Annotated in this window: 35 protein-coding genes, 1 pseudogene and 2 CRISPR repeat arrays (1 of these 38 running past the window's edge); of the genes and pseudogenes, 23 read left to right on the top strand and 13 right to left on the bottom strand. The window is 36.4% G+C overall.

Annotated elements, in window-relative coordinates; genetic code table 11:
• The 12 genes from F6K22_RS02460 to F6K22_RS02405 all read left to right on the top strand — a co-directional run.
• A protein-coding gene (locus F6K22_RS02460) for a hypothetical protein (protein WP_293092879.1) crosses the window boundary here: on the top strand, positions 1-1,703 show its 3' portion. It extends 58 nt beyond the left edge of the window; only the last 1,703 of its 1,761 coding nucleotides appear in the window; the start codon falls outside the window, past its left edge; the stop codon is at positions 1,701-1,703.
• Positions 1,704-1,968: 265 nt separating this feature from the next.
• Positions 1,969-2,526, top strand: coding sequence for a hypothetical protein (locus F6K22_RS02455; RefSeq protein WP_293092877.1), 558 nt, complete (start codon positions 1,969-1,971; stop codon positions 2,524-2,526).
• Positions 2,527-2,766: 240 nt separating this feature from the next.
• Positions 2,767-4,590, top strand: a complete 1,824-nt coding sequence (locus F6K22_RS02450) for a type IV secretory system conjugative DNA transfer family protein (RefSeq protein WP_293092875.1) — start codon at positions 2,767-2,769, stop codon at positions 4,588-4,590.
• A 157-nt stretch (positions 4,591-4,747) separates the two neighbouring features.
• Positions 4,748-6,580, top strand: a complete 1,833-nt coding sequence (locus tag F6K22_RS02445; RefSeq protein ID WP_293092873.1) for a hypothetical protein — start codon at positions 4,748-4,750, stop codon at positions 6,578-6,580.
• Between the two features lie 874 nt (positions 6,581-7,454).
• Positions 7,455-8,633 (top strand): hypothetical protein, encoded by a 1,179-nt coding sequence (locus tag F6K22_RS02440; protein ID WP_293092871.1) that lies wholly within the window; start codon positions 7,455-7,457, stop codon positions 8,631-8,633.
• An 852-nt stretch (positions 8,634-9,485) separates the two neighbouring features.
• A complete protein-coding gene (locus tag F6K22_RS02435) occupies positions 9,486-9,881 on the top strand; it encodes a hypothetical protein (RefSeq protein WP_293092869.1) in 396 nt (131 codons plus the stop codon).
• 3 nt (positions 9,882-9,884) lie between these two features.
• Positions 9,885-13,277, top strand: a complete 3,393-nt coding sequence (locus F6K22_RS02430) for a DNA polymerase (protein WP_293092867.1) — start codon at positions 9,885-9,887, stop codon at positions 13,275-13,277.
• Between the two features lie 585 nt (positions 13,278-13,862).
• On the top strand, positions 13,863-14,276 hold the full coding sequence (locus F6K22_RS02425; protein ID WP_293092865.1) for a KilA-N domain-containing protein: 414 nt from the start codon (positions 13,863-13,865) through the stop codon (positions 14,274-14,276).
• 561 nt (positions 14,277-14,837) lie between these two features.
• On the top strand, positions 14,838-14,981 hold the full coding sequence (locus F6K22_RS02420) for a hypothetical protein (protein WP_293092863.1): 144 nt from the start codon (positions 14,838-14,840) through the stop codon (positions 14,979-14,981).
• A 682-nt stretch (positions 14,982-15,663) separates the two neighbouring features.
• Entirely contained in the window at positions 15,664-15,861 is a 198-nt protein-coding gene (locus F6K22_RS02415; RefSeq protein WP_293092861.1) for a hypothetical protein, read from the top strand.
• 221 nt (positions 15,862-16,082) lie between these two features.
• Complete coding sequence (locus tag F6K22_RS02410) at positions 16,083-16,403, top strand: hypothetical protein (RefSeq protein WP_293092859.1); 321 nt, start codon at positions 16,083-16,085, stop codon at positions 16,401-16,403.
• 11 nt (positions 16,404-16,414) lie between these two features.
• The gene (locus F6K22_RS02405; RefSeq protein ID WP_293092857.1) at positions 16,415-16,846 is read left to right on the top strand and encodes a hypothetical protein; all 432 of its coding nucleotides are present in this window, start codon (positions 16,415-16,417) and stop codon (positions 16,844-16,846) included.
• Between the two features lie 178 nt (positions 16,847-17,024).
• On the opposite strand, the gene F6K22_RS02400 is transcribed toward F6K22_RS02405, so the two are convergent.
• Positions 17,025-18,230 (bottom strand): hypothetical protein, encoded by a 1,206-nt coding sequence (locus F6K22_RS02400; protein WP_293092855.1) that lies wholly within the window; start codon positions 18,228-18,230, stop codon positions 17,025-17,027.
• A gap of 314 nt (positions 18,231-18,544) precedes the next feature.
• Between F6K22_RS02400 and F6K22_RS02395 the strand changes: the two genes are divergently transcribed.
• Positions 18,545-18,709 (top strand): hypothetical protein, encoded by a 165-nt coding sequence (locus F6K22_RS02395; protein ID WP_293092853.1) that lies wholly within the window; start codon positions 18,545-18,547, stop codon positions 18,707-18,709.
• Positions 18,710-18,753: 44 nt separating this feature from the next.
• Here the strand turns inward: F6K22_RS02395 and F6K22_RS02390 are convergent, their stop codons facing one another.
• Together F6K22_RS02390 and F6K22_RS02385 are read right to left on the bottom strand one after the other, a co-directional pair.
• On the bottom strand, positions 18,754-19,203 hold the full coding sequence (locus F6K22_RS02390; RefSeq protein ID WP_483244106.1) for an IS1634 family transposase: 450 nt from the start codon (positions 19,201-19,203) through the stop codon (positions 18,754-18,756).
• A gap of 403 nt (positions 19,204-19,606) precedes the next feature.
• On the bottom strand, positions 19,607-20,497 hold the full coding sequence (locus F6K22_RS02385) for a tyrosine-type recombinase/integrase (protein ID WP_293092851.1): 891 nt from the start codon (positions 20,495-20,497) through the stop codon (positions 19,607-19,609).
• Positions 20,498-20,583: 86 nt separating this feature from the next.
• Here F6K22_RS02385 and F6K22_RS02380 point away from each other — a divergent pair, with 86 nt between their 5' ends.
• The gene (locus F6K22_RS02380) at positions 20,584-21,057 is read left to right on the top strand and encodes a double zinc ribbon domain-containing protein (RefSeq protein ID WP_293092849.1); all 474 of its coding nucleotides are present in this window, start codon (positions 20,584-20,586) and stop codon (positions 21,055-21,057) included.
• Positions 21,058-21,165: 108 nt separating this feature from the next.
• On the top strand, positions 21,166-24,126 hold the full coding sequence (locus tag F6K22_RS02375) for a Tn3 family transposase (protein WP_293092847.1): 2,961 nt from the start codon (positions 21,166-21,168) through the stop codon (positions 24,124-24,126).
• A 65-nt stretch (positions 24,127-24,191) separates the two neighbouring features.
• Here F6K22_RS02375 and F6K22_RS02370 read toward each other — a convergent pair.
• Positions 24,192-25,163, bottom strand: a pseudogene (locus F6K22_RS02370) (IS1634 family transposase); the annotation flags it as partial.
• A 153-nt stretch (positions 25,164-25,316) separates the two neighbouring features.
• Entirely contained in the window at positions 25,317-26,132 is an 816-nt protein-coding gene (locus tag F6K22_RS02365; protein WP_293092845.1) for an endonuclease I family protein, read from the bottom strand.
• A gap of 687 nt (positions 26,133-26,819) precedes the next feature.
• Between F6K22_RS02365 and F6K22_RS02360 the strand changes: the two genes are divergently transcribed.
• Positions 26,820-27,770, top strand: a complete 951-nt coding sequence (locus F6K22_RS02360) for a tyrosine-type recombinase/integrase (RefSeq protein WP_293092843.1) — start codon at positions 26,820-26,822, stop codon at positions 27,768-27,770.
• Between the two features lie 882 nt (positions 27,771-28,652).
• Here the strand turns inward: F6K22_RS02360 and F6K22_RS02355 are convergent.
• The gene (locus F6K22_RS02355; RefSeq protein ID WP_293092841.1) at positions 28,653-30,890 is read right to left on the bottom strand and encodes an AAA family ATPase; all 2,238 of its coding nucleotides are present in this window, start codon (positions 30,888-30,890) and stop codon (positions 28,653-28,655) included.
• 156 nt (positions 30,891-31,046) lie between these two features.
• On the opposite strand from F6K22_RS02355, the gene F6K22_RS02350 reads away from it, so the two are divergent.
• Together F6K22_RS02350 and F6K22_RS02345 are read left to right on the top strand one after the other, a co-directional pair.
• Complete coding sequence (locus F6K22_RS02350) at positions 31,047-31,856, top strand: RNA-guided endonuclease InsQ/TnpB family protein (RefSeq protein WP_293092839.1); 810 nt, start codon at positions 31,047-31,049, stop codon at positions 31,854-31,856.
• A 52-nt stretch (positions 31,857-31,908) separates the two neighbouring features.
• A complete protein-coding gene (locus tag F6K22_RS02345; protein ID WP_293092837.1) occupies positions 31,909-32,166 on the top strand; it encodes a zinc ribbon domain-containing protein in 258 nt (85 codons plus the stop codon).
• Positions 32,167-32,340: 174 nt separating this feature from the next.
• A CRISPR array of direct repeats spans positions 32,341-35,389; the repeat unit is 36 nt; unit sequence GTTTCCATTAATTCCGCTTCAAACGAAGCACTAGAG.
• Positions 35,390-35,784: 395 nt separating this feature from the next.
• Here the strand turns inward: F6K22_RS02345 and F6K22_RS02340 are convergent.
• From F6K22_RS02340 to cas10, 7 genes are all read right to left on the bottom strand, one after another.
• On the bottom strand, positions 35,785-37,380 hold the full coding sequence (locus F6K22_RS02340; RefSeq protein WP_293092835.1) for a hypothetical protein: 1,596 nt from the start codon (positions 37,378-37,380) through the stop codon (positions 35,785-35,787).
• A 136-nt stretch (positions 37,381-37,516) separates the two neighbouring features.
• Positions 37,517-39,202, bottom strand: coding sequence for a hypothetical protein (locus F6K22_RS02335; RefSeq protein ID WP_293092833.1), 1,686 nt, complete (start codon positions 39,200-39,202; stop codon positions 37,517-37,519).
• 35 nt (positions 39,203-39,237) lie between these two features.
• Entirely contained in the window at positions 39,238-41,067 is a 1,830-nt protein-coding gene (gene cmr1 / locus F6K22_RS02330) for a type III-B CRISPR module RAMP protein Cmr1 (protein ID WP_293092831.1), read from the bottom strand.
• On the bottom strand, positions 41,060-41,647 hold the full coding sequence (locus F6K22_RS02325; RefSeq protein ID WP_293092829.1) for a hypothetical protein: 588 nt from the start codon (positions 41,645-41,647) through the stop codon (positions 41,060-41,062). The genes cmr1 and F6K22_RS02325 overlap by 8 nt, the downstream gene beginning before the upstream one ends.
• An 86-nt stretch (positions 41,648-41,733) precedes the next feature.
• Entirely contained in the window at positions 41,734-42,648 is a 915-nt protein-coding gene (cmr4, locus tag F6K22_RS02320) for a type III-B CRISPR module RAMP protein Cmr4 (protein ID WP_293092827.1), read from the bottom strand.
• A 2-nt stretch (positions 42,649-42,650) separates the two neighbouring features.
• Entirely contained in the window at positions 42,651-43,802 is a 1,152-nt protein-coding gene (locus F6K22_RS02315; RefSeq protein ID WP_293092825.1) for a type III-B CRISPR module-associated Cmr3 family protein, read from the bottom strand.
• Positions 43,799-46,921, bottom strand: a complete 3,123-nt coding sequence (gene cas10 / locus F6K22_RS02310; protein WP_293092823.1) for a type III-B CRISPR-associated protein Cas10/Cmr2 — start codon at positions 46,919-46,921, stop codon at positions 43,799-43,801. The genes F6K22_RS02315 and cas10 overlap by 4 nt, the downstream gene beginning before the upstream one ends.
• 429 nt (positions 46,922-47,350) lie before the next feature.
• Here cas10 and F6K22_RS02305 point away from each other — a divergent pair, with 429 nt between their 5' ends.
• From F6K22_RS02305 to cas2, 5 genes are all read left to right on the top strand, one after another.
• Entirely contained in the window at positions 47,351-48,820 is a 1,470-nt protein-coding gene (locus tag F6K22_RS02305) for a TIGR03985 family CRISPR-associated protein (protein ID WP_293092821.1), read from the top strand.
• Positions 48,821-49,651: 831 nt separating this feature from the next.
• Positions 49,652-50,716, top strand: coding sequence for a reverse transcriptase domain-containing protein (locus tag F6K22_RS02300; protein ID WP_293092819.1), 1,065 nt, complete (start codon positions 49,652-49,654; stop codon positions 50,714-50,716).
• 38 nt (positions 50,717-50,754) lie between these two features.
• Positions 50,755-51,768 carry a CRISPR-associated endonuclease Cas1 gene (gene cas1 / locus F6K22_RS02295; RefSeq protein ID WP_293092817.1) on the top strand — a complete coding sequence of 338 codons (1,014 nt, stop codon included), beginning with the start codon at positions 50,755-50,757 and terminating at the stop codon, positions 51,766-51,768.
• A gap of 262 nt (positions 51,769-52,030) precedes the next feature.
• Positions 52,031-52,399 (top strand): four helix bundle protein, encoded by a 369-nt coding sequence (locus tag F6K22_RS02290; protein ID WP_293092815.1) that lies wholly within the window; start codon positions 52,031-52,033, stop codon positions 52,397-52,399.
• 182 nt (positions 52,400-52,581) lie between these two features.
• Positions 52,582-52,854, top strand: a complete 273-nt coding sequence (gene cas2, locus F6K22_RS02285) for a CRISPR-associated endonuclease Cas2 (RefSeq protein WP_293092813.1) — start codon at positions 52,582-52,584, stop codon at positions 52,852-52,854.
• A 367-nt stretch (positions 52,855-53,221) separates the two neighbouring features.
• A CRISPR array of direct repeats spans positions 53,222-57,501; the repeat unit is 36 nt; unit sequence CTCTAGTGCTTCGTTTGAAGCGGAATTAATGGAAAC.
• Positions 57,502-57,671 lie beyond the last annotated feature (170 nt).

Raw genomic sequence — 57,671 nt, 5'->3', positions numbered from 1 at the left:
CAATACTAAACAAACAAAACAAAATAATAAAACAAAATAACACTGCTATCTTGGAGCAAGAAACAACACAAACTTCCTCAGAAAATCATTCACAATTTTACGTTCCCTATCAAATAGGCACTAATGTACTTGAAGGAAAAATACCTGCATGGGAACTAATTACTTTTGAAAGTTTACCACCATTCTTAACTGCTGGAAGTTGGCAAAGTTCGGAATCTCTAGATAATTTGGCTGGCTATTCTTTATCCTTGGAATGGGAAAAGGGTCAAAATATAGCATCTGTTCTAACTTTAGGAGATTTTCAGAGTAGTTTCAAACTTCACTTACTCTCACTCAATTCAATCTTTGTACCTTTAAGTATTAAACCTGAATCTTTAAAACTGGCAGATTTTCCATTACTGAAAAATTTAGATTTAGGAGAATTAGTTGAAGCTATACCCGATTTAAAAATTAAAAAATTAGAAGCGAGAATGCTAACGCAACGCTCCGCGAACGCTCCTGTAGCTGACCTAATAAAAACTGTTAAAGGTTCAGAAGTAATAGGTAAAACTATCGGTCAAGTTTTAGAGCAAGATAAATCTTTGAAAAAGTTGAAATTATCTCAAATTCAACTATCTAAATATCCGATAACTTCAATCCCTAGATTAGATTCTACTCCCCTAAAATTTTTCCCCGGTTGGCAGTCTGTAGTTTTAACAGATATTCCTTATCTGAAAAAGTTACCTTTCAGTTTTTTCCCTAATCCCCCTACAAATGAAGGATTTTTTGCGTTAGTTAAATCAATTAATTTAATAGATAAAGCTTCAAATATTTCCTCAGTATCAGGTGGTAAAAATGATGGATTTGAGCAAAATTGTTTGTCTCCATGTCAAGTAATTTCTTTGGGAGGTTCTGAATTTTTGTCTAGTCGTAGTTGGGTTGAATCTGAACAAAAAGTTAGGGGAGGAAAGGGATTCTTAGCAGTAGCTTCTGGAGGTCTTGAATCTACTGGTCGTCATCCTTATTCGGATGCTTTTAAAGTTGTTTTGCAGCCTATTGATAGAGTTAATGTCAAGATTAATCTTTACTTTAGGAGAGAAAATTCTGAAGTAGGTAAGTCTCCATATTTTATCGGTCCGATTAGTTTAGGAACTGTTTATGTAGGAGAGACAGTTTTTTTGGGTAGGGTAGAATCCGATTTTCAGTCTGCCAAGAAAATACTTAATTCTCCGCGTTTTGATGAGTTGGAAGAGTTGGATTTTTTAGCATTACAAAAAGCTTATGAAAAAGTATTAGGAAAATTCTCTCTTTATTCTGATTTAAGTCCTGTAGTTCAATCTAGCAATAGCACTTCTGGCAGATTACTAGGTAAATATAGATTTTGGTCAAGAATGCCTGAAGTTAGGGAACGTATTTACTCTAAAAATGGAGCTAATTTTCTCAAGGAATTAGAGTCGGGAAAGACTACTTCTATTTCCCAATTTCTAGTTTTCTTTTCTCCTGAACAACAAGACTTTTTATTTGCTTCTCAGCAATTAGAATTATTTGATTTAGCTAGGGAACAAATTGACCCGACTACGGGGAAAAATTTTCAAGGTGATAGAGCAATAGAGCGTGTTGCTCAAATGTATTTAGGTGGTATTGGAACTCCTATAGATTCATCTTATTTTAAGCTGGAAGCTGAAAAAATTGCTCTTAATTATAGTAATTACCAAAAAGAGTGAGGTCATTTCAGTTATCAGTTATCAGTTATCAGTCAACCTCCGAGTTTAGTCGGAGGCTTGAAATACTGAATCGGATATTTGTTTCATACCCTTAAAAGGGGAGGCTTTTGACCTCATTTTTTGGTAAAAAATTAAAGTATATTTTTAATCTTTGACTGAAAATGTATAGTTACTATTTGCGTAAAACATTCACTCTTAAAGAACTTATTTCTCTTTGATTAATCTCCTATATATTCATCTTATTAAAGGTTGGAGGCGGAATAAATTGCACTCAAATATAACAAGGTTGTTTAGCAGAGAACAACTTATTTATCTCGGAACATTCGGTACTTTAGTATTAGTCACTATTGGATGTCTCTCTCTCTTAAAAGTTACTCTAAACAAACATAGTAATTTCTCTGAACCTAAGTGGAAAACAGCAACATTTCTACCTGATTCTTTGAAGAAAAAATTCAAGAGTGACGAACTGGATAATTCACGAAATTGGGGTACTTTCTTTCAAGAAGTAGTTGCGACAAAAGTAGAAGTTAATGGTCATTCTTTATTTATTATTGATACTTCTATTAATAAATCTGACCAGAATCCTTTATGTGGCATAAAAGGATGTTTAATTACCGCTTATATCAACAATGACGGCAAGTGGCTACAAGTTCTTAATGGCTATTTCCAACCCTTTAGCTTGACAGATAAACCTAATCTAGAATTGCAAAACGTTTTCTCAAGTATGCCCTGCGTCAACATAACAGAAATTGAAAATACTAAAACTTACTGCTACGACAACCAGGAAAAGAAATATTTTCGTAAGCATTCAGCTGCCAGCTAGCCTCCTGCGGAGGAACTGCCTCTTACAGAGGAGCTAACGCTAACGTTAACAGCTATTAGCTATTAATTCATTGCCTGATAAGCAGGAATTAGTTTTCAAGAAGAATTCAAAGTTTATGTTTGCTCCGCATTCCGCAGGAAAGAATAAAGACCATTAGCTAACCGAAGAAAGTTATTACTTTAAAAAGCTGAATGCTGAATGCTAATAGCTGAATGCTTACATATTTTATAAGGTGAAAAAATGACAAATACAGAAACAAAATCATCCGTGGGAATGCCGAATTTATCTCTAGATAAAACGATAGATTTTGTGACTTCGGATACGGGATTAATTTTATTTGGATGTGCTGCAGCAATGATTGCTATGAAGCTGCTCGAAGACCCAGGAAAGGATCAAATAGCACGCTCTAGATGGGGTGGTAATGCTGAAAAAAAGGCAGCTAAAAAAATTGCTTTGAAGGAGATGGAAGAGCGCCGGAAGAATAAGGTATCACTTTATATTGGTGCTAACCCTAAAGAAGCTCAACTTTATGTCACTTCTGCCGAAAGGGGTACTGCTGTAATAGGTGGCCCAGGGTCTGGTAAAACTGCCTCCTGTATAAATCCTTTAGTAATGAGCGCGATCGACCAAACTCTTCCAATAGTTCTTTATGATTTTAAATACCCTCAGCAAACTTCAGAGATTATTGGTGTAGCAGCACAAGCTGGTTATAAAGTGAAAATTTTCGCCCCCGGTTTTGCAGAGAGCGAAGTTATCAATCCTTTAGATTTCCTTAGAGATGAAAGTGATGCCACTATGGCGAGGGAAATTGCCAGTGTAATGAACCGCAACCTGGCCCTTGCTTCTAATAGTAGTGAGGATAAATTTTTCAGTGAAGCGGGCGACCAATTGGTAACTGCTCTAATGATGTTGGCCAAAAGTTGTGAAGACCCCGATTTATTAACAATACAAGCTCTACTGACTTTGGATGAATTGCCCAAGCGACTTCAAGCAGCAGCAGCAGTTAACAAGTTAAATCCCTGGGTAGAATTAGCTTTTTCACAATTATTTCAGGTGGCGGGTAGTGAAAAAACTGTGGCGGGTATTATCGCCACCGCCAGTAAATTATTTACTCGATTTTTAGCTCCAGAACTTATTAGTTGTTTTGTTGGTAAAACATCGATTTGTTTCAAGAAAAAATCTCAAAACCAATCGGAATTTGAGCAAGGAAGGAGAACTAATGAGTATGAATTAAAAGAAAAAGAGCTGTTAATATTTGGATTAAATAGGGAAAAAAGAGAGGCTACATCTCCTCTAATTGCTTCAATGTTACACATGATAATCAACAAGAATGTAGTAGTTAATCGGACTTGTGGATTAGCATTATTCATTGATGAATTGCCCACTTTATTTCTGCCAAATATAACTAATTGGCTCAATGAAAATAGAAGTGATGGCCTGTTGACAACTTTAGGTTTTCAAAACATTGGGCAACTGGAAAAAGCTTATAGTAAAGAAATAAGTAGAGCTATATTAGGCGGTACTGCCACTAAATTTTACTTTAATCCTCAAGATAGCGATAGTGCCGAATTTTACGCCAAATATTTAGGGGAAGAAACTATTACTATTAAAAGTAAATCTAAAACTACTGGAAAAAGCGGGGCTTCTAATAATATATCCGACCATAAATACAAGATTTATTTGGTAGAACCAGCAGAATTTAATCGCTTTCCTCCTGGTAAATGTGTGTATATTAATCCTGGTTATAAACGGAAGAATGAAGGGTCTGTTCCTATTAGTGCTTTCTTAAAATTAGATAGGGCAGCAGCAAGTGAATTAAGTGAGGCAATATGGCCTAAGCTTAGAAAAAAACTAACTGAAAAAACCAAGCAAAAATCCGAATTCGATGAAATAAGAAAACAACAAGTCGAGAAAAGACTTGCGTATGTAAAGGAAAAGTTTCCGTTGCCCGATGATTCCGATATACCTCCCAATAACGTTAAGTCTAGCCTACATAAAGAGAACGGTTTACAGTCTGCTTTAGATGATGCTGCTGAAAAGGCTTTTGGTAGCAAAAAAAATTGAATTGGTGTTTTAGCTGAAGTCCGCAGTTTCTCTGCAAGAGGTTAGCTAGATGCTGGCAAGCGGAGCATTCCGGAACAGAAAAGCTGATAGCTAGTTAATTATTAATTGTTAATTGTTGAACATGGTTGTTCCTGTACTAGAAAATGACGCAAAAAGTATGACCTCTATCAGTGAAGATGGAGTTGATACTACCTTGAAAGTTATTGATGAAGTTGTCGATATCTTAGGTAAAATTGAGCTGAATTTTGATTTTAATCCTACCCGTCGGCAAATGGAAAAGATGCAGGCGGATTATTTTGGCGACTACAAAGATTCTCGCATCTCCTTGATTAAAGCTGGTGAAGAATACAATAATACTAAAGAATATTTAAGTTTTGCTAGAGAAGATAGAGATTTTTATAAGCAAAAATATCAATACGCATTAGAAGACAAAACTATAGATGCAGATAATTTAAAAAAAATCAGAGAACAATCGATATCTGCTCAAAATAATTATCTTAAATCAAGGAAGAATTATACGCAGGAGAGAAATGATTTTTCTCAAAGTAAAGTAAATTACTATGAGGCAGCTAGTGATTATTATGAATCAAAATTGTATCCAAAGCAAGCTTGGAAAAAGTATCAGGAAAACCTCAAAAAAGAAAGTGGCAGTAACATCTCACCTGAATTAGAATCTCTTAAAGATGAAGTTAATTTAGACGACTTAGGTAATGAAGAATTAAGAGAACAATTAGAAGAATTTGACAGGAGATTATTTCATCTTATTAATGAAAAACAGGGAGAGGCAGAAGCACAACAAATAGCTAAAAATACTGTAGAAAAAGTAAACCAAAAAAATAATAATAAAAGCACGACAAAACCAAACGAAGTTGATATTAACGATCGAGATTTAAACGATACTTACCAGCAAGTTTACCAAATAATTAATGACGTACAAAAACAGGAGGAAGATGTGGAATTGATAGGTATAAATCTAGATGAAGGTAGCATACTTCCCGACCCATGGGAAGAAGAGAAGACCGTGCCTACTAATGGAAAAACTGTTAGTCATTCTGAAGATTTGAATACTCCCTATATAGAACATCATTCTTACGAAATGGATGAAGGGACTTATAAGGGTGGTAAAAACAATAATTATGAAGTTAAAACAGAAAATTTAGATGTAGAAACAAGCGTAAGGGAAGAAGTTTCTCTTCCAAATAATCAAGACAATCAAATAATTAATCAGGGAACCGATAAGGTTTTGGAGGTATTAGAAACTAATCGCTACGAAACTGATAATTCTGTTTTGGAAAGAAATGGCTCCGGAGGTGTATCTATATGGACTAAGGAGAATGATGGTTCTGAAATATTAGAATTTCATTCCGATGCAGAAGGCAACATTTCTTCAAGTTTAAGTGAGGAAAAAACTCAACAGTTTGTTGAATTTTACCAGGAAAAATTAGACTTAAATTTATCCAACACCCCTGATATTAATTATCAAAAAGCTGAGGATAAATTTATTGATAATGGATTAGATATGTATTTAACTGAGAAACAAACTAATCGGTATGAAACTAACAATTACACTATTGAAAGGAATGATGAGGGGGGATTAGATATTAAGGATAAATTAGGCGATCGCGGAACTATATTTCATTCAGATGGAGAAGGAAATATTGAGAATAAAATGCTATTACAAGAGTCGGAAGATTTTACTAATTTCGCGGTTCAAGTTGAAGATTATGCTGATAATAAAATTAAGGATGCTGTAGATAAGTTTATGAAAGCACAAAATGTAGATTCTTACGAGACAGCTTCTTTTGACTTCCATAAAAGTTTGTCAGGTTTGGAAATAATTAATAAAGATGGTAGTTCAGAACTTACGCACGAACAGACTAAGCAGCTATTGGAGTTTAGCAACAAAATTAACCAGGTCTTTGCTAATAATGAAATAGCTACAGCTACAGTAGGAAAAATTAAGGAAGAGACAGAAGAACAGGAGCGTTAAGTTAGATGAAAAAGCCGAATTCACAGCAACTACAAAATAATTAATAATTAATAGTTAATAATTAATAATTAATAATTAAGAGTTGATAGTCAATAATTATTCATTCGACAATTCAGCTTGCTCGCTTCGCTCGAAGTCAGAAATCAGAAGTCAGAAGTCAGAAGTTTCGGAACAAAATTTACCGAGAAATTGTGGGCTAAAGCCTCCCCTTTTAAGGGAAAAAAAGAAAAAATTTTTCTTTTGAGTCAATCCTCTTCTTTTCAAGAAGAGGTAATAATTAATAATTAATTGTTGAAGAAACTATCCCACAGAAGTAAAAATCAAAAAAGGTGAATTTATATTTGATTTTAGGGCGGTAATTTTCTGATTAATTTTTTACTTCTGACTTCTGACTTCACACTTCTGACTTCGAGCAAAACCCCGCTATAAATTTTATTTTAGCGGTCTTCAATTAGTGGCTTTTTCTCAATTTCCCACTATATTGATACTTCTGACTTTCCTGCAGAATGCGGAGCTAACACACTTCTGACTTCATGAATAGCCTCCCCCCTTTGTCATTAATAATTCATAATTAATAATTCATAATTAAAAAGCGCACATCTACTCAGAAACTCTCTGATTAATTATCAATGCAACCATGAGTGATAATTATTAATTATTAATTGTTCATTGTTAATTATTAATTGTATCGGCTGTCGCAAACAAGTCTATTGTTAATTGCTTAAAAATAGTGATCGGAGGGAATTCTTAGTAGCAAATAGTCAAGAAATTGCATCTAATTTGAATGTAGAATAAACAAAAAAAATTTTCTACTTCAGTAATAATATTTCTAAATCCATAAATAAACAAGAACAGCAAGGAGTAGAACGTTAATATGTGGAAAAATATCTTAATGACATTATTTATGGCAGTAATGATAGAGATGCCAGTCAAAGCCGATGAAATCCCTACTGCCATTAATCAAGATGGGGCAGTCGTACTAGATTTGCCTAATATAAATCTAAGTGATTTGCCTGGTATAGAATCGAGTGGCGGTTTTCAACTACCCCCTGAAATTATCGACCAATTAGGTTTCGATCCTTCCCGTGAATGGGGAGAAGGTACTTCTATAGGTAATATTTTACAATTAGGAGATTTACAAAATATAGGTAATAAAAGTTTGTGGAATCTGAATCAAATGGGAGGATTAAGCCCTAAAAATACTCCATTAAGTTCTATAGAATTATTTCAAAATCAAGGGTTAAAAGATTTTGTTAATTCCGTTCCCGGACTTAAAAATAAGAAGCTAAATCAAGTTCCTGTATTAAAGGAATTAATTGGGCAATACGAAGTTTTAGGGCCTTTAGATGGTGAAAAAAAACTTAAATATTTTATCAATAAACCTAATCTAACAAACATTCAAATAGGAGAAATTGACTTAAGCAAATATTCGGTAACTAGCATTCCTAATTTGGCAAATACCCCTTTATCTGAGTTTAAAGGATGGGAAAATACACCCCTAAGTTCTATTCCAGCTTTAGAGGAAATACCATTACCTAACCTGTTTGAAATTCCTTTTTCTGTTGCCGGAATGGTAGCTATGCACGACGTAACTTACGGTTATAAAGAACATAGGTTTACCCCAACAAAACGCTCAATTACTGGCAGTAAAGAAGTAGGTTTTAACTATCAGTGCGTTCAAGAAACTGGTTGTGCTTATTTAGAACTTGTTCCTCCCGGTACTTTGGGTGTTATTGATGATGTTTCGGGATTACATGGTGCTCAGTGGATTAAGGGTGGTAAGGATGATGGAGGCCAAATGGTGCCTGGTGGTGAGGGGGTTTTGGGTGAAATGTTTGATGGAGAAGAACCGACGGGTAGACATCCTTTTGGGGATTTGTTTAAGGTGGTTTTGACTGATACTGTTGAGAGTGAGGGAGAGGGAAAATTTGGCTTATATTTTCGGGTTTGTTTAAAATACGGGTTTGTTGATTTAGGTTGTACTCCTTATGTTATTGGTCCTATTCCTTGGTTTAGTTCTAAGGAAAAGGATATGATTTTTTTGGGTTTGTAACAATGGGACTTACACAATTTTTAAGTCTAAAAATCAGATAAATGCTTTCCAATATAATATCCTATCACAAGTGAAATCAGTCCTAAAAACAAACCGAGAAGAAGTCTAGATATCAATTCAAATAAAGTTAATTCATGTATGGTTGTAATAAATTTCTCTACCATCTCTATCTCCACATAAATTTTGCTTAGGACTCGTGTCAAAATAACCTGAACAGTTTTTTTGATAGAAGCTATATTTCACAGTTTATCCTAGATAAAATTTGTACAACTTATTTTTATATGGCTCCTTAGTTAATACTATAGCAATGAGCGCTGGTGTATTTAGGTACGAGCGATCGCTCTGGAACTTTATTCTTTGTCGCAACATTTTCGTCTGTGTAATTTGTAGTTCAGCAATTAACTGTTCGTAAATTAATAATTAATAATTACCCCTTCTCAATAATTAACAATTAACAATGAACAATTAATAATTATTGAGATAGGAGTATCAAACAATTAACAATTATCCAGAAACTATCTCCCTAGACACCACCGACTAAATTATTAAGCAGATACACAAAATTAATTACATATTTTTCTCAATTGAAACCTTTTTACTGCAAGGGTGACAGAGAATGAGAGTGGGAAATCAATTCTGTGTAGGTGCTTAATTATTAATTATTAATTATTAATTAAAAGGGGAGGCTTTTAACCTTAATTGTTGAATGAATAATTAATTATTGACTATCAATTATTAATTATTAACTATTAATTATTAATTATTCGGTAAAGTTATCCAACTGAAATGCGAGCGCTTTCATCAAATCTCCGGTACTATGAAGTAATCAGTATTTAACGATTTTTTGAAAATATGGACTACGAGTGTCCCGAAGTAATTTCTTACCCCAACCGCGTTGATATCCAACCCAATGGTTGGAATATTGGCTGCTTCTGGCTAGCTGAAGGAGAAGACTTAGAATGCGAGTTGGAAGGTAGTGAGTTATCAGCCTATCAAGATGCCATGTTTACTGAAATTTCATTTGACAAAAAGCTTGTCCTTGTTGTGGAAAAAGGTGGAAAAGAGTTTATGTCATGTTTGGATCAATTCAATATCGATTACCCTAAGTTCTTCTTTCACTTATCGGAGAAACTACCATTCTTACCAGACAATTATACAGACGATATTGTCGGTTGGGAAATATCCAAACATTTAGCCAACACAAAGCATCTATTTGAAATTGCCGATATTACCGACCCACCTTTTTAACTTATGTCTAAGCCAGTAATAGCAATAATTCCACAAACCGAGCGAGTCCTGATCGGCAATGATAAGCAGGAAGAAGCTTATCGATACTCCGATCCAAAACTAGCCGACCTTCTACAAGAGCCGTCAACAGTCAAAGTCTTTGCAGACGCTGTTGAGGGGCAAGCTAGACTGGGAAAAAACGGTTTAGAGGTTGAAGGACAAATTTTTGATATTAAATTAGCCGATAGCCTATTGACAGCAGGCTTGAATATTGATAATTCTCTCCCTTCTATTGCACAGAGAAATCTCAACAAATTAATATCTGAGCCAACCACTCAAGATTTACTCTCGCTTAGGGAAAATCTAAGGCCAAACTTGGCTGACGAAAAATTGATTGAGGTAGCTAAGGTTGAATTTGACGCTACGAGAGCTACAGCACAAATGAGTCAGAATGGAGTACGGTTAGATACTTCTTGGCTTAAAGAAAAACAACTTGAGTTAAGGGAGGAGAGAAAAGAAGTAGATTCCCTAGTTAAAGAGTGGTTAGTCGAGAAAAATCCCACTCAAGAAGAAGCTATTTTATCAGCAGACTTAACTTCAACCAAACTTGCTGATAAAAGTCAGACTGTAAGTTGGTTTAATCAAGGTGGAATTCCGCTTAAAAACTTTAACAAAGATGATATCCAAAGTTTAGCAACTGAACACCCTATTCTAGATAAATTCTTAAGATTACGTTCTATTGACGACCAGATTGGTAATAAAGGTATTCAAGGATTATTGAATGCTGCCGATCGAGACAATAAAATTTATCCGACGTGGCATCAAAACTCCGCAGTAACAGGTCGGATGTCCGCTACTAATCCAGCTATCCAAAATATAACAGGTGATTTGAAGCGTGCGGTTATCCCCGAACAAAAAGATGGAGAAGAAAGACGAGTCTTCGTCCGTGCCGACTACTCTCAACAAGAGTTGCGGATTTTGGCTCAGGTAAGTAGCGATCGCAATCTAACTCAAGTATATCAAGAAGGTCGCGATGCACATAAATCAACAGCTTCCTTGATGACTGGTAAACCCGAAAAGGAAATAAGCTCTTCGGAGCGACAACGTGCAAAACCTGTAAATTTTGGTAAAATCTATGGTCAATCAGCTCAAGGTTTGCAAGGCTATGCCAAGTCTAGTTATGGCGTGGATTTTTCTCTCTCTGAAGCGCAAAAATTCCAGGCAGCAATGGACAAAGGTTATCCAGGAGTGGCCCAAAACGAACAAAAAATTAGGCGGGAATTTCAACAACAATGGTACAGCAAGTTAAAGTCTGAGGATGTTCCCAATCCTCAAACTAGGACGTTATTAGGCAGAAAACGGGAGTGGGAACCTACACAGAACAGTCGTCCTCCTGTAACAGAAGCGTTAAATGCTCCTATTCAGGGTTCAGGAGCTGATATGAGTAAATCGGCTTTAGCTAAACTGTCACTTAGCTTGAAAAACACAGGTGCTATGATCGCCCTCGTCCGGCACGATGAGATAGTATTGACTGCTCCTGAATCAAAAGCTGTGAGTGTAGGAAAAATTCTAGAGGGTACTATGTTAGATGCTGCTCAAAAAATTACCCCTAACATTCCGGCTGTTGCCGAAGTAAGTATTTGCGATAATTTAGCTGGAGAGCAACTAAGTCAACAGGATTTTGAGAAAAGAGAATATAGGCTTTCCTTTAACTCTCCTTCTGTGTTGGAAAAACCTCTCTCACTTAATAATCTACTTTCTAATAATACTCCTAAATCACATCCTACTATCACGTCTAAGTCACCTGAACTAGCTGGTAATGAGATTAGGAAAAATATACAAAGAGATTTCGATATTCGGGACCATATCAAGTTCAGACACGGACGAGGAGAATGTCCATGCTGTGCTGCGGAAGGCAAGTCTAATAATACCAATTTAAGCATTAGAGAAAATGGGGATTTTTGGTGTTTTAGAGGTAGTGGTGGAGAACCGCCCGGAAAAGATATTGAACAGTTCCATGATGAAAAAGCTATTCGTCGTGCTTTGGGTCTTCCGGCAGTAGGAAAAGTCGAACCCAATCTGGCTATCCGAGAGTTTAACCAGTCTCAGCCCAATCGTCCATCTTCACCTCAAATAAAAATTGCTACAGAGGAACATTTAGCTCAAGCTCAAGACAGATTACTATCTCCGGTAGCTCCTAATGTGCGAGAAACTCAGAAAAAAGCCTTAGAGTATCTAGACAACCGAGGTATATCTCCTGATTTGGCCAAGCGCTACAATATAGGCTTGAATTTTGGTTTCAAAACGAATGATGGTAAAGAGTATCCAGCTTCTATAACGTTTTACCACAGAGATGCAGCGAAGCCAGAAAAACTTTACGCCCGTCGCCGTTATGCTCCTTGGATGGAAGAGTCGGAGCTACCACCGGGAACTCGGTCATGGGGACAATCCGGTGTTCCAGCATCTGTATGGGTAGTACAGCAGCCCGATCTGGAAACTGAAAAAACTTATCTAACTGAAGGACCTTGGGATGCTGTACGATTAGGAGAACTTGTGCGCCTGTCGGGAGAACCTATAGCAGTGGCTTGTACTTCTACGGGAGCTAGAGGTGTTCCTCCTGTCGAACAGCTTCAGGCTATTCCTGGAAAAGAAGTGGTAATCTTTTATGATAGATTCGATCAGCATAATGAAGGACTTCTTGGTGCAGAAAAGATTGCTAATGCCATACGCAGTTTTGGTAAGCAGGCTACTACAGCTTTAGTTCCTCATACTGGAGATATTAAGAAAGGTTGGGATATATCAGATGCCTTGGATGCTGGTTTTGTTCTCAAGGATATTCAGCAAGCTGAAGTTGAAGCAAAAGAAATTCCGGCAAAATTAGCATCTTTAATCGCTGACTATTATGATTTTCTTCCCAGAAAAGATATTCAAGGCAAATACACTCCACAGTGGAATTTATGCGAAAAGTATTTAACATTAACCGATCGAGAAAACAATGAAGTTTTCTCTGCACAGTTATCAAATGGTAGTTGGCAAAATATTAATTCAGTTCTATCTACAGAACAGATGCTCAATCTGAAAAAAGTTTTGCTCAACGACATAAATACAGAAGAATTACAGGCTCAACGTTTTCAGCAGGTACAGCCTGTAGTTGCTGATATTTTAAGATATCATAAATCCCATAGTTTTGAAGGAAAATATTACTCTGCACAATGGGAGCCAAATTTTCAACAACTTAAAGCTTGGAATCTGGGTTCTCGCCAAACTTTTCTCTCTGCACAGTGGAGTCAAGAAGAAGGTTGGCAGGATATCTCTAACCACCCTATCTCCTTTCAAATTGCTCATCACTTTACTGAAAATATTAAACCTGTCCTTGAACAACATCTACAACATCAAAGAGCAGGAATTGAACGTTGACATCCTCATATTTAGTTGACGCAAGGATACCAAGAGTGAAAAATTGGCTCTATATATTTATAGTTAACTGACATAATTGCGCTTTACGTCACTCTACCGATACAGACTTTTCACAACTACATCAAAGATTGGCTAGAAGCACTCATCAAACTGTCAGCTTGCTTGGATTTTACGCTCAATTGATAGATGTAAATAGTGCGACTAAAAAGCCATGGTTGGGATGGATGAAAAGCTGATGAAATCATAGCTATAATTTCAGCTAATCAGTAATTATTGTCTGGTAAATCCTAGTAAAAACTGTTAGAATAAATCGGTATATTTTTAATGTTAATTTACCTATTTATCCCTACTGAATCTTGAGATAATTTTAAGAACCGCGAATTAGCGTTTCATCCCAAAGCAATAGATATCAATCTGATTAAGAAACGCGAATTTGTACAAATGAGTTTTTAAGGAGTAGTATATGGGGGAAATAATTGAAGTATTTGAAGAACAAGAAATTACTATATATGATGATGGAATGTGGGATGCAACATCTATGTGTAAAAAAAAAAGTTTAACAAGAGAATCAATAACTTTCTGAGAATGCAGCAAACCAAAGAATATTTAGAAGAGCTGAAAAAGAAGCATAATTTCTCTGATGATGACTTGGTAAAAGTAGTACAAGGAAAAGGCAAAAACCAAGGTACATGGGTTCACCGCAAGGTAGCTCTCAATCTAGCAGCATGGTTAAATCCAGCTTTTGCCGTATGGGTTTTTGATGTTATAGAGAAATTATTAACTCAGGGTGAGGTCAAACTAAAGGATGAAATAGCAGAATTGCAGAATTGCCTAGATTTATCAGAATATAGGCTAATTGAAAGTCAAGCCGAAGCTGAATATTGGCAAAACGAATACGTTCTATACCGACACGGGCATCACCCGGAATATGAGGAAGTAGGACAATTCCAAGAGGGAGATTTACAATTGGGAGTGCAAAAAGAACATAAGGTAGACTAAGACCACAATCAAACACCGCTACGCTAACTGACTTTTGCCGAGACACGGGCTTCAGCAATTAACAATTATTCAGTCAGTTTGTTTGATTGCTAGATTCTGGGTTAAATCAAATCCAGATTTGGGTCGGATTTTTCTACTGATTACTCAGTAGAAAAAATACTATAATCCTTTGATGGTATAACTTGTAGCGTTTCAATTGTTTGAGTGTTTTGGCCAGGGGATTTGGGTGGGTTGAGGAGCAATTGGCAGATAACCGAATAATTAATAATTAATAGTTAATAATTAATAATTAATAGTTAATAGTAGAAGCGTCAATAATTAATTATTAATTCAACAATTAAGGTTTAAAGCCTCCCTTGGTAATTAATAATTAATCATGAATAATTAATAATGAATATATTTCGAGTGCTAGGGGATTGAGTATATATATTGCTCCTAAGCACCGTGATAGTCATTAATTATTAATTGTTCGCAAGTTAATTGTTAATTATTGAGAAGGGGTAATTATTAATTATTAATTGTTCCGTAGTGTTTTGGGCTGAACAATGCCCGGCATACCAATTGCGTAACCAGTTTGAACGTACAGACATTGTGGGTATCCGGCGATTAGAGGAGTATGCTATGAATCTTGTAGACGTGCCAAATATTCATCCTGTTGAGGCAATTAACGAAGCATTTAGTTTCTGGAAAAATGCTAGGATTTAGCTACAAATATCCCCTAGCATCAGAGTTCGTAGGAAATTAGAGCTAATTCCAAGCCTGATTCAGGGACTTTATATTAATTATCCAGTGATACCTATATCTTTCAAACAATTGAAAGATTAAATAAGGAGTTGCGTAGATTACTCTACGCAACTCCTTATTTAATCTGATAGTTAATTATTAAAAATTTAATGGTAGTTTGATTCTGGTACAGAATCTATCATGCTGATACCACAAGTCTTTCGGGACACCCGGCAAGTATTACCAGTAGGAACTAATTAGAATTCACGCGTCGTTTTCCGGAACACCCTGTAACTACAAATTTACCTTGAACAGGCTACTTTGACGCTGATACTTTTTCTGGATTAATTAATTCTAATAAACCCACAAATCCTACCCAAAACGTATAGACTCCATAAGGAAATGCCTGTTTTCCTTGAAGACACGCATAATATCCTCCTATAATAGCCTCAATACCATGAATCAAAAGAGCAGGACGTTCTACCCAAAAAATCCATTTTTAATGAGGAGAGATTTGCCAATCAGTCAAATAAACGTTAAGATTGGCAAGTTCCCATGCGATAGCACTTGAGATTAAAATGATAGAGATGACTTTAATGCTGGTGAGTCCCCATTGTAAACTTTTTGATGTGTTCATAGTTTTCCCTTGCTTAAGACTAGGATAATGATGATAGTTCCCGGATTTCTCTTTCTTCAGAGATTTTTAGCCAATTTTTTGATAAAATATCTGATAGATACACAACAATTAAAATTGTATCAAACCATTGACTGGGAGAAGGAAGTCACTCGCTTTCAAGCTTTAGGATTGACTTATCCATCTTACTATACATCGGTCAATTTTCACGGCATTAATGGGGATTGAGTAGCAATTGTGAAAGAAACCCCGTTAAGGTATTTACCGTTGGGATTAATAATTAATAGTTAATAATTAATAGTTAATAATTAATAGTAGAAGCGTCAATCTACTATGCTTAGTTGGAGAGTAGGAATTACAGAAGGAACTGGACATTTCTCATGCTTTCCTTAACAGCAGCGGAGCAAGTTCGGCAGCTATATCGCCCATAACTAATTATCTATATAATTATGCCATCAAGTAGCATTCTCACTGCCACAGATGTCCTTAACTTACTTGTCAGTGGGATTGACAAAACTACCTTAGAAACTGAGCTTTCTATATCAGGTTGGACTGCTACTCCCGCTGTCGGTGGTTCAAAAAGTGGAAGCGGTACAATTTGGAGTAGTCCCAACGCCACCTGTAGTGTTAGGATTATGACAAAACCAGATGGTTCGTCATACGCCCGCGTTTATAATGGACCTGGTGGTGGTGCGCCGCGAGAACAACCTTTAAACGCATTAGGTAAACCAGGCGATCGCGCATCAACACATTTTCTTTTAACCTCGTAAACCTTAATATTATGAATTTTACAGAAATTTGGCAACAGTACGATTTTACGGAAGCTGAGTTACTTTCAATGAATTGGCAGCCGACTAACGATTATATACTCAATCTTAACTATTACTGGGAACTCAACTCAAGTGAAGCAGAAGTAGCAACAGTTGACCAACCCCTCAAAGTTACTTTGGTTTCCTGCATTCGTCTTCAAGTAGAATTTTTACCCCAGATATCTCTTTTTGCAGGTGACACTTCTACAAATCCTAAAAATCTAGGCACAATTGTTGGATGGAGGCAAGTTACTCCTTCACCTTGGATAGAAAATCTCGGTCTGTCACCAGAAAATTGGTTACATTTGGAATTTAACATTGGTTCTGTGAATAAAATTGAAGCTCTTTGCCGTTCCCTTACAGTAGAGCAGATTTCCACACAAGAATTGATATTAAGTTATTAGCTAATAATATGAACTACCCCGCCGTGTAGACGGGCGTGGTTTCTGAAACCTCACCCAATGTTTCTACACTTTGAGATTTCGATCGCTTCACTTGCAAGCCAGAACCACTGCCCACCACCACACCACCAGTGGACTGGGGCAAGGGTGAACGCCCGAAAGCTATAAAGTAAAGCACAAATCATTGCTTTGTGTCCAACTCCTGGTTCATTTTTTCTACCTTTTCTTTGTTGTCAGATTTAGATTTAGTACCATCTGGTTTGGGAGCTTTCATAAAATTAGGAAATTCGAGGGTAGGTTCTCCTAGTAATTCCATAAACCCCCATTGTTCTCTATCTGGTAAAAATCTAGCCTTTATTTCTACAAAGTAGCGATCGCCCTGTTGATCTTTATCCAATCTAGGATTAAATCTAAAAGGTTTAACTGGAGAATCTTTCCACAATATGGGTATATGATTAGCTCTCAAGATATTTTTAGTCCTCTGCTCAAATTTTCTCACAATTTTTTTTAAGGTATTTGTTTTGTTACGATGAACAGAAATTACAGCCCCACGATAAACTCCTATTTGTTGATAAATACCACAGAGTTTAAATTCGTTCACCTTTAATTCGTAACGTGATTCTTGTATTCCGGCTACTAAAGTAAAACTTATTTTTGGTGGTAAAGTACCTTCTTTTGGTTGTGGATAATGTACCAAGTTCGGATAAACTAAAAGTTGTTGTGTTTGATCGGGATTATAGGTGGCTTTAACAAAATCTAGAACTCTCTTTTTATTGATAATTAATTTATATATTTTATCTCCGACTACAACATTATAATATTTGTCATTGTCTTCAAATCTTTTGACGATTTTTCCTTCAATAATGCCTAAGCCTTGAAAGATTTTATTAGAGGTTTTAGGTTCGGATTTATCCTTTGCTATTGATTCTGATTCTGATAATAGTGAAGTAGATTCTACTAGAGTTTTTTGTTCTTGTTTAGGTTGAATTACTGGAGTATTTTGGGGTTCTGGTAATGGTTCAGATTCGGCTTGAATTGGTGGAGTATTTGGGGGTTCAGATAATGGGGAAGTGGAAATTGCCGGGGTAGGTTTTGGTTCTAATTTTTGTGTAGTTTCAGGTAATAATTTAGACTTTGATTTGGCAGCAAGTAAACTTTCAGTAGTAGATTTTGGTTCTGGCTCTATTGACTTAACAATTTTCTGAATTTCTAGTTTTTGTGAAGTTTTTTGTGTAGACTTCTGTTTCTTAAGTGCCTCTTCTAGTTGCCCTTGTAAATTCTTTAAAATTTCTGAAAAAGTTTTCTTCTGCACAGGATTTTGAGCCTGTTTAATTAACCCCTGAATTTTGATAATATTTTGTTTAATTTCTTTGATACTTGCTGCCATAATTTATCTAGATTTACTGAGATATCTATTATAACTTTAGCTCTGGGAGCTTGTGGTACTCTTAAGAGTAAATATTCCCCATCAATTAATTATTAATTGTTGAATAGTGACATTTTATTCACAATAATTCCCCATTGAAGTGAACTAGGTACAATTATAAACTTGAGTAGGAAAAGATTCACGTCCCGAAACCTGACCAGAGCTTACATGAATACTAACCCACATTCCGCACTTCAGAATGTAGTACGAAAAGATACATGAACGATAATCAAAATTTTAGCCAACAAATTAATAGATAGAACATAAAAAAGTGAGTGGCACAACTATTGTTGGTGAACCAGGGAGTTCTGTTGGCAGCAGAAAATACAGGAGCAACTACACTCCCATTGACAGCATCAATCAATTTTTTTCAATTCAAGTATTGCGATCGCGGAAAGTTGCGTCAGCAGCATCGCTTATCTGCAGCGTATCACAGATAATATTTTTGACAACAAGAGGGTAAAAACTGTAAAATCAAGCTCCGTTATTCTGTGAGATTAACTACTTTTTGAGATTGATTTATTGTCAACAAATGCACTCCTTGAAAGCATTGAAATATCCATCTTAATGTGGGAGTATTTGTAGGCTTTCCTAACTGGTTTTTGAGGAGATTACTGGTTCTTTTTAAAGTATTTCTTAGCTCTCTTTGGCCGAGATTATATACTAATAAACACAGTGACAGAACAAACAGTATTGTTTCAACTCTTTGAGGTTTTTCCACAAAAAAACTATCGGCAAAGAATTGGGGGTCTTTCAGGAATCTAAAGCCTCTCTCACAAGCCTGTTGATTTTTATAGTTCCAAAGTATTTCTGGACTTTTAATTTCGGAAGAGGACTCAATATTTGTCGCCAGAATGAATCGGCCAGCCACTAAAGTTCTTCTTTCTATCTCTGAGACTTTTTGTTGAATTTCTATTTGATGATGATAAACTATAGACTGTTTATTTAATATCTTTTCCCTAATTTCTCTAGACTCTAAACTCCATAATTTCAGTTTTTTGTTGATAGATTTTAAGTAATTTTGAGCTTGGATAACTGTATCAAATCCAGTTGTTTATAATTTTTTTACTAGCTTTAATGCCATCTTTTTTTCTTGGCCTAAAACTAGAGAAGCTGTAATTTAGTGCCAACTCACCTGTAATGTTCTCCCACAGAGGGATTTAGCCATTGAACAGGGGTATAAATTTGCTGAATAATACATATATATTACAACTATGCTACTGAAAAACTCATTTTCCGACAGCACAGTAGAATACCTACTCTATTGCTACAGTCCAATTTCATTACTAAATCCCTAAATTATATATATTTCGTGACAACTAAATTAAACTTATTACTCAACTTTTAGTTAAAATATTTAAAGCTTTATGTGCAACTTCTTCAGCGCGAAGAGAAGTAACTTTTTGATACCGTAATGTAGTTTGAATATGCTCGTGACCCATTAATGCTCGCAGTTCCTCAATCCCCATTAAACCAACTCTTTCAGTGGCAAAAGTGTGCCGGAGGTCATGCAAGCGGACTCCCTTGAGAATATTGCTTTGAGCAATCAAATCACTCCAAATACCATGAACTCTACTATAGCTAAGGCGTGTAACTTCTTTAGTCAAAGGATTTTGGGCAGTAAACAGTGCCTTCACAGTCGCATCTCGATAAAAATCAACGTAAAATAATAACGCTTGTTCAGCATCTTCACTATAGAAACACCAGCGTTGCTTGTTCCCTTTACCAACAACCTGAAATTTTCTTGCACTCATATCAACCTGTTCTAAATTCAAAGCCAAAAGTTCACCAATTCTAGCTCCAGTACGGTGTAATAATCTTACAATAGCGTGCATCCTAGCATCTGGAGCAACTAGCGAATAAAGCACATCCAATTGTTCAGGATTCAAATAACGAATTCGTTGGTCTGTAGTGTGTTCTCCCTGTTCTTTTTGTGGTTTACGCAACTTCAAACCCACAATAGGATTGGTAATAAGATAACCCTCTTGTACAGCAAAATTAAACAAAGCTTGAATGATAGCTTGATGACGATGGTGAGTAGAAACAGACAAATGTTTTAAACCATCCAAGTAATCAGACAGCAGTTGACGACTAACAATTTCGACAGGTAAACGACCATACTTTGCTAGTAATGACATCAAAGTAAATTCATAAGACTGCTGTGTACTTAAACTTAGTCCAGGACGCTCTAAAAACTTTGTAGCCAATTGAGCTAAAGTTATTGTCATAAAAAGTGATAATTTCTGAATACTGAATTAACACTTATAGAACTCAAAGATGTAGACTAAAATTCAGCCTTTTTTTACATATTGTTATGTATACTATTGACCAACAAAAATTACCCCAGTCAGGTGAAACATTAGCTCAATACATCTACCGACTGCGAACAGATGCTAAACTATCACAACAAAAATTAGCAGAGAAAGCAGGAATTCATCTGCAAAGCTTAGGCAAACTGGAGCGAGGTAAAACCAGTAGAATTAATCAAACAACCAAAACAGGTTTAGCAACAGCACTATCAATTCCCACTGAGTATTTAGATGCTGTTTGCTATGGATTACCTGTTTCTCTCATAGAAACCCCAAAATTTTGTCCCAATTGCTGGACTCCAGGCGAAGAACCAGACCCTGCATGGACTTTACATCGAGCTAAATATTGTCTAATCTGTGGTAGTAGTCTGCGCTCTACTTGTAGTAACTGTGGCCAATCATTGGCCTCATTCACACACAAATTCTGTCCACATTGTGGAAGTTCCTATAAACAGTTAACCGTAACTAAAAAGCGGTAAAATTGTGTCTTACTATGAGTTCTAATAACATCCTAAAAGGACCGAATTTATCTATTAACCGAACTAGGGAAAAAGTATATTAATAAATATAAGTAATTCACACGGAAATTGAAGCAAAATTGGGAACTGAACGAACTAATTGAAGAGTGGACTTTACTTCCACAAGAAAGAGAGTTATTAAAGAATAAGATTGGTGTAAATCGTCTGATATTTGCAGTTTTACTCAAGTCTTTTCAATATACTCATAAGTTTCCAGATTTACCAAAAGATATTCCCTTCAATGTAATTGAATATCTGGCATCTCAAGTAAATATATCAGCTTCTGAATATCAGAATCATCAATGGCAAAAACGCTCAATAATGCGTTTTCGTGGTGAAATTCGTGACTATTTAGGCATCAAAAAAGCTACAGTTAAAGAACTTAAAGAAATGGCTGATTGGCTCCGAACAGAGGTTTTGTTTACTGAGTCGAGTTTTGAACATCTTTTAGTCGCTGTTGAACAAAGATTTTTCCAATTACAAATAGAACGGCCTACTGATGAGAGAATAGAACGCTTAATCCGTTCTGCTTGTCGTCAATTTGAAGATAATTTATTTCAGAATATCTACAATAATTTAAGTCAAGTAACTAGAAATAATATTGATAGTTTGATTGAAACAAGCTCCGGAGATAATAAACAGGAATTATCTTGGAAACCATCTTTATTTAGTTATCTCAACTCTGAACCAGGACGTGCAAGTTTAGACAGTTTCCTTCAAGAAATTGAGAAGTTAGAATATCTGCGAACTATTCAAATTCCAGAAAATTTATTTAACAATATTTCTCCCAAAGTATTACAAACTTATGCGAGTCGAGCAGCAACAGAACATCCACGAGAATTACGTTGGCATCCTGAACCAATTCGCTACACTTTGGTTGCAGCATTCTGTTGGTTAAGACTGAGAGAAGTTACTGATAATTTAGTAGATTTGTTAATCAGAATTATACATGGAATTAGTAGAAGAGCAGAAAAAAAGGTTGATACTGAACTAATTAAAGATTTTAAAAAAGTAGGTGGAAAAACTAATCTACTTTATCAAATAGCTAATGTTAGTTTAGAGAATCCTGATGGTGCTGTTAAAGAAGTTATCTATCCTGTTGTAAGTGAAAAAACTCTTAGGGATTTAGTCAAAGAATTTAAGTCTTCAGGTACAGTTTATCATCAAAAAGTACATACAATTATTCGTTCTTCTTACAGTCGTCATTATCGTCGGTTAGTACCTAAGTTATTATCAGTGTTGGAGTTTCGCTCTAATAATGAAATTCATCAACCAGTTATTAAAGCTTTAGAATTACTCAAAAAATCTTGGGAAACTACGCAAAGATATTATCCTCTTAATGATGAAATACCTATAGATGGTGTACTCAAAGTTGGCTGGCAAGAATGGATGATTGAAAAAGATAGTAAAGGTAATGAGAGGATTAATCGTATTAATTATGAAATTAGTGTACTGACTGCCCTTAGAGAAAGATTAAGATGTAAGGAAATTTGGGTAGTAGGTGCTAATCGTTATAGAAATCCAGAAGAGGATTTACCTGTTGATTTTGAAGCACATAGAGAAACTTACTATCAAGCTTTAAAATTGCCAATAGATCTAGAGAGTTTTATTACTCCTTTAAAGAAGGCTATGTCTGAAGGTTTAGCTACTTTAAATGATGGACTATTAAATAATAAAAAGGTAAAAATTTTACAGAAACACAATGGTTGGATTCGTGTTTCACCTCTAGAAAAACAATCAGAACCTGTCAATATTCTGAGACTAAAAACTGAATTGGTACAGAAATGGCCAATGACGAGCTTGTTGGATGTGTTGAAAGAGGCTGATTTGAGAGTTGGTTTTACTGATAGTTTTAAAAGTCTTGCTAGTCGAGAAGCTCTTAACAAAGATGTTTTACGGAAGCGATTATTACTTTGTTTATATGGGTTGGGTACTAATACAGGATTGAAACGGGTGAGTGATGGTACGCCAGATGTAGATTACCATGAGCTTTCTTATATTAAGCGACGTTTTATTCATAAGGATGCTTTAAGAGAGGCTATTGCTTCTGTTGCTAATGCCATATTTAGGATTAGAAATCCTCAGATTTGGGGTGAAGGGACTACGACTTGTGCGAGTGATTCCAGGAAGTTTGGAGCTTGGGACCAGAATTTAATGACGGAATGGCATATACGCTATGGTGGTAGAGGTGTGATGATTTACTGGCACGTTGAGAAAAAATCCACCTGCATTTATTCTCAATTGAAAACTTGTTCTTCAAGTGAGGTGGCAGCAATGATTGAGGGTGTACTGCGCCATGATACGGAAATGACGGTGAAGAAAAATTTTGTGGATACTCATGGACAAAGTGAGGTAGCTTTTGCTTTTTGTCATTTGTTGGGTTTTGAGTTGATGCCAAGATTGAAAAATATTGGTAGACAGAAATTATATCGTCCTGAAAGTGGGGTGTCTGAAAGTTATTCACATCTATTGCCTATTTTGACTCGTCCAATTAATTGGGATTTAATTCGTCAGCAATATGAGCAAATGGTGAAGTATACTACTGCTTTGAGGTTGGGTATTGCTGAACCGGAAGCGATATTACGTCGTTTTACTCGCGCTAATCTTAAACATCCTACTTATCAAGCTTTGGGTGAGTTGGGGAAGGTGATTAAAACGATTTTTTTGTGTCAATATTTGCATTCTGAGGAGTTGCGTAGGGAAATTAATGCGGGTTTGAATGTAGTGGAAAATTGGAATAGCACTAATAATTTTATTTTCTATGGTTATAGTGGGGAAATGGCTACTAATCAGCCTTCGGAACAGTTGTTGGCGGTTTTGTCTCTACATCTATTACAGGTTTGTTTAATTTATATCAACACTTTGATGTTGCAACAAGTTCTCTCTTCACCCAGTTGGGAAGGTAAGTTGACTCAGACTGATCGACGTGCTTTAACTCCTTTGATTTATAGTCATATCAATCCTTATGGTACTTTTGAGTTGGATTTGGCGAAGCGATTGAAGATTGAAGTCGGAGAGAGGGTGGGGTGAAGGATTTTGGTTGGCTAAAGTTATCTCCTAGACGGCATTACAGGTGAGTTGGCACTAAATTACAGCTTCTCTAGTTTTAGGCCTTCTTGTTCAATTTTTGAATCTAACTTCTGGACATCACTTTTTTTACGGGGTTCACTTTCCACAATTAACCATCTTTGTTTGACACCAGCATAAGTGACTTCTTGCTCCAACCATTTATATCCTTTTTCTTGAAGCACCCTGATTATTTCTTGAATTTCTGGATCTGTTGAAGAGGGAATTTTTACTTTTTTCAGGTCTAATTCAATTACTTCTTTAGCTTTTTTTAAAGTCATTGGAACTCTAGTTACCCATTTTAAATTAGAGATTAATTTCAGATTTTCTTGGCTATATAGGGCACTATCACAGACCATAATACTATCTAGTTTGATCTGTTTTTTGACCTCGGTTAAAATTTGTCCAAATACTGCTTTATCTGATTCATTCCCATCCGCAGCTCTCATAAACAATGGTATTCCACTATCACTACTAACAACTAAATCTAATACACATTGTTTTAAATCTGGCCGATGGTCACGAGAGTATCCCTTTGTAATTAATATTGGTTTTTGTTCATAATTTTCTGTAGATTCAATTTGATTATATTCTCCATGTACATGAAATGATGTTGAATCTAAGTGAGCATATTTCGTCTCTATTTTGAATTTTTTAATAATTAGTAATCCTATTTCTATAAATAAATTCGTTAACCCTAAATCATAAATTGCATCCATCACTCTACCGATTTTATCATCATTTAAATATTCACTATTTATACCTACACCTAATAATTTTTCTACAGCCTTGTCTTCAAAGAAATGACTAAATAAATATAACGGACGTGATACCATTCCTAATCCGTTGAGAATTAAAGCTTTAATTACTTGTCCAGATGTAATTTTTTCTCTATTATCTACTCCCAATTTTTGGTTAATTATTTCTACAATTTTTATCTCATCAATTAGTCCCGCAACTATTCCTAAATGGTCAAGATTTTTAATTGTTATTTCTTCCATCTACTGACATTTTTTGATACTAAATAATAACGCAATCATAAAGTTTATGATCTCACTTGCAGCTACTAAACGTCATAAGTAATTATACTCAATTCAATAGATGGTTTTTCTGTAACCTATCGTAATTCAAATTGAAGTGCGGAATGTGGGATACTAACTATTTCCATTACAATAGATTCTTTTAGCCAAAGTTGAATCTATCACAAAAGGATTTTCATTGCCCTGATATGTAGCAATTAAATGAGAACGAATCATCTCTGTATCATCAACAGGGTCAGCAATATTCCACTGACAAAGTATTTCTTTTTGCTCTGGAAAAAAGTTAGAATCTTTAGCATTAGCTTGCTCTCTATATACCGTGTAGAAATAAAACATTGCACGAGCTACATCACCCTTTTTCTTTTCTCTTGGTTCAAATTCACTTCCAGTTAAAGATTCACTATAATTATCAATTTCTGTAATGGGTTGTTCTAGTAAAATTTGATTATTTATCCACCATTTATCCGTTAATGAATCATTAATTTCTGCAAAAGGATTATTGCTCCGTTGACTATTTACCCGTTCATAAGCAGGAAAAAGACTATGCAAATCACTCTTAGCAGAACCTATTGCTCCCTTACTTTGAGGATAAATATGCTCGGCATTAATATGATTTTGATATGCTGTCTTTCTAGGAGTAGATGAATTGGGGTCTAAATCAATACTATAGCCAGTGTATATGCCCTGAACTACACCATCATGGTTATCAATTTTTGTATACATAATATCTCTAGCCATGTCATAACTAAAAGTTTTCTTTGGAGCATATTCTTTAGCTACTTTGTTCAATAGTTCTATACCATTAACATCTGGCATAATTGATTCTAGTTGACTACTTTCTAAGTTAAAAGCTATTCCATTAGATGAAAAGTTAACTAGAAAAAAGCAACTTAAACAGACACATAATAAGATTTTTTTAACTAATTGCATAAGTATTTTTTTCTCTTTTACACAAATAAATTTTCACGCTCCTAAAATTCTAACTTCTGCACAGCTCGAAACGAAGCGTCTCGGAACTCCGCCGATCATAACGAAGCAGTAGTCACACCAGCTAACTTCTGGAAAATCACCGAATAATTAATAATTAATAATGAACAATTAATAATTGAAAAACATCTTGCTAGCAAGATACTGTCTTATCAACAAGCACCTACACAGAATTGATTACCTACTCTAATTCTCTGTAACTCTTGCAGTAAAAAGGTTTCAATTTTGGAAAATGTGTAATTAATTTTGTGTACCTGCTTATTAATGCTCCGAATAGCGATAATTGTTAATTATTAATAATTAATTGTTAATTGCTGAAAATATCTACTTGAGCATCCAAGAACTCACAACACTCGTGTCCAGTATTAGGACACACCCATAGCGCATCTGTACTTGGCCACTTTTAGCCAGAGAACAAACATAATAGTCCACAGACAATTTCTGTGATTACCGAATAATTATTAATTATTAATTGCTTAAAGCCATCTGCCTCAATTAATCAAACAAAAGTCTCTTCACCAACATACTCACTTCAACTATTTTTTTTAGCTATCCAGTTGCTCAAAAAACGTTTTTTCGTGTATTGTAGACTGTTAAGTATGATAATGCGTTTTTCCGTACTTAAATATTATGTCTGATATTGTTGTTCAATCTTCTCTACCTCTGGCCTCTCACTCTGACTTGTTGGAGGAATTATTGGCTGACAAGCGTAGTCCTAATACTCGTCATGCTTATGCTAAGGATTTGAAAAGCTTTTTTCAATTTCTGGCGGGTTCTGACCCGACTCCGGAGTTGGTACAGCAGTTTTTGAATTTGGAGAGAATGGAGGCGATCGCTTGGGTGATGAAGTATCGGCAACATCTTTATGGTCGTGGGTTGAAGAGTGCTACGGTTAATCGTCGAATATCTGCGATAAAGTCTTTGGTGAATTATGCTCGGAAAGTGGGGCAATGTAATTTTACTTTGTCTGATATTCAGAGCGATAAGGTTCGGCCTTATCGAGATACGACTGGCATTCCTGCTGCTGAATATAAGAAGATTTTGGCTGTGCCGGATCGTTCTTGTTTTGGGGGGAAGAGAGATTATGCTATTCTGAGGTTATTATGGGATAATGCTTTGCGCCGTTCGGAAGTGTCGAAGTTGGATATATCAGATGTTGATTTGAGTGGACGTGCGTTGTGGGTGTTGAGTAAGGGTTGGGGGGATGAAAAGCAGCGGGTGAGTTTGACTCTTAAAAGTGTGGAGGCGTTGCAGGATTGGTTGATGGCTCGGAAGGAGTGGGATATTAATCAACCTTTGTTTATTCGACTTGACCATTCTACTTGGGGAAAAAGGTTGGGAGACCATGCTATTTATATGATGGTACGACGGTTGGCAACGGAGGCGGGTATTGAGAAGTTGATGAGTCCCCATAGGGTGAGGCATAGTAGTATTACGACGGCTTTGGATAAGACTAATGGGGATGTGAGAAGGGTGCAGAAGTTATCTCGTCATTCTAATTTGAATACTTTGCTGATTTACGACGATAATCGTCAGGATTTACAGAAGGAAATTTCTGATATTTTGTCTATGGAAGTTTGATTAACAATTAATAATTAATAATTAATAATTATTGCTTGCTGGAACATTAAAAATTGAGCATATTATACTTATTAATCAGCGAAAAATTCAGGTGACAACTCTATCCTTAGTTGTGCTAATGGCTGTCGCCCTACAGGGATAAAAAAAATCATTTTCAACAATTCCTTTATTATAGAAGAGGTAATTATTAATTATCGCTCACCTAATAATTAATAATTGGACAAATCAGGTTTTCAGCCTCCCCTTTTAATTAATAATTGAGTTGGTGGTTTTGAGGGAGATAGTTTCTGAATAATTGTTAATTATTTAAGAAGGGGTAATTATTAATTATTAATGCTCCATTCAGCAATTAATAATTAATAAGAGAATATTTTCCTAAATATACACTCTTCAATTATTCAAGGGTAGACTATCTCACTAGCTTTATGCTTTACCTAATTAATTATTAATTAATTAGGTAAAGCATAATCCTTGACAACAGCCTAATCGGCTGATAAAGTTGCTAAGAGCAACTAGCACCTCAATTTCACAATTTGGTAGTCTCTTGCCTATTTTTCCTAGACAAAAGTTATAGTTTCCTTTTATACAACCAAATACTAAGTTTCATCAATACCTCTACCAACATCCGATTGAATCCTGGTGTTGTTGAATCTATTAAATAGACCTCTTGCAAAAGTTTTTCGTGATACAATAGAAAGTTATTCTTTTTTGGGCTTTGCTCCGCAGCAACTATCATAAAACAGCGATCGCTAATCGTCAAAAAATAATTAAGTAGCCGTGTAAAAATAACTTGAACAATTTAAGCTATTGTTCTCGGCTTAATCATATAATTCTATTCACCATGAAAAAAGTCTGGCTCAATTTTATTAGGGTTCAAAAACTTTATTCTTTTTCTTCTGTTTTCCCCTCATAAACTTCAACAATATCTAACCCAACTTTATAAACAATATCCATTAATTCTTTTGGTTTTACTACTTTGATATGACCGCAAAATGGAATAACCCAACTTAAAAAACTTACATCTTTTAAACTCCAACGAGGTAACTTTACTTCAAACCGATGGGGAAAATGTTCATCTTTTGTACCAGGCAAACAGAAAACTTTTTTATACTCTTCATCCTTGACAAAACTACTACCTTTAGGAGGAGGTGACATTTTCAAATTTCTGGATGGAAACCGTTTAGTTTTTTCACAGGCAAACTTAAATTTTTCTTCATTAAACCACAATTCAACTGTTACTATTACTTCCTTTTTCTCTGAGGAGTTATTACTCAAAAATTTATTTTGGTCTTCAGCAGAATAACCTAAAAATATCCCAAAACTAGCATCTAAAAGTTTTTGTAACTTTTGTAAATGTGAGTGCTGTTCTTTCTGAGAACGAGACTGGCCTAAATATTGATTAATATATAACCTATCTAAACGTTCAAACCGTAACAAACCATCATCAGAACCTCCCTCACATTCAAAACCTAAATACCAGGCATCATTGAAAAATACTATCTGCAATAACCAAGCAGCAAATGTTCCTTCAGCATCTCCAGTAAATTTTCCTTTACCTTGGAAGCGCCCTAACTCAACTAATTTTCCATTAATAATAATATCTTCTACTACTTCGAGTTTCCGAGATAATACATTTTTAGAGAGCAATTCTAAGTCTATCATTGATTGATGGGCGATCGCTCTGACTGGATAAGGTTTTTCTGTTTCTATTTTAGAATAACCTATCCGCTGGCGAAGCTTTTCGTAAGTAGAGAAAGTTATGGGATCTTCCATACTTTTAACTTGCGCCTGCAATATATTCTGTAAATGTTTTAATTCAGACTGGGATAAAATTCCTGTACCTGCAAAATAACCTTGTCGCATGGGAAAATCTGGTAATATTTGATATGGTTTGAGAATATTTTCTACATCTTTACGAAATTGGTCTCGACAGTCTCCTCCCATTCCTGGTTGTTGGGATAGGGTTTCTGCAAAAACGTCTAAACTTTTTTTATTGCCGTTTGGAAGAAATGGTTGGTTTAATATCAGACGAATGGCAGTCATTAACCGTTTAAATGGAGCTACATCTGAGTAGGGATGGGGAACGATGTGTCTGTCTGGGTTGTTTTCTTTTATCCACCTCCCATCACCAGGTTTTATCCCCCTCCCGTCGCCCTTTGAAAGAGGGAAGCTAGAGCTAGATGTTGCCTTTCCCTCTTTCTCCCCCTGCAAAAGGTTTTCTTTTCCCTCCTTACAAAGAGGAGTTTGAGGGGATAAAGTTAGGAGGGATATTTCGTCATCTAATATTGCAGCATCAACAGTTTGCCCCTCTGCTACGATGCCGTTACTTTCTAACCAAGCTAAGTCCGTGGCGATCGCTTCTCTGTCGGCATAAATTTCTCCTTTTAATTTAGCCATGACTGCTACTATTTCTGCTAAAGCGTCGGGAAATTCTGGTAGTTCGTTAAATAGGTTGGTTAGTACATCGGGTGTGGTTTCTTGTAAATTACCGAGACCGGGATATTGAATGAATAGGGAGATTAAATGTATCAGGCGATCGAAGTCTAGAAGTCGGGAGTAGGAATGAAATTCTAGGGAGGAGGAGCGGTTTTTGCGGTTAATATTGCTGCGGGTGAGGGAGTCGATTTTTTGCTGTATTGTTTTGTGGTTGAATGTGCCAATTTTAATTGTCTGTACTGCTGCAAAGCCTTCTGCTACTAAAGGCGGAAAGTTTTTCAGGGATTGAAACATTTTTTCGATGATGTTTTCTGGTACTTGACGGGTGCGTTGTTTATTCCATTTTAGGCAGATGGGGAGGGGGGTTTTCAGATGCCATGCTATCCAGTCACAGTTTTGTTGGGGTAGTTTTTGTAGTAGTGCCATGCGGTAGGGGCGTTGGGCGTTGGTGGCATCGTAGATGACGGGGATGCCTGCGGTGATGCTTTCTGAGATTTGAGTTAGGAGGATGGTTTCTATGTCTTGCCAATTTCCTTGGATGGTTTCGTTGCCATAGAGTTGAGCGCGTATTGCATCTGTGGAGACGGTGGTGTAGTTGTCTTGGGTTGAGAGTTGGGTGGCAAAGGTGGATTTGCCTGATGCTGGGGTGCCGATAAGGAAGTGACAGATTAAGGGTTTGTTCATTTGTGGTGTTTCTGATTGAATCTATGGTTAAGTTTTGCAGTGTGAAATTTGGGGTGATTAACTGTTGAATGAAAATTGTATAAAGTAGTTGCTATTTGTAGAAAAGTGTTGTAATATTAAACAGGTACAGGACTTAAAATGAATTATAGCGGGTGAATGCGACTTGTTGACAGACATATTATTAACCGAACACATAACTTTTGGCGGGTGTGTGATGAGTTAGCCTTTAAATCAAAAAACTTGTACAACTTGGCTAACTATTATTGTCGTCAGCATTTTTTCAAGTGTGGAAAAAGTCTAGATTTAACTAAACTGTACCACACCACCAAAGATAGGGATGCCTATAGAGCATTACCAACTAAAGTATCAAAACAAATAATAAAATGCTTGGTTGCAACTTGGCGTGGTTATTTTCAGGCTATAAAAGAATGGTCAAAACATCCACAAAAGTTTTTAGGCAAACCCAAAATACCAAAGTATAAAAATAAAACTCAAGGTAGGAATGTAGTTATATACTCAAAAGAATCAGTCTACAAAGCCCCTCTAAAAGATGGTATTTGTCACTTATCAATGAGTGAAATCAAAATACCTGTAGTTGTGGATACTGTCATCGAAGTCAGGATAGTACCTGCTACGAGCTGCTATATAATTGAAGTAGTGTATGAAAAAATGAATCAGCCACAAATACACTCAACATATGTAGCCGGAATAGACTTAGGAATTGACAGATTAGTAGCTCTATCTACAAATAAGCCTGGTGTTAAGCCTATGCTTGTTAACGGGAAGCCACTAAAAAGTGTTAATCAGCTTTACAACAAGCGTAAAGCGAAGTACCAAAGTCATCTCAAAGGCAACAGAAAAACTAGCCGTAAGATAGAAGCGTTAACCTATCACCGAAATCGTTTTGTGGAGAATTATTTGCATAACACCAGTTTCTTAGTGGCCCTTGTATTTAACCACAAATAATATTGGTACTGTAGTCATAGGAAAAAATGATAACTGGAAACAAAGTGCAAATATGGGCAAAAAAAACAACCAAAATTTTACCCAAATACCACATGATAAGTTAGTCAAGCAAATTACTTACAAATGTCAGCTAGCAGGAATCAAGGTGATTGAAACAGAGGAAAGCTATACAAGCAAAACATCTGCCCTTGATCTAGAGCCACCAATAAAACATGAAACTTATAGGGGTAAACGAGTCAAACGTGGTTTATTCAGGAGTGGAACTGGTAAAGTGATTAATGCTGACATTAATGGCAGTCTTCAAATTTAAGACAAGAAATTCCCAGAGGCATTTACTGGCGAGGGAATAGTGAGCTGCGCCGAGAGCGCCAGTGTTGGTTAATCCAATATCAAGATAAAAGCTGTCACGATTTTCTACAGTTTTTTTTCGTACGGTGAAGCACTAGAGGAAAGTATATACTTCAGGCGGCTAAGAGAACTAGCCGTTTCCATTAATTCCGCTTCAAACGAAGCACTAGAGTTATCTGAATGAGGATAAGATTAATGACTAAGGAATTGTGTTTCCATTAATTCCGCTTCAAACGAAGCACTAGAGTATACTCTATATTTGGAGAGAAACAAATGGCTACTATTGTTTCCATTAATTCCGCTTCAAACGAAGCACTAGAGCCAAAAAGCAAGAAGAAAATCTTCAATTAGAGCTTTTTGTTTCCATTAATTCCGCTTCAAACGAAGCACTAGAGGTAAATTTGTATTGCCAGGTGCTAACAATGAATAGTATTGAAAGTTTCCATTAATTCCGCTTCAAACGAAGCACTAGAGTAGGTCAGGTAAACCTGTACTTATTATACTAAATTGATGTTTCCATTAATTCCGCTTCAAACGAAGCACTAGAGACATATGACAGAACTGGTAATTGTGACGATGCTTCTGTTTCCATTAATTCCGCTTCAAACGAAGCACTAGAGCATGGTCCAATTCAAATTTTCGATCATACCAAAACTAAGGAATCGTTTCCATTAATTCCGCTTCAAACGAAGCACTAGAGAATTAGATAAAGTTCAAATGGAAGCTAACAAATATAAAGATGTTTCCATTAATTCCGCTTCAAACGAAGCACTAGAGTCTTGCGTTTTTTGTGCATACTTATCCTCTGCAATGTTTCCATTAATTCCGCTTCAAACGAAGCACTAGAGTTAGGTAATTTCTCTCCTCCTTAAGGCTGTGAGATACCTGTTTCCATTAATTCCGCTTCAAACGAAGCACTAGAGTATTTGGTACATTAGGGTGTTCTGTGGCATTAGCAGATGTTTCCATTAATTCCGCTTCAAACGAAGCACTAGAGAAGTTGGCAACCAGACTCCGGAGCCGGAGTTTAAGGGTTTCCATTAATTCCGCTTCAAACGAAGCACTAGAGGCTTTATCAGGTGAAACCCCCAAACCTAAGCCAACACCAAATGGTTTCCATTAATTCCGCTTCAAACGAAGCACTAGAGTATTAGTTTTTGTTGCAACAGTTGTTGCAACAGCTTACTTGTTTCCATTAATTCCGCTTCAAACGAAGCACTAGAGGAATTATTACTTAATATCTGAAAAAAATGACTACTAACAAGTTTCCATTAATTCCGCTTCAAACGAAGCACTAGAGTTTTCTCCGTTTCATTGGAAACACTATTTGCCTTTCTTGTTTCCATTAATTCCGCTTCAAACGAAGCACTAGAGAATACATACCTACAATTAGTTCACTCTTATAAACAAGAAGTGTTTCCATTAATTCCGCTTCAAACGAAGCACTAGAGCAGAAATTAAATGCAAGACATATGACAGAACTGGTAATTGTTTCCATTAATTCCGCTTCAAACGAAGCACTAGAGTCTTACTGGCAACAGCAACCACAGAGGCTCAATGCAGGTTTCCATTAATTCCGCTTCAAACGAAGCACTAGAGGATGAAAGCCATGTAACAGACGCTGGCTGGGCCAGTGTTGTTTCCATTAATTCCGCTTCAAACGAAGCACTAGAGCCGCGGCGGGACAGTGATGATGACGTGCAAGACTGGCTAGTTTCCATTAATTCCGCTTCAAACGAAGCACTAGAGTTGTGTTACTGATCATGGGGTCAGCAACTCCATACTGTTTCCATTAATTCCGCTTCAAACGAAGCACTAGAGACTCAAAGAAGACCGCTTCTATTGCAGAGCCTTCAAGTTTCCATTAATTCCGCTTCAAACGAAGCACTAGAGTGAGTCACCACAATTAAGCCAGTTTATGATAATCATAGACTGGTTTCCATTAATTCCGCTTCAAACGAAGCACTAGAGGTTCAAAAAATTACGACCCCCAAAAGGGGCAACCCGGATAGTTTCCATTAATTCCGCTTCAAACGAAGCACTAGAGCAATGTGATTGTAGAGGATGCAGTCGCAAACGTCTACTTGTTTCCATTAATTCCGCTTCAAACGAAGCACTAGAGTCCTCATGAAGATGAGGTGGATTTTGTAAGAAATCTAGTTTCCATTAATTCCGCTTCAAACGAAGCACTAGAGACAGTTGGCGCAGTAAGGATCGATGAGGGTGTTAACTCGTTTCCATTAATTCCGCTTCAAACGAAGCACTAGAGTTAACACCCTAGGTCTCACTGAACAGAAAAATGTTCTTACTGGTTTCCATTAATTCCGCTTCAAACGAAGCACTAGAGGTCTATATCTATCTTAATTTTAACAGCAGATAATATAGACCGTTTCCATTAATTCCGCTTCAAACGAAGCACTAGAGGCCAATTTAGAGGTTCATGTTTTTGTAACCCATAAACGTTTCCATTAATTCCGCTTCAAACGAAGCACTAGAGTTCTTTTGCTCCAGAATTATTCGCTGCCACCCTCGGTGGTTTCCATTAATTCCGCTTCAAACGAAGCACTAGAGTGTAAAAATTATTTCCATTGCCAAAGACCCTGCATGTTTCCATTAATTCCGCTTCAAACGAAGCACTAGAGACCCAGTTGACCCAGTTGACCCAGTTGACCCAGAATATAGTTTCCATTAATTCCGCTTCAAACGAAGCACTAGAGTGGGGGACAGAACCCCCAGGAAGTGGAACTGTTAGAGATGTTTCCATTAATTCCGCTTCAAACGAAGCACTAGAGTCCTTCGCTCCTATTTACAATTCAGTAAATTAGGACTTATGGTTTCCATTAATTCCGCTTCAAACGAAGCACTAGAGCATATAGGAGTTGAGCGCTTCGAAAGTTTTTCTGCTCAAGATTTTGTTTCCATTAATTCCGCTTCAAACGAAGCACTAGAGAATGGATACGGATCTATTCAGTAGTTTTTGTCAACTTGTTTCCATTAATTCCGCTTCAAACGAAGCACTAGAGCAACTCAGTAAATTAGGACTTACGTATCGAGAGATGCTTTATTGTTTCCATTAATTCCGCTTCAAACGAAGCACTAGAGACAACAGCGCCAAAGAAAATGGGATAGAAAAGATGGAAAAGCCAAAAGTTTCCATTAATTCCGCTTCAAACGAAGCACTAGAGAGTTCAGTTTTAGAACCACGACAGAATAAGGCTTTCAGACCCCCAAATGTACCTACCCCTTTGATTTAAAAATCAAATTGGCAATTTTTGTCAAAATGACGACCCTCAAATCCTCTCCTAGCATAGCATCGACGCAGTTCAACGATATAATCAGCCTTTCAGCGATTCTCCGAGGTGCGTCGATGGGGTATCATGCAAAGATGAAAAACCACCTTCTAACTACCCCTAGAACACCATAAATGACCGAAAACCTTTCACTCTTGATTTGTCGAGGTTCTTTTTACTGTTACTCTTACTTTCTATCTTAACTTTAGAAATACAAATTGTCAACTCTAAATTAATACTTTTTTTTCCCTAGAAAAAACTGGCCATTACGAAATTGTTGCGCGATCGCATCATTTCAATCCTTCATTCATCAACTGAGCGATCGCCCACTCTCTGACAGCAGAATAAATGTAATAGTCAGCTTTTCTACCCACATATTTCTGATATTGGTTAGGCAAGAGCTGGAAATCTGTTTCCAAAATTCGTGTCATTACATTTAAAATTGACTTGGGGGCACAAGCATTTTTAATATCCTCTCGTTCATATTCATTAGCTCTCTGTAGCAGTAACTCTTTTTGAAAATATAAATCTTCCATTAATTTAATAGAAATTCCCTCACCATTATGAATCAATCTATTACGTTTACTACACCAAAAATTTAAGCTATTCAGACATTCTTGAATAGTCAACCAAGAATCATAATGCTTTGAATTTTTACTAATTATACCATCTACAAAATCTCGCTTTTCATAACGATTTCCTTTATCTGGATAATATTTTTTCTGACCTAAATTCTTTGCTATGATTTCCAAAACTTGTTCATAAAAAGAACTGACTCCCACCAAAAAATTAGCCATCTGATTCAATTCATCATAATAATAAATGCGACATTGAGTATAGACATTAAGTAAAAGATTGTAATTCTTATCCTTGACTTGATTAGAAATCCTTCCTGGAATTTGAGCAGAATTATTCTTAACAATCTCATTAGCAGTTTTCCAGTCTAAATTCAAACAATAATTAGCAATTTCTAGCCCTCTAAAAACCTGAGAAATCAAATGATTTATCTGAGAAATCTTAATATCTTCCAAGTGATAATTCAAAAACTTTAAAGTCTCCTGCCATTGCTTAATTAACTGAATAGCTCCATCAAAATCCCATCTTTCCTCCAACAAAATTTTCACATCTTGATACTTCTGATTCCGCATATATCGCCAATAAGAAGTTAACAGACAATCAGAAGGTTCTCCAGCCAAAATTTTAGCAGGAGACAACACAGGGTCAATAAAAATTTGTTTATTAATAGAAGAAGCAAAAGCCTGCATAGAAATAGCAGTTTTCATCTGAGGTGTTCCACCTTTGAGACTGATTAATAATTCACTATCTCTACTAATATATTTAACAAAAACTCCATAATAGTAGTCCAGTAAATTATCTAAATCTACCGCCGGGATATCAGCAGGTATAATCTCAGGAATTAACTGAATATTTTGTTCTTTTTTGAACCACTTTTGCAAAATATCAAACAGATAAATTGAATCTTGGGGATGTGGGTCTTTTTGTTTAGTAACAAAGATATAAATATCTTGAACTTTAAACTTTTCCACAGCAGTTTTAATCACCCCACTAATTCTGCCTGGGCGAATCCGAGGATGCCATTTTTCCTCATCTTGTTGATAAGCATTGAGTAGTTTTTCAGTCAATTCTCGGAAATAAAAAGGAATTTTAGGATTATTTTTATCGACTGCAACATTTAACTCAGGACAAAGAAGTTGAGTAACATATTCCTGTCTTAATTTCTGCTGTTCCCACATAATTTTCTCATCTTCCGTTAAGCCAGAATAATCAAGATTTGGTTCGTTGCGGTCAAAACCTACAGGAATGTAATAATCTTCAATTTTTACCGCTAAATCAGATGTGCCGATATTTGCAATTAGGATAGCCATATTATTGTTTGTTTGTGATTAATATTTAATTTAATCCCCCCCTGCCATGCTTTGAAAGGGGGGAGTTATAGGAGGTTAAATTATTCAATGTATTTAATAGCTTGATGTTAGATTGAAGCTGATAGAAAATTAACTATTAGAAACCTTTTTCAGTCAATTGTTTAACTACCCAGTTTCTGACTTCAGAATAGATATAATAGGGTTTATCTTCGCCAACAAATTTGCTTTTCTGCTCTAAAGATATCAATCCTAAATCACTTTTGAGTATTTGCGGCATTACTTCATCTAAAATCTCTTTAAGAGAACAAATATTGTTGCCTTTATTTTTCTCATCTTCGTAGAACTTTTGCAGTGATTCTTCAGAAATCCCTCCTAAATTTTTAGAAGCTGTATCATCATAGTGAATAAATTGATTTCGTCGTTTACACCAAAGGTTTAATTGATTTAGTGATGGTCTAATACCCCTAATATTTTTAGTACCCTGCCAAGATTCTTTCTCTTTTGAGTTCTTAGTAAAAAGGCTATCTATTACATCTCTCTTCTCATAACGATTCTTCTTTTTCTGAAACTCTTTTTGTTTTGCTTCCGTACCACGATCATCAACTATTCTTTGTAATACAATTTCATAAAAAGAGCTTACACCAACTAAAAAGCTAGCCATTTGCTTTAACTTATAGTGAATGCGACACTGAGTATAAGTATTGAGTAAAATCTCACCAAGCAAATCTTTATCATCATTAATAGTAAGTTCTTTAGTAACTTCTGGAGGTATTTTAAAAGACCTATCTTTTGCTATACCTTTCGCCTTTTCTATGTCTAAACTCCAATAATTATTTCCTATTTCCAAAACCTTAATCACTTGGCCGATTAATTTATTATGAGTCTTTATTTGAGCATCATCTATGTTATTATCTTTTAAAAATATTAGACTCTTTTGCCACTGTTCAAGTAACTGTAAAGCACCATCAAAATCCCACCTGTCTAAAATGACCTTTACATCTTCATATTTCTGGATACTCATGTATTGCCAATAAGAAGTAAATTTACACTCAGAAGGTTTTCCATAAAGTATTTTTTTTAAAGACAAAATAGGTTCAACAAACAATTGTTTTTTTGCCAATGATGCAATTGTTTGCAATCTCAATGCACTTTCCATCTGATTTGTCCCACCTTTAATACTGGCTATAATTATCGAATCACTTTTAGTATTTTTCCTGAAAAGTTTATTTATACTTTCTTCAAAAAATTGATAGTAATAACTGAATAGTTTATCTTGTTCAACTGGTAAAATATTTTGAGGAATTTCTTTCTTTTCCAGTTTCAAATCAGGAATCTCACGCTTAAACCATTTCTGAAAAATGTCATACAAATGAATTGTATCTGTTAGATATCCTTTGTTAAATTTTAGTTTGCCTGTTTTCAGATCAGGAATATATTTAGGTTGGTTTGTGACAAAGAGATATACTTTTTCTATATCAAAAGCACTTTTTGCTTGGTCAATTACTCCCTTAAAACGGTCTAAACTTATTCGATGATGCCATGTTTCTTCATCCTTGTTATATTCCTCTAAAATTCTTTCGGTTAGTTCTCGAAAAGAATATCGATCTATTCCTAATTCCAGACATAGATATTCTCGAATAAAACTTTTTTCTAATTCCTGTTCCCAGGTACTTTTGTCTTCTTCTGTTAAGTCTGAATCGTTAATATTTGGTTCATTACGGTCAAATCCAACAGGAATATAACGGTCTATTTCTTCAATTTTTACTGCTATGTCAGACGTGCCGATGTTGGCAATTACAATCGATTTCTTTTTGCTATCCATATTATTGCTCTTTTATTGATAATTATTAACAAAAATTATAGAGGCCAAACCTGAATAGAATTATCAGGTAAAGCCCGAACAAAATTATCTCGCTGAGGATGATTTGCCCCAAATATTGTTACTACTTGATAGGGATGACCAGAACTAGGAAAAATAGATTTAATAATCACAAAAGAAGGAGTTCCTAATGTTCCTCCCACAAGAGGATTACCAACTTTTTTCCTGTTTTTTCCTTTAAAACTAGGACTGCTGTAAAGTAAATCTAGTGCTTCTCCTAATACAGATTTTTTATATCCTTCTACCGACCAATTATTAACACGCTGAGGATGTTTTTGTTGCACAGAAGGCACTAAAAATATTTTAGCTTTAGAGTTCAATACATCCTGATAACGATTTTCTCCATCACTCAGCTTCATGTTAGTAGAAATGCCACACGGATAAACCTCTATAAATGAATTTATTACAGATTCAAGAAACTTTTGCCATTGGTTTTTATCGAAAGAAAGTTTACACTTATCTAATTCCCAATGACAACCCCTCATTCTCCCATCATTCCAATGCAAAGGCCGTCTTGAACCCCTACCTACTCCCCCAATATTTGATAATAATTTTAAGACATTTTCTACTAACAATAAATGACTCTTAGACTTAGATTCTAGTAAGATAGAACCTTCATAAAAATAAGGTGTTTTGTTAGTAGAAATCTCTTGTAAATTAATTCCTATTCTCACGCTTCCCTCTTTACTCAAAGCACCAAAAAGCTGAGTCTCAAGTTCCTGGCAAGTTTCAACACTATACAAACCTAAAGCAACCGCTCGAAACCAATACCGTAATACTCCTCTAACTGCGGTATGGCGAAACTCTCCCTCTTTGGTATTAGCTCCATACATTCCTTGCGTCCACACTTTAAAACTATGGGATAAGGAATGAGGTAAAGTAGCTTGAGGTTGAGTGCGTCCGTATCCCGCACTAACACGAGAACCTATTCCGGCAGCTAAAGCATTTTTTAACCAAGTTTCCACTGTTTCCAAGTCTTGAGCTTGCTGCTGTCGTTTCCCTCGATGAGTCCGAACTAAACCAATAACTAACTCCGGTTCCTGCATAGAGAGAAGTGGATGGGGTTTAGGATCATACCTAACTCTGTTCTTTTCCCATACCCATTGGGGGTTTGCCATATCTACACTTAAGCAAGGAGCTTTGGGAAAAGCATCTAAAATTTGTATGCAACCCACCCCTTGCTCCAACTCTCCTAACAACCTATTAATCTCACCCTTACTCACACCATGTTGTCTTGCCCATGCTCTAGTAGCTCCCTTGAGACTACCAGCAGGAACGTAAGGTATACCATAAACTGGGTGAAATACGGGTAACAATAGTTCTTGGAAACCACGCATTCCACCAACTCGCAGTCGCCAAGAAAATTTTACCTCTAACGTTCGCCCTTCTTTGGATAGGGTTTTGGTGCGTTCAGTTAAGAAGGAATAAATATCTTCACAGGTTTTATCGGCATTTTTCACTTCTTCTAGTAGTGGCTGTAAACTTTTATCTTTGCCCTTGGCCCTGTCTAGCAGTTTTTTCTTGTCAATAACAAGACTTTGCAAGGGGTTTGTTATGTTTTTTATTGCTATTGGTTTACCAGCTTTAACAATCAACTTTTTCTGCTGCCAGTGGGGATACATTCTAACTAACTTAGCTTGAATTTTACCCCGCTGTTTTCCAACATCTGCTTTCCCCTCTTCAGTAGGATGATAAATTGTTAAATTTTCCCCTATATCTAGCTCTGTTTCCTTCAATAATTCATACATATTTATATTATCTTTCTGCAATTTTTGGAGGAAATATTGCCATTCTTGATTGTTATCCATTATCTGCTTCTCCTAATACTGAATGGGCCCAAAAAGCCCATTCTTTTGCTAACTGAATTGCTAAACGATTTAAAGCTGTATATTTTCTTAAGGGAAGATCGATTAAACTAGCTTCATCATCAATATCAAAATTCATTTCACTAAAACATTGAAGACTCTCTAAGAATTTCTGATATACTTTTCCTTTATACTGAGTGTCTTCTCCTTTTTTAGGATTATTTTCTCCATCTTTATTATCTAAGTCTTTTTTCAGAAATTTCTTAGCATCTCCACTCAGACGATGTAATCCCCAAGTCGAAATATAAGCAGTTAAACCCTGTACTAAAGCACTAGCTTTTTTTCGATAATCTTCTTCTAAGTAATATTTATTTTTTTCATTTTCTGAAGGTAGTTTTATCATTTCCTTTAATGCTTCATAAGCTTCTTTGCTAAAAGTTCGTGAATCTAATTTCTGAACTTGAGCTACTGGATAACTTATTTTTGAAACTATTTGTGGTTGTTGAGTCTGTTTTTTAAGATTAGTACCAGATGGATTTTGACCAGTCTGCTTTTTTTGATTGTATTGCTTGTTTTTACTCATTATTACTCCTGTTAATTAAATTGATTTAACTACTCTCATTTCCTCTGTTATTTGAAAGCAAGAGGATATAAAAAACATCAAAATTTCTACAATTTAATTGTAAATAAATCTGTCCAGCCCCTTCCCAAACCTTCTAAACCGCCAAATTGCAATCTATCATTGAGAATCTCTACAATTTCTTGACGGATATTTGTCGTATCTTGAGGTTCTACTTCTGTTTCACTTTTTTCCTCTTCTATACCCTTATCAACCTTAATTCTATCTTTTAACATAGACTTCATTCCCCAAGGAAAAAACATTATTGCCTCTGGTGGAATAGACTCTTCAGAACGAAAAGAACCTCCTTTGACAGTTTTAGATTCTTCCTTCAATGCCACCCTAACTTCCCGTTGTAAACCAGTTTCTACCAAAGCAATACAATCTTCATTGTTGACAATAATTAATCGACCTGGTATTTGCTGAACTAAACCATTACTATTCAATAATTGCTCAAATTCTTCAGGTATTAAAAGCTCAATTTTTTCAAAATTAGATTGTTTAATTAGAGCAGTTTGCAAATAAATCTCTGGAGCATCAAAAGTTACTATTGCAGATTTTTTACCCAAATTTTCCCGACAACTTACTAGAAAATTATTTAACTGACTATTATTAATCCAGCGATTCCATCTTTCTAACCAAAGAGGACAAGTAATCCAGATTAAATGATAGTTTAAAGAAGCAATAGGAAAAAATAATAATGTCGCTTCAGCAAACCAAACCTCTCCTTCCGTTGGTTGTTTACCATCTTTAATTTTCTGACCGAAAAATGTATCAGCTTCCTTGGGATTCAAATATTCTAATTCCGAACGAATTTTACCCCGCAAAGAAGCAGAAGGTAGATAAGGAAATTCTGTATGAACTTCACGAGCAATACCCATTAAATTTCCTTCTTGAGTGCTACCTCCTGTGTGTAAAGGTGTGATTAAATGAGCATAAGTTAAATAATTTTGACGCTGGTTCATTGTTATCTTTTCCCCCATAATAATTTACCATAATTTAACATCTGAAAAGTCGTCGCCCAATCACTATCCACAGTTGGTATTAACTGCTGTTCGTGCTGTTCATTAAGAAACTCATCCTTAAACACATAAACCGTCGCCGGAGGTACAAACGCCCTTTGAGGTAACAGAGAAAATTCTGCTTCTCCCTTCTCAGTCGCTTTCTTTCCCTCTTCAGCTATCTTACGCTGAATATTAGAAACACCTCCCCACATTAACGGGCGATCGCTCACACAACCTGCCAATTTTTCCTGCCAAGTTTGAGGATAAACCCCATAAATAGGTTCTCCTATTTTTGCTTCAGCTAACCCCGGTGTTAGTAGATAAGCAAAAGAACTTTCACCATTTTGTTGCTGTTCATAATTTTCTAAACCTCTCCAACCTGAAGGCGTATTTATAGGTGTCACCAGAGTGCGATGTCCTTCCCCACCCAAACGGACTACAGTTTCTTCTAACTCTGCACTCAAACTAGCCACAAAATGCCAACCAGACTTCATGCGCGTTGCAACTTCTGTAAAATATCCACTTTCTGCCTTGACTTGACGAGTTCCTACCTGCATATCAATATGTGGTAAAATTTGCACATCCCAAGGATCGTCCTCAAAGTCATTAGGTTTTAGAGAATTTTCTCCCTGTAGATATTTACACAAAGCAGTGGCTTTTATCCAAGGTTGAGGCCGTCCGCAAACAAACTGGTTTTCTAACTCCGGTGGCACCATCGCTGAAATAGACTGGGAATTTTCTAAATGTTTCCATATATTTCCCAGGGTGTCACTAGGAACAAGACGAGTAACATTATCCCAAGTTTTAGCACTATCTTTAAATTTACTCTCATCCTGTTCGTTATCTTCTTCTCGTTTATTTGCTACTGCCAACAAATCTTTGGGAGTAGGCAACCACAAGGTATGAGAACTATCCATTAAAAACGGACCGAGAAATTCTAAATCCCGTTTTGGTTGTTTGGGGTTATAAGTTGGCAGTGCCGTCCGTAATGCTTGAAATACTGTTGATGGTAGGGGAGGAAAAATCCCTTTTGCCCATGATGCTTCCCCAGGAGTGAAGGGTTTTGATTCCCTAAATAATAGCACATCCAAAGGTGTGAGTTTGTACCATTTCATTTTTTATTGTTCTCCTTTACCCAGTTCTCACGTTCACACATCCTGTCTATCCAATATCCGGTAAACTTCAGCAACCTCCCCAAGTCTTCTGGTTGAGTTCCTAAAGCTGGTTTGCCGTCATCGCGAGGAGCCTTAAACGCCCAATATTCCCAAGCATCCAACCATGCTAAAAGTTTTTCCTCACTGCCTACCTCTAACTTTTTACTATCTTCCCGACGGTTAATAATAACCTTGGCAGCTTCACTAAACAATTTTTGGTTTTCTGTCACCAGACAACGCCTTGGTAACTCTTCAGCTAACCTATAAAGTAGAGGACTAAATGCCTCATTGTACTTTTCTATTTCTAGTAAATCATGCCATTGAGATAATAACGTTCCTTTCATCAACGCTTCTAATGTATTACCAGAACCGTATATTACTCGAAAACATAAACCATCTTTATCGGGAATTTTTTTAGCTCGCTCTTTTTCTGCTGTCCATAAACTCTCTAACACAGTTGGCAAAGGAACACTTTTATGAGCAATAACAATACCCATACTCATCGTTGCCCCTTCTCCCATCGTAAAATAGGGACGCTTATCTAAACTAGAATTTTTCACTGTTTCATCTTTGGGAAACCAATAACCTCCTTCACTTTTAAACTCCAAGTCTTCTCCTCCTTGCCAAGCAGCATGGAGCGATCGTAAATATTCTGGCAAGTCTTCTACGGGCAAAACCGCCATTACATCATCGCCTCCACTATAAACTACCCGTCCGCAACATCTTTCCTCAGTCAGATAGGGTACTAGACGGTTAGAAAAATCTAACAGAGCGCGGTTGAGACCTACATGAGTTGCTGGCCCCATGCGTTTAGGGGTTTTGAGAAATTCTGGAATTACTTCTATAATTAGTCGCAGCGCAAGTCGATGTAATCCTTTCTCCAAGAGATATTCTGCAAAAATAAATAATATATACTTTTTTTGTCTTTGAAGATTATCCCAAGCTTCTAATTCTTGTCTTTGAGAATTATCCCAAGCTTTTAAGCTGATATAATCTCTATATGGTTTCAACTTACTACCATTAACATATCTCCCCATATTGTCGCCATCACCGAGAACTATTGCCCACCAGTCTGAGGGACTACTCTCACCAAAACCACATTCTTTGTGAGCTTCCCCTACAATCTCCCGTAACTTAGATATTTGGTCTTTGTTACTTAGCTCAGATACTTTTTTGAGGTTCATATCTTCAGCTAACCACTTGCTAGAAAACATCATCCCATTATAAGGTTTATCGTCTTCAAACACCTCCTTAAATTTTTTATCAGTTTTTTTGACTTGAAATGGGTGACGACTTTTGGCGTGAAAAGCACCTTTTTGTTTGCCAGAGAAATTAGGTACTACATCTAGTTTTTCTTTCAAACAATCCCAATATTGAGCTACTTTTTGCGGATTATCGTGAGCAAACCTTGCTGATGCAATGGAACTGAGATTAGGAAAACGAATATATTTTTGATATCGTTCATCTCTGGAGAGAGAACTGTCAATTTTAATCCCCAACGACTTAGCAACTCCTCCATCTACCCACGCCATCCGCTTTGTTAACTCCAGAGCATTCAACTTTTCCGAACCGTTGAATAAACCGGGGAATGCTTCTGCCATGACTTGCCAAAACAAACGCATATTTCCAGCAGACATTCCCGCACCTTCTCGAAACTTATCGTAGTGGAGACTGGGATGTACCGCGCTATATTGCCCAGAAAGTGTTGAACGTTCTCCAGGTGCAACAGGTATTTGCCAGGTGCGAGTATTTTTCACAGCTTGAATAGACTTACCCAAACGTCCTTGGAAACTGCCCCACCATGTACCGACATTGAATTTTTCATAGAATTGTTTTTCTGCTTCTGTCGGTATCTCTTGACGTTCTTGGGATAGTTGGGTTTGTGCTTTTAACCATTCCTCTGCACTTTCGTTATTTATCTCTTCTAAATCTCTTTCAGGATCGCCCAAAGGTACAACCGTCCAATAACTTTCCCAAGTATTATCTAGTTGTGCTTCCCACAGTTTATTCCATTCCCAGTTACCTCCATGTTGCCATTTTTTAAACTCATTCTGATACTTTTCCAAGTCTGTAAAATCTTTCTCCTTATCCTGCCAAAATTCTTTCCATTTTTCTTCTTTAGTGGCAATAGGAGCGACAAAATCCATTACCTCTTTTTTGATAACTTCCCTAACCTTAATACCAATATCTACCCAATCACTTTTCAGTTTTTCTGCTAGCTTTTTTCCCATTGCTTTTGCTGCTTCTTTCCCTGGTAAAACAGCAGTTACTAAGTTAGGAAAACCTGCCGTACTTAAACTAACTGATTCACGATTATTAAACTTACTTACAGGATCGCCTTTCGTATACTTATCAAATTCTTGTTGAAAATCTGGATACTTGTCTAAAATCAAAGCATCAATAATTTCTTGCCCCCACAATGAAGGAGTAATTACTGCATCCGGACCATATTCTTCGGCAATATACCAACACATTTTTGCACCTAAATAATGCAGCAAATAAGACCCCGCCCAAAAGTCGAGAAATTTCCGAGATGCCTTAATAAATTCCTGTACGGGAGAGAAAGTAAATAATAATAAATGCGGGCGACATGGGGGAGTTTCAATATTTTCATTAGGGAACATTGCTCCTGATAATGCTGAAACTGTACTCTTATAACTGTGACGCGGACAATCTGGCAAAACTCTATCTGCTGGCATTAGTAAAGCATTTTTTTCCTGCTCTCTTAATTTTTCTGGAGAAAAACGCCAAAGCCACCAAAATGTTTTTTCTGCATTTTCCCCTATTTCTGAACGTGGTTGAAACTGTCTATCGTCAATTAAGGTGAATTTCTGTTTTTGCCCACTGATTAGATGAGATACTTCTATGTTATTAGGTAAATCTGAATCAGGTTTAGATTTCAGAGCTACTCTATCTGATGTTTTTGCTAGTCCTTCACATTGTTGTTTTCCTTGAGTTTCCCACCATTCTTTTAGGGTCGGTAATTTATCTTTTAAACATTCTATTTCTATTTCTTGGTCAGACAATTCTTTTGTGCTTTGCAGTAAAGCATAAATTTTACGGTGATAATTAATTTTCATTGCAGTTATGAAAGTTATAGTTTTTCTGCTATGGATGACAATTTCCGTAATCTTTAATTTTTTCGTAGTTTCCTATCTTCAAAAACAACGCTAATAATTATTTTTTTTTCTTAGGTAATGTAGTTCATATTTGCTTGATTTTCTATTGACATTTATAGACTAACATCAATTTTTTTTATTCGCCACTGTTTTTATGATTTTTTATGCGAATGACAAAAATTGGGTTTTTTATAAATATTATGTCCATTAAAAGACCATTATTTATTAGTGGGGCAAAAAAATTAAATCTCTTTTGGATAACTCTGTATTTATGCGGTTTAGTTACACTTTTTTCCTCATTCGCATCAAATATATTGAAAATTCATCACCACAACTTTTATAGTAAGTAACAAAATTTTCAGCCTGACTCCTGTGAAACAAACTATAAAAATGAATCAAAATAACTTCAGAGCATCTAACACTTTTGAATTTTCCCCTGATGTTGAATTTTTACAGATATTGGCACAAGGTTCTCTCAAACAAAACTTACCTAAAGCAGTACGTCTATGGGTAATCTTGCGATCGCTCTACGGTTCGGAAGCAGATCCGGTAAAAGTTGAATTAGGAAATAAATTTACCTATAATGACTGGTGCAGTCGTTTTTTTACGGGGTTTAATTATCATAAAAATGATATAATTCCTCATAACCATGATTCTAATTGTTCTTGTCACAAAACAATGACTGATTGGCTATTTGAACCAAGCATAGGTTCTAATGATAATGAATGGAAAAAGTCGTTTCTTCAGCTTTATCCAGTTACAACACAACAACTTCATAATTTATTGAATTGTGGTACGCTTTCTGTAAATAAAGAGTCGGAAAAACCACAAAAAAAAGGTTTATTAGCTAAAACCCGCAGAAACTTTCAATATGATTTTCAAACATTAGTTTCTCTGGGTTGGTTACAGACAGAAAAGGTTAAGAGCGAGCCGACTCACAACAAATTTAAAACTCAATATATTAAAGTTGATTCATTTCCCGCTATTCTAATGTCTGTCTCAGAGGAAGTTGTCGAGAATCAAGGATTTGAAAATCTGATTCAAAATGATTTAGCAGATTTTTTCAATGAATTTAGTCAGAAAATTAATCACGAACAACGTTTCTTTTTAGAACTTGAATATATTGTGCATCAACAGTTTTATAAAAATCTCAATATTTGGATACAAAAACTGAAAAATATTTGGCAATCTGAACCAATTCCACCAATAAAAATTACTTATGTTAGTGCCAGTAATTTTCAAAATTATCAGGATGAGGGAGAAGATTATATTATCTATCCTGTTTGTATTTACTATTCTCAACGTGCCCCTTATTTATTTGCTTATGGTCAAACTCCAAAGAATAGTAGTTCCATGAAAATAAATTGGTATGGTTATCGCCTTGACAGGATTAAAAATATAGAAGAGTTAGAATGGAGTTTGGTAAATTTGCCGAATTTTTCTCAGAAAATATGTGAGTCAAAAACACCTCAAACTTTAGAAAAAATTAGAAGTGAAACTTGGGGATTTAATTTGGCTCGGCCTCAAGAAATTTTACTAATTAGATTTGACCGCTATTATCATAATCTTTATATTCAAGGTACGGAACGAGAGAAGTTATTTCAACAAATTTCTTACAAACAAGCTCAAAGTTTGATTAATAATTCGGAGATAAAATTGGAACAAAAACAGCAGCTTTTAGGAAGTTTAAAATCTCGTTCTAGCTCTGATATTTACTGTCGAGTAAATTATCGTCAGGATTATAATACGATTATGCGTTTGAGAAGTTGGGGAGCCAAAGTTGAAGTTTTCTTACCTTGGGATTTGCGTGAAACTATGGCGAAGGACATTCAACAAAGTTGGAAATTTTATTGTGATTAAGGCAGAAGGCAGAAGTTTTGGTTGTTTAAGAAGCGGTATTAATTTGGGGAAATAGTAGAGCCATTTTCTGCATCTTCGTTTTCAGCTAAATAGATACTTTCAGCTAGGAAATTAAACTTTATATTATTGGGTTTGAATAATATATTTATGATTCCTAAGATAGTTGAAAAAGAAATAGTAACCAGAAAATATATCGTCATTAACTTTGCTCCTTTTAAGTGAGTTGAGCGCTCTGATATTATTCACTATAAAAGTTAATGGAAGAGGCTTTTTCCTATACTTGTAAAAGGAAGTTAGAAGACAACACCTGGTTTTGAATTTCTAGAGGTATGTTCAGAAATTAACAATGAACAAATTACCCCTTCTTAAAACGGATAGGATTGCCTAAAAGGAAAATTTTTGATTTATCCCCTATCCAAAGGGAGGCTTCAAGGTGTGAATTGTTGAATGAATAATTAATTGACTATTAATTATTAATTATTAACCATTAATAATTATTCGGTAATTTTTCCTTCAGTGTCAATTTTCATAATTTTTATCCTTAATTAGGTTAAAAAGCAGTGATGCTTATGTTGTCTTCACCCCTGGTGGAATCTGCTATATCATATCATATCTGCGTCAGGAAAACCCCTTTTCCATACCAATGCCATAATGTCATCGAAGGCAGAAAGCACTTATGTTGAGAGCAGTAGGCAAGGAAGGTAATAATATCATGTCTGGTGGAAATAGCGCTTACGCGACTAAAAAACTTTCTCTCTTTGAACCAATATTCCCTTCTGCCTTCTGCCTCCTGCCTTCTGCCTTTCTTGATAACTGATAACTGAAAAAAAGATGGTTTTCCGAAAGATTTTTTCTAATTTAAACAATGACTCGGAATTAGACTCAACTAATTTAGTTGAGAAATTCCTGAATTTAGACAATTTTCTCCAAGCTTTTGCTAATGTTGCTGCTAAACAAGGTAGTGCTGGAGTTGATAATGAAACTATTGATGACTTTAAGCAAAATTTACGCGCTAATATTTCTCAACTTAAGGATGATGTGGCTAATAATAGATATGAACCTCTTCCTTGTAAACAGATTTTAATTGCTAAAAATCATGGCAATTTTCGAGAGTTAAGAGTTCCTACTATTAGGGATAGAATTGTACAACACGCTCTCTTAAATGTGCTTAATCCTGTGGTGGAAAAATCTTTTTCTGCTGTTAGTTTTGCTTATCGTCCTAATCTCTCTTATTTGGATGCTGTTAATGAGGTAATTCGGTGGCGAAATTTGAATTATCGGTTTGTTTTGGATGCCGATATTACTAAGTTTTTTGATAATATTAATCATCAAATCTTGTTAAAAGCTGTTCGGAAATATGTAGAACATCCAGGAATTTTATGTTTGATTAAATCTTGGATTTCTGTTGGTATTTTGACTAAGGAAAAAATTGTTAAATCTGACAAAGGTATTCCTCAAGGGGCTGTGATTTCTCCTCTTTTGGCTAATATTTATTTGGATGAATTTGATAAAAGTTTCTCTGATACTGATTGGAAGTTGGTACGTTATGCTGATGATTTTCTTGTGCTGGCTCAAAGTTTAGAGGAAATTCTGGCAGCTTCTGCTCATGTAGAAAAAACTTTGGATTCTCTGGAGTTGACTTTGCATCCTGATAAAACTTTATTGACTAATTTTAAAGAAGGTTTTCGTTTTCTTGGTCATGGTTTTCTGGATAATGCTATTTTTCCTATTGAGTCGAATGAGGAAGGAAGAAGAAAGAAGGAAGAAGGAAGAAGGCAGGAGGCAGAAGGCAGAGGGCAGAAGGAAGAACGGGGTAAAAAAAAAGTCTCCAAGAACAAGAAACGGAAACAACGGAATTGGAGGTTTTACCAAGAGCTTTTTCACCAACAAAGCTAGCTAAAAAATTTACTAATCGCGTTATTTGGAGTCAAGAAATGGCTACTCTTTATTTACTTGAGGCTGGTACTACTATTTATAAGGACAATCAACGTTTTGGGATTTGGATTCCTGATAAAAATAATGATAATAATCGGATGGAAATTCCAATTCGGGAGATTGAAAGGATTTTAATTTTTGGTAATATCCAGTTAACTACTCCGGTTATTCAAACTTGTTTAGATAAAAAAATTATTGTCTTGTTTTTGGCTTCTTCTGGTCAATATAAGGGTCATGTGTGGAATGTAGAATCTACTCATTTAGATAATGAGTTGGTTCAGGTGAAAAAACATGGAAATGTGGATTTTAAATTACCTGTTTGTCAGGCTATTGTTCGGGGTAAGTTGATGAATTCTCGACAGCTTTTATTACGATTAAATCGAAAGCGTCAAGTGCCAGATGTGGCGAAGGCGATCGCTGGAATTAATACGGATATTTTGGCTGTTGATAGTGTGAAAAATATTGATAGTTTACGGGGTTATGAAGGTATTGCTGCTGCTCGATATTTTCCGGCTTTGGGTAAGTTAATTAGTAATTCGGCTTTTAGCTTTTCTTTGCGGAATCGTCAACCGCCTACAGACCCAGTTAATTCTTTGTTGAGTTTTGGCTATACTCTACTTTTTAATAATGTTTTGAGTTTGATTATTGCTGAGGGTTTATCGCCGTATTTTGGAAATTTCCATTATGGAGAAGAGAAAAAACCATATTTAGCATTCGATTTGATGGAAGAATTTCGTTCTCCTATTGTTGATAGTTTTGTGCTATGGTTTATTAATTCTTCGGCGGTTAAACCAAAGAATTTTGAATCGGTTATTACAACTGGTGGTGTTTATCTAAAGTCAGGGGCAAGGAAGGTATTTTTAGAACAATTTGAACAAAGAATGAATGAGTCAATTTCTCATCCTGATATACAGTCTCAGGTTTGTTATCGACGTGCAATTCAATTACAAATTCGGCGTTATAAACGTTATCTTTTACATGGGGAAGCTTATGAACCTTTTTGGAGAATTTAGAATGGAAGAAGTCAGAATTCAGAATTCAGAATCCAGAATTTAGAATGGAAGGAGCTAGAATTTCCGTGCCTCCTACAGAGGAGCTACGCTAATGTCATGCTCCGTAAACAGAGCCAGAATTGTTTGAGAAAATTTATTGCCTTTAGTTATTGTATTAGTCTCGTCAACTTACTTAACTCCTGGCTCCTGACTCCTGGATTCTGGCTCCTGGATTCTGGATTCTAACTCCTAGCTTCCAACTACTTAATACTTAATATTACTCATGCCAACCCAACCTGCTAGAAAATTTCAAGACTTAATTGTGTGGCAAAAAGCCCATCATTTTGTTTTGTCAATCTATTCTATTAGTCGTAGTTTTCCCAAAGAAGAAATCTATGGATTAACATCTCAATTAAGACGTGCTGCTGTATCTGTACCTGCAAATATAGCAGAAGGTTTTAAGAGAAGAACTGTACCTGATAAAATTAGATTTTTGAACATATCACAAAGTTCATTGGAAGAGTGTCGTTATTATTTAATCCTAATTGAAGACCTTGGATACAATAACAACTGCACTAAAGTAATGGGAAATTTAGAAGAGGTAAGTAAACTACTAGATTCTTATGTAAACAAGTTAGAACAACAAAGATAATTCATTCAGGAGTTAGAATTCAGAATTCAGAATTTCCTACGGAATGCTCTGCAAACAGAATTCAGGAATTAGATTAGAGTTCCTTGGGAAAATTTATTACCTTTAGTTATAGTATTAGTCTCATCATACTTAACTCCTGGCTCCTGGATTCTGGATTCTGGCTCCTGAGTCCTAAAAAAACTATGGTAATTGTTGTGTACGATATTCCTGATGATAAGAGGCGAACGAAATTATCTAATTTTCTGGAGGGTTACGGTCGCCGGGTGCAGTTTTCAGTGTTTGAATGTTTTATTAGTTTGGAGGAAATGCGACAGTTGCATCAGAAGGTGAAAAAGTTTGTTTTGCCAACGGAAGATAATGTTCGCTTTTACTGGATGTTTGCTGAAGCAATGTCAATGACTTTGACAATTGGCAGTGAAAAACCAGCGCCACCACCTAATTTTTATGTGATTTAGAACAAAAATATGGCCGAAAAAAAATATTAACTTAGGGTTGACAATTTGTATGCTTAAAGTTAAGATAGAAAGTAACGGAATTAGTATGAAGAACCTCGAAAAATGAATAGCAAAACTTTTTTAGTCATTTCTAGTCTTTAAGGAGTGGTTAAAAGGTTGTTTTTCATCTTTGCATGGTACCCCACATACACGCCTCCGAGAATCGCTGAAATGCTGATTATCTCGTTGACCCGTGTATGTGCCTTGCCAGGAGCGGGTTTGAGGGTTGTCATTTTGGCAAAAATTGCCTTGTTGATTTTTTTATCAAAGGGGCGTGTATATTGGGGGGTCTGAAAGCCTTGATTTGTCGTGGTTCTGAAACTGAACTCTCTAGTGCTTCGTTTGAAGCGGAATTAATGGAAACATCAAAGTTATCAACTTCAACACCTATGTTCAACGAGGCCTCTAGTGCTTCGTTTGAAGCGGAATTAATGGAAACTTGGGATATAACGCAACTGCATGTTGTAGTTGCGTATGCTCTAGTGCTTCGTTTGAAGCGGAATTAATGGAAACTGCTACAGGATTAGAAGCAACACGACGAGCTGAGATCGGCTCTAGTGCTTCGTTTGAAGCGGAATTAATGGAAACCTCGTGCTACAGTTTCAACAGTTTCAGCATTAGCGCTCTCTAGTGCTTCGTTTGAAGCGGAATTAATGGAAACTTTTTCATAGGCAGCGTCTGCGCCGCCTATGAATTTCTCTAGTGCTTCGTTTGAAGCGGAATTAATGGAAACCTTCGCACTTCTTGTTGCACAGAGATTGCGAAATAATCTCTAGTGCTTCGTTTGAAGCGGAATTAATGGAAACATCGTAGTAGCAGCGACTGCAGGAGCAGCTGCTAAAACTACTCTAGTGCTTCGTTTGAAGCGGAATTAATGGAAACAGTTTACTAACTTCATATATGCTCTTATTTTTTTGGTTTTCCTCTAGTGCTTCGTTTGAAGCGGAATTAATGGAAACTCGTTGTGCAGTCTCCAAAGCAGGGGCTTTGGAGAGTCTCTAGTGCTTCGTTTGAAGCGGAATTAATGGAAACAAGCTTATCAGCGGAGGCACTTCCTCTACTGAAAACTTATCTACTCTAGTGCTTCGTTTGAAGCGGAATTAATGGAAACGCAGAAGCAACAGAAATCAAAGTAGCAACGGAAACCTCTAGTGCTTCGTTTGAAGCGGAATTAATGGAAACGTGCGTTTAACGTACGCAAATCCGAATTCACCAGCTCTAGTGCTTCGTTTGAAGCGGAATTAATGGAAACGCCGTTGTCAATGCTGAAATATTTACTGTCTATTTCAACTCTAGTGCTTCGTTTGAAGCGGAATTAATGGAAACTTTCCCGAGCAAGATCATTTAAATGATCTTGGGAGTGTGCCTCTAGTGCTTCGTTTGAAGCGGAATTAATGGAAACTTGAAGCTACTGCTAAGGCAGTAGCAGTAGCAGCACTCTAGTGCTTCGTTTGAAGCGGAATTAATGGAAACAATTCTGGGTTGAAGTTCGCACGCCCCACTCACCACCACTACCTCTAGTGCTTCGTTTGAAGCGGAATTAATGGAAACCGTTTCTGCACCTGCAGCGGTTGCTGAAAGTGAGAGAATCTCTAGTGCTTCGTTTGAAGCGGAATTAATGGAAACACATAGATCAGGAGTATAAAAGCCGATCCATATAGAAATGCTCTAGTGCTTCGTTTGAAGCGGAATTAATGGAAACTAGCGGAACCGTTGTTCTCCGGTTCCCACTCTTCTTCTCTAGTGCTTCGTTTGAAGCGGAATTAATGGAAACGAAAACAGGAGCGAAAGCACGATAAGGAGAGAGATAAGACCTCTAGTGCTTCGTTTGAAGCGGAATTAATGGAAACCCGTTGTTTTCGTAGTAGTCGCCGCCGCTTGCTTCGAAGCTCTAGTGCTTCGTTTGAAGCGGAATTAATGGAAACTTTTCGTAGTAGTCGCCGCCGCTTGCTTCGAAGCAAGCGGCGGCGCTCTAGTGCTTCGTTTGAAGCGGAATTAATGGAAACCAACGCTTGCACGGTCCGTTTGGTGCACCAGGGGCGCACCTCTAGTGCTTCGTTTGAAGCGGAATTAATGGAAACTTTTTCCTCCTTCTCCTCAGGAGGAGGACATTCCTCCACTCTAGTGCTTCGTTTGAAGCGGAATTAATGGAAACGAAATATGCTTTGCTCAACATTTTCGATCGGAACAGAAGAAGCTCTAGTGCTTCGTTTGAAGCGGAATTAATGGAAACGTTGAGCTCCAATATCTCGCAAATACTGAAAATCATGGCTCTAGTGCTTCGTTTGAAGCGGAATTAATGGAAACCACCAGGGGCACACTCGTCGGCACAAGCCGAAGCGCAGTCTCCCTCTAGTGCTTCGTTTGAAGCGGAATTAATGGAAACAAATAACGGAAGCAATTAAGTTACGCATGATTTTTTTGCTCTAGTGCTTCGTTTGAAGCGGAATTAATGGAAACTTCAGCAAGTGTTTCGTTTTTTTGATTTTGATTAGACACTCTAGTGCTTCGTTTGAAGCGGAATTAATGGAAACCTGGCGCTCTGTCTCAGTGACAGTCTGGCCTGTGACCTCTAGTGCTTCGTTTGAAGCGGAATTAATGGAAACGGGCTGCACCTCCCGAGGAGGTTGAGTACGGGGGGCTCTAGTGCTTCGTTTGAAGCGGAATTAATGGAAACCTTGTGAATCCGCTTTGCGAAGCTCCATATCTTTCTCTAGTGCTTCGTTTGAAGCGGAATTAATGGAAACGTTGTCTTGAGCAGCTGGCGCGGGCGCAGCTGCCAAAACACTCTAGTGCTTCGTTTGAAGCGGAATTAATGGAAACAGGAGGAAAGTCGCAGTAGTGGCCCGACTTCTTAACTCTAGTGCTTCGTTTGAAGCGGAATTAATGGAAACGTTGGGATAAGAACAGTGGTCATAGCAATAGCTATGACAAAACTCTAGTGCTTCGTTTGAAGCGGAATTAATGGAAACTTAAGCCTGTTCCCTTCATCTCAAACACAATATTAACTCTAGTGCTTCGTTTGAAGCGGAATTAATGGAAACCAGCCTTCTGGAACTTTATTGAGTGGCTCTCCCGCAAGGGCGGTAACTCTAGTGCTTCGTTTGAAGCGGAATTAATGGAAACTAAAAGTGTAGGGAGCAGCAATTGCTGCGGAACCAACGGACTCTAGTGCTTCGTTTGAAGCGGAATTAATGGAAACATTGCTCAGATTGTTGTTTTGGAACTTCGAAAGTGAAACTCTAGTGCTTCGTTTGAAGCGGAATTAATGGAAACATTTTGCTCGTCGTCGACATTTGTCGCCGCAAGTTTGCTCTAGTGCTTCGTTTGAAGCGGAATTAATGGAAACCTTCGAAGTAGCGAGAACGACTTCCGTCGAACTCTTCGACTCTAGTGCTTCGTTTGAAGCGGAATTAATGGAAACGGCAGGATTGCTCCGCTGGTTTTTCAGTTTTAACTAAACTCTCTAGTGCTTCGTTTGAAGCGGAATTAATGGAAACGATTATAGTAGGCTCTATAACCTCCTTCACTACTACATCCTCTAGTGCTTCGTTTGAAGCGGAATTAATGGAAACCTGATTCTGTTATGGTTCCATCAGTATGACTGATAGACTCTAGTGCTTCGTTTGAAGCGGAATTAATGGAAACAAAATGAACACCATCAAAGTCTACTCCGTATTCCTTGATGCTCTAGTGCTTCGTTTGAAGCGGAATTAATGGAAACCCTCTCCTTCTTTCATCTGTCTGTACTTCATAAATTTCTCTAGTGCTTCGTTTGAAGCGGAATTAATGGAAACCATTAGGCTTAGACCTTTATAGAATTACGTACATCTCTAGTGCTTCGTTTGAAGCGGAATTAATGGAAACCTTCATGGTAAAGCTGATATGCTTTTGTTAATGTCTCTCTAGTGCTTCGTTTGAAGCGGAATTAATGGAAACTCTCAGTGTATCCTTCATACATGAAGATACACGCGTTTGCTCTAGTGCTTCGTTTGAAGCGGAATTAATGGAAACTTTGTCAGAAGAGGAAGGGGGTTTATCCCTGTTTTCCTCTAGTGCTTCGTTTGAAGCGGAATTAATGGAAACATTAAAATGAAAGAAAGTTTTCGGATCATTGTATTTGCATACTCTAGTGCTTCGTTTGAAGCGGAATTAATGGAAACCATACAGATTATTGCAGACATTGAAGCTACAATACACTCTAGTGCTTCGTTTGAAGCGGAATTAATGGAAACATGTTTTTCGCCCATGTAATATAATTATCTATGGCTTTTTTGCTCTAGTGCTTCGTTTGAAGCGGAATTAATGGAAACTTGAATTATTTTAACCTTAACTTCTTCGTTAGAAGCTGACTCTAGTGCTTCGTTTGAAGCGGAATTAATGGAAACTTGCTTAAAGCTTTGAGCTCTTCGCAAATATAAAACTCTAGTGCTTCGTTTGAAGCGGAATTAATGGAAACATCAAGCCTTTGCTTATGTTTAATTTTTTTAGCAAAGCTCTAGTGCTTCGTTTGAAGCGGAATTAATGGAAACACTGAGTCAAGCATTCCTGCTGATGTCATCATCGACCAAGCTCTAGTGCTTCGTTTGAAGCGGAATTAATGGAAACCCTCAAAAAATGTGCTACCAGTTTTTAGAAACATTTCTCTAGTTGTAACGGCTCGCAAACAAAAACGCCTCGGCTCGCAAACAAGACAATTTTCAGCTCACATTAACTGCAAATAAAAACACCTTTCAGCTCAGATTATTTGCAAACAAGCTCAGATTATTTGCAAACAG

The sequence above is a fragment of the Okeania sp. SIO2F4 genome (assembly GCF_010672385.1).
GTDB lineage: Bacteria > Cyanobacteriota > Cyanobacteriia > Cyanobacteriales > Microcoleaceae > Trichodesmium.
Note: the sequence above shows the minus strand (reverse complement) of the source record. Positions and strands in the feature narration are given on the sequence as shown.

What these genes read in the sequence shown, in the direction of transcription:
- F6K22_RS02360 (WP_293092843.1), top strand. Translation starts at nt 26,820, where the DNA reads ATGTCTGATATTGTTGTTCAATCTTCTCTACCTCTGGCCTCTCACTCT.
- F6K22_RS02415 (WP_293092861.1), top strand. Translation starts at nt 15,664, where the DNA reads ATGATGATAGTTCCCGGATTTCTCTTTCTTCAGAGATTTTTAGCCAAT.
- cmr1 (WP_293092831.1), bottom strand. Translation starts at nt 41,067, where the DNA reads ATGGATAACAATCAAGAATGGCAATATTTCCTCCAAAAATTGCAGAAA.
- F6K22_RS02315 (WP_293092825.1), bottom strand. Translation starts at nt 43,802, where the DNA reads ATGAAATGGTACAAACTCACACCTTTGGATGTGCTATTATTTAGGGAA.
- F6K22_RS02410 (WP_293092859.1), top strand. Translation starts at nt 16,083, where the DNA reads ATGCCATCAAGTAGCATTCTCACTGCCACAGATGTCCTTAACTTACTT.
- F6K22_RS02425 (WP_293092865.1), top strand. Translation starts at nt 13,863, where the DNA reads ATGCAGCAAACCAAAGAATATTTAGAAGAGCTGAAAAAGAAGCATAAT.
- F6K22_RS02430 (WP_293092867.1), top strand. Translation starts at nt 9,885, where the DNA reads ATGTCTAAGCCAGTAATAGCAATAATTCCACAAACCGAGCGAGTCCTG.
- F6K22_RS02325 (WP_293092829.1), bottom strand. Translation starts at nt 41,647, where the DNA reads ATGAGTAAAAACAAGCAATACAATCAAAAAAAGCAGACTGGTCAAAAT.
- F6K22_RS02340 (WP_293092835.1), bottom strand. Translation starts at nt 37,380, where the DNA reads ATGGCTATCCTAATTGCAAATATCGGCACATCTGATTTAGCGGTAAAA.
- cmr4 (WP_293092827.1), bottom strand. Translation starts at nt 42,648, where the DNA reads ATGAACCAGCGTCAAAATTATTTAACTTATGCTCATTTAATCACACCT.
- F6K22_RS02385 (WP_293092851.1), bottom strand. Translation starts at nt 20,497, where the DNA reads ATGACAATAACTTTAGCTCAATTGGCTACAAAGTTTTTAGAGCGTCCT.
- F6K22_RS02355 (WP_293092841.1), bottom strand. Translation starts at nt 30,890, where the DNA reads ATGAACAAACCCTTAATCTGTCACTTCCTTATCGGCACCCCAGCATCA.
- F6K22_RS02365 (WP_293092845.1), bottom strand. Translation starts at nt 26,132, where the DNA reads ATGCAATTAGTTAAAAAAATCTTATTATGTGTCTGTTTAAGTTGCTTT.
- F6K22_RS02450 (WP_293092875.1), top strand. Translation starts at nt 2,767, where the DNA reads ATGACAAATACAGAAACAAAATCATCCGTGGGAATGCCGAATTTATCT.
- F6K22_RS02435 (WP_293092869.1), top strand. Translation starts at nt 9,486, where the DNA reads ATGGACTACGAGTGTCCCGAAGTAATTTCTTACCCCAACCGCGTTGAT.
- F6K22_RS02345 (WP_293092837.1), top strand. Translation starts at nt 31,909, where the DNA reads ATGGGCAAAAAAAACAACCAAAATTTTACCCAAATACCACATGATAAG.
- F6K22_RS02440 (WP_293092871.1), top strand. Translation starts at nt 7,455, where the DNA reads ATGTGGAAAAATATCTTAATGACATTATTTATGGCAGTAATGATAGAG.
- cas10 (WP_293092823.1), bottom strand. Translation starts at nt 46,921, where the DNA reads ATGAAAATTAATTATCACCGTAAAATTTATGCTTTACTGCAAAGCACA.
- cas2 (WP_293092813.1), top strand. Translation starts at nt 52,582, where the DNA reads ATGGTAATTGTTGTGTACGATATTCCTGATGATAAGAGGCGAACGAAA.
- F6K22_RS02335 (WP_293092833.1), bottom strand. Translation starts at nt 39,202, where the DNA reads ATGGATAGCAAAAAGAAATCGATTGTAATTGCCAACATCGGCACGTCT.
- F6K22_RS02445 (WP_293092873.1), top strand. Translation starts at nt 4,748, where the DNA reads ATGACCTCTATCAGTGAAGATGGAGTTGATACTACCTTGAAAGTTATT.
- F6K22_RS02290 (WP_293092815.1), top strand. Translation starts at nt 52,031, where the DNA reads ATGCCAACCCAACCTGCTAGAAAATTTCAAGACTTAATTGTGTGGCAA.
- F6K22_RS02405 (WP_293092857.1), top strand. Translation starts at nt 16,415, where the DNA reads ATGAATTTTACAGAAATTTGGCAACAGTACGATTTTACGGAAGCTGAG.
- F6K22_RS02350 (WP_293092839.1), top strand. Translation starts at nt 31,047, where the DNA reads ATGCGACTTGTTGACAGACATATTATTAACCGAACACATAACTTTTGG.
- F6K22_RS02300 (WP_293092819.1), top strand. Translation starts at nt 49,652, where the DNA reads ATGGTTTTCCGAAAGATTTTTTCTAATTTAAACAATGACTCGGAATTA.
- F6K22_RS02305 (WP_293092821.1), top strand. Translation starts at nt 47,351, where the DNA reads ATGAATCAAAATAACTTCAGAGCATCTAACACTTTTGAATTTTCCCCT.
- F6K22_RS02400 (WP_293092855.1), bottom strand. Translation starts at nt 18,230, where the DNA reads ATGGCAGCAAGTATCAAAGAAATTAAACAAAATATTATCAAAATTCAG.
- F6K22_RS02380 (WP_293092849.1), top strand. Translation starts at nt 20,584, where the DNA reads ATGTATACTATTGACCAACAAAAATTACCCCAGTCAGGTGAAACATTA.
- cas1 (WP_293092817.1), top strand. Translation starts at nt 50,755, where the DNA reads ATGGCTACTCTTTATTTACTTGAGGCTGGTACTACTATTTATAAGGAC.